45 protein-coding genes and 1 pseudogene (1 of these 46 cut by a window edge) are annotated in these 57,671 nt (G+C 62.0%); 19 read left to right on the top strand and 27 right to left on the bottom strand.

The features are described from left to right. The 9 genes from AC4CS3_RS05945 to AC4CS3_RS05905 all read left to right on the top strand — a co-directional run. Window positions 1–490, top strand: the 3' portion of a protein-coding gene (locus AC4CS3_RS05945) for an ATP-binding cassette domain-containing protein (RefSeq protein ID WP_490782630.1). Its footprint begins 278 nt before the window's first position; only the last 490 of its 768 coding nucleotides appear in the window; its start codon lies off the left edge, out of view; it ends in the stop codon at window positions 488–490. Window positions 491–531: 41 nt separating this feature from the next. Next, entirely contained in the window at window positions 532–1,734 is a 1,203-nt protein-coding gene (locus AC4CS3_RS05940) for a sugar ABC transporter permease (RefSeq protein WP_490782629.1), read from the top strand. Window positions 1,735–1,749: 15 nt separating this feature from the next. Beyond that, complete coding sequence (locus AC4CS3_RS05935) at window positions 1,750–2,742, top strand: Gfo/Idh/MocA family protein (protein WP_490782628.1); 993 nt, start codon at window positions 1,750–1,752, stop codon at window positions 2,740–2,742. Continuing rightward, window positions 2,732–3,700, top strand: a complete 969-nt coding sequence (locus AC4CS3_RS05930; RefSeq protein ID WP_490782627.1) for a Gfo/Idh/MocA family oxidoreductase — start codon at window positions 2,732–2,734, stop codon at window positions 3,698–3,700. The genes AC4CS3_RS05935 and AC4CS3_RS05930 overlap by 11 nt, the downstream gene beginning before the upstream one ends. Before the next feature lie 7 nt (window positions 3,701–3,707). Next, window positions 3,708–4,595, top strand: a complete 888-nt coding sequence (locus AC4CS3_RS05925) for a sugar phosphate isomerase/epimerase family protein (protein ID WP_490782626.1) — start codon at window positions 3,708–3,710, stop codon at window positions 4,593–4,595. An 882-nt stretch (window positions 4,596–5,477) separates the two neighbouring features. Beyond that, window positions 5,478–7,037 carry a sugar ABC transporter ATP-binding protein gene (locus AC4CS3_RS05920; RefSeq protein WP_490782625.1) on the top strand — a complete coding sequence of 520 codons (1,560 nt, stop codon included), beginning with the start codon at window positions 5,478–5,480 and terminating at the stop codon, window positions 7,035–7,037. Further along, window positions 7,034–7,273 (top strand): hypothetical protein, encoded by a 240-nt coding sequence (locus AC4CS3_RS05915; protein WP_490782624.1) that lies wholly within the window; start codon window positions 7,034–7,036, stop codon window positions 7,271–7,273. Before AC4CS3_RS05920 ends, AC4CS3_RS05915 begins: the two co-directional genes overlap by 4 nt. After that, the gene (locus tag AC4CS3_RS05910; RefSeq protein WP_490782623.1) at window positions 7,251–8,027 is read left to right on the top strand and encodes an ABC transporter permease; all 777 of its coding nucleotides are present in this window, start codon (window positions 7,251–7,253) and stop codon (window positions 8,025–8,027) included. The genes AC4CS3_RS05915 and AC4CS3_RS05910 overlap by 23 nt, the downstream gene beginning before the upstream one ends. Before the next feature lie 69 nt (window positions 8,028–8,096). Beyond that, window positions 8,097–9,158 (top strand): substrate-binding domain-containing protein, encoded by a 1,062-nt coding sequence (locus AC4CS3_RS05905; RefSeq protein WP_490782622.1) that lies wholly within the window; start codon window positions 8,097–8,099, stop codon window positions 9,156–9,158. A gap of 284 nt (window positions 9,159–9,442) precedes the next feature. Here AC4CS3_RS05905 and pntB read toward each other — a convergent pair whose 3' ends face one another. From pntB to AC4CS3_RS05880, 5 genes are all read right to left on the bottom strand, one after another. Further along, a complete protein-coding gene (gene pntB / locus AC4CS3_RS05900) occupies window positions 9,443–10,867 on the bottom strand; it encodes a Re/Si-specific NAD(P)(+) transhydrogenase subunit beta (protein ID WP_490782621.1) in 1,425 nt (474 codons plus the stop codon). 54 nt (window positions 10,868–10,921) lie between these two features. Beyond that, a complete protein-coding gene (locus AC4CS3_RS05895) occupies window positions 10,922–12,469 on the bottom strand; it encodes a Re/Si-specific NAD(P)(+) transhydrogenase subunit alpha (RefSeq protein WP_490782620.1) in 1,548 nt (515 codons plus the stop codon). Between the two features lie 232 nt (window positions 12,470–12,701). Beyond that, window positions 12,702–14,084 carry an aldehyde dehydrogenase family protein gene (locus AC4CS3_RS05890; RefSeq protein ID WP_490782619.1) on the bottom strand — a complete coding sequence of 461 codons (1,383 nt, stop codon included), beginning with the start codon at window positions 14,082–14,084 and terminating at the stop codon, window positions 12,702–12,704. Window positions 14,085–14,124: 40 nt separating this feature from the next. Further along, window positions 14,125–15,441, bottom strand: coding sequence for a dihydrolipoamide acetyltransferase family protein (locus AC4CS3_RS05885; RefSeq protein ID WP_490782618.1), 1,317 nt, complete (start codon window positions 15,439–15,441; stop codon window positions 14,125–14,127). Beyond that, on the bottom strand, window positions 15,441–17,630 hold the full coding sequence (locus AC4CS3_RS05880) for an alpha-ketoacid dehydrogenase subunit alpha/beta (protein ID WP_490782617.1): 2,190 nt from the start codon (window positions 17,628–17,630) through the stop codon (window positions 15,441–15,443). The genes AC4CS3_RS05885 and AC4CS3_RS05880 overlap by 1 nt, the downstream gene beginning before the upstream one ends. Before the next feature lie 169 nt (window positions 17,631–17,799). Here AC4CS3_RS05880 and AC4CS3_RS05875 point away from each other — a divergent pair, with 169 nt between their 5' ends. The 4 genes and pseudogenes from AC4CS3_RS05875 (at window position 17,800) to AC4CS3_RS05860 (ending at window position 20,536) form a co-directional block, all read left to right on the top strand. After that, the gene (locus tag AC4CS3_RS05875; protein ID WP_490782616.1) at window positions 17,800–18,342 is read left to right on the top strand and encodes a VOC family protein; all 543 of its coding nucleotides are present in this window, start codon (window positions 17,800–17,802) and stop codon (window positions 18,340–18,342) included. A gap of 8 nt (window positions 18,343–18,350) precedes the next feature. Continuing rightward, window positions 18,351–19,019 carry a GntR family transcriptional regulator gene (locus tag AC4CS3_RS05870; protein WP_490782615.1) on the top strand — a complete coding sequence of 223 codons (669 nt, stop codon included), beginning with the start codon at window positions 18,351–18,353 and terminating at the stop codon, window positions 19,017–19,019. 67 nt (window positions 19,020–19,086) lie between these two features. Continuing rightward, window positions 19,087–19,368 (top strand): hypothetical protein, encoded by a 282-nt coding sequence (locus AC4CS3_RS05865; RefSeq protein WP_490782614.1) that lies wholly within the window; start codon window positions 19,087–19,089, stop codon window positions 19,366–19,368. Window positions 19,369–19,608: 240 nt separating this feature from the next. Next, a pseudogene (locus AC4CS3_RS05860) lies at window positions 19,609–20,536 on the top strand (transposase). A 140-nt stretch (window positions 20,537–20,676) separates the two neighbouring features. On the opposite strand, the gene AC4CS3_RS05855 reads toward AC4CS3_RS05860, so the two are convergent. The 9 genes from AC4CS3_RS05855 to AC4CS3_RS05815 all read right to left on the bottom strand — a co-directional run bounded on the left by AC4CS3_RS05855 (window position 20,677) and on the right by AC4CS3_RS05815 (window position 30,756). Beyond that, complete coding sequence (locus tag AC4CS3_RS05855) at window positions 20,677–22,251, bottom strand: aldehyde dehydrogenase family protein (protein WP_490782613.1); 1,575 nt, start codon at window positions 22,249–22,251, stop codon at window positions 20,677–20,679. A 77-nt stretch (window positions 22,252–22,328) separates the two neighbouring features. Next, window positions 22,329–23,228 carry an ABC transporter substrate-binding protein gene (locus AC4CS3_RS05850; protein WP_490782612.1) on the bottom strand — a complete coding sequence of 300 codons (900 nt, stop codon included), beginning with the start codon at window positions 23,226–23,228 and terminating at the stop codon, window positions 22,329–22,331. A 34-nt stretch (window positions 23,229–23,262) separates the two neighbouring features. Beyond that, on the bottom strand, window positions 23,263–24,807 hold the full coding sequence (locus AC4CS3_RS05845; protein ID WP_490782611.1) for a phytoene desaturase family protein: 1,545 nt from the start codon (window positions 24,805–24,807) through the stop codon (window positions 23,263–23,265). Continuing rightward, on the bottom strand, window positions 24,800–25,657 hold the full coding sequence (locus AC4CS3_RS05840; RefSeq protein WP_490782610.1) for an ABC transporter ATP-binding protein: 858 nt from the start codon (window positions 25,655–25,657) through the stop codon (window positions 24,800–24,802). Before AC4CS3_RS05840 ends, AC4CS3_RS05845 begins: the two co-directional genes overlap by 8 nt. After that, window positions 25,650–26,384 carry an ABC transporter ATP-binding protein gene (locus AC4CS3_RS05835; protein WP_490782609.1) on the bottom strand — a complete coding sequence of 245 codons (735 nt, stop codon included), beginning with the start codon at window positions 26,382–26,384 and terminating at the stop codon, window positions 25,650–25,652. The genes AC4CS3_RS05840 and AC4CS3_RS05835 overlap by 8 nt, the downstream gene beginning before the upstream one ends. Continuing rightward, on the bottom strand, window positions 26,381–27,457 hold the full coding sequence (locus tag AC4CS3_RS05830; protein WP_490782608.1) for a branched-chain amino acid ABC transporter permease: 1,077 nt from the start codon (window positions 27,455–27,457) through the stop codon (window positions 26,381–26,383). Before AC4CS3_RS05830 ends, AC4CS3_RS05835 begins: the two co-directional genes overlap by 4 nt. Then, on the bottom strand, window positions 27,454–28,332 hold the full coding sequence (locus AC4CS3_RS05825; RefSeq protein ID WP_490782607.1) for a branched-chain amino acid ABC transporter permease: 879 nt from the start codon (window positions 28,330–28,332) through the stop codon (window positions 27,454–27,456). Before AC4CS3_RS05825 ends, AC4CS3_RS05830 begins: the two co-directional genes overlap by 4 nt. Before the next feature lie 11 nt (window positions 28,333–28,343). Continuing rightward, on the bottom strand, window positions 28,344–29,594 hold the full coding sequence (locus AC4CS3_RS05820; protein WP_490782606.1) for an amino acid ABC transporter substrate-binding protein: 1,251 nt from the start codon (window positions 29,592–29,594) through the stop codon (window positions 28,344–28,346). Between the two features lie 139 nt (window positions 29,595–29,733). Beyond that, a complete protein-coding gene (locus tag AC4CS3_RS05815; RefSeq protein WP_490782605.1) occupies window positions 29,734–30,756 on the bottom strand; it encodes a LacI family DNA-binding transcriptional regulator in 1,023 nt (340 codons plus the stop codon). Window positions 30,757–30,874: 118 nt separating this feature from the next. Between AC4CS3_RS05815 and AC4CS3_RS05810 the strand changes: the two genes are divergently transcribed. From AC4CS3_RS05810 to AC4CS3_RS05800, 3 genes are all read left to right on the top strand, one after another. Next, window positions 30,875–31,822, top strand: coding sequence for an NAD(P)-dependent oxidoreductase (locus AC4CS3_RS05810; protein WP_490782604.1), 948 nt, complete (start codon window positions 30,875–30,877; stop codon window positions 31,820–31,822). Beyond that, entirely contained in the window at window positions 31,815–33,059 is a 1,245-nt protein-coding gene (locus AC4CS3_RS05805; protein WP_490782603.1) for a M24 family metallopeptidase, read from the top strand. Before AC4CS3_RS05810 ends, AC4CS3_RS05805 begins: the two co-directional genes overlap by 8 nt. 263 nt (window positions 33,060–33,322) lie before the next feature. Continuing rightward, on the top strand, window positions 33,323–33,934 hold the full coding sequence (locus AC4CS3_RS05800) for a VOC family protein (RefSeq protein ID WP_490782602.1): 612 nt from the start codon (window positions 33,323–33,325) through the stop codon (window positions 33,932–33,934). Between the two features lie 327 nt (window positions 33,935–34,261). Here the strand turns inward: AC4CS3_RS05800 and AC4CS3_RS05795 are convergent, their stop codons facing one another. After that, window positions 34,262–34,399 (bottom strand): hypothetical protein, encoded by a 138-nt coding sequence (locus AC4CS3_RS05795; RefSeq protein ID WP_490782601.1) that lies wholly within the window; start codon window positions 34,397–34,399, stop codon window positions 34,262–34,264. Between the two features lie 590 nt (window positions 34,400–34,989). Between AC4CS3_RS05795 and AC4CS3_RS05790 the strand changes: the two genes are divergently transcribed. Both AC4CS3_RS05790 and AC4CS3_RS05785 read left to right on the top strand, forming a co-directional pair. Next, window positions 34,990–35,229: a hypothetical protein gene (locus AC4CS3_RS05790; protein ID WP_490782600.1), complete on the top strand. Its 240-nt coding sequence runs from the start codon at window positions 34,990–34,992 to the stop codon at window positions 35,227–35,229. Window positions 35,230–35,376: 147 nt separating this feature from the next. Further along, on the top strand, window positions 35,377–40,215 hold the full coding sequence (locus tag AC4CS3_RS05785; RefSeq protein WP_490782599.1) for an NAD-glutamate dehydrogenase: 4,839 nt from the start codon (window positions 35,377–35,379) through the stop codon (window positions 40,213–40,215). 646 nt (window positions 40,216–40,861) lie between these two features. Here the strand turns inward: AC4CS3_RS05785 and AC4CS3_RS05780 are convergent. The 11 genes from AC4CS3_RS05780 to AC4CS3_RS05730 all read right to left on the bottom strand — a co-directional run bounded on the left by AC4CS3_RS05780 (window position 40,862) and on the right by AC4CS3_RS05730 (window position 54,151). Continuing rightward, window positions 40,862–41,626 (bottom strand): DeoR/GlpR family DNA-binding transcription regulator, encoded by a 765-nt coding sequence (locus AC4CS3_RS05780; RefSeq protein ID WP_490782598.1) that lies wholly within the window; start codon window positions 41,624–41,626, stop codon window positions 40,862–40,864. A gap of 7 nt (window positions 41,627–41,633) precedes the next feature. Next, window positions 41,634–42,641 (bottom strand): 4-hydroxythreonine-4-phosphate dehydrogenase PdxA, encoded by a 1,008-nt coding sequence (gene pdxA, locus AC4CS3_RS05775; RefSeq protein WP_490782597.1) that lies wholly within the window; start codon window positions 42,639–42,641, stop codon window positions 41,634–41,636. After that, on the bottom strand, window positions 42,638–43,873 hold the full coding sequence (locus AC4CS3_RS05770) for a four-carbon acid sugar kinase family protein (protein WP_490782596.1): 1,236 nt from the start codon (window positions 43,871–43,873) through the stop codon (window positions 42,638–42,640). The genes pdxA and AC4CS3_RS05770 overlap by 4 nt, the downstream gene beginning before the upstream one ends. Continuing rightward, entirely contained in the window at window positions 43,873–44,856 is a 984-nt protein-coding gene (locus AC4CS3_RS05765) for a 2-keto-3-deoxygluconate permease (protein ID WP_490782595.1), read from the bottom strand. The genes AC4CS3_RS05770 and AC4CS3_RS05765 overlap by 1 nt, the downstream gene beginning before the upstream one ends. A gap of 1,035 nt (window positions 44,857–45,891) precedes the next feature. Further along, window positions 45,892–47,370, bottom strand: a complete 1,479-nt coding sequence (locus tag AC4CS3_RS05760; RefSeq protein ID WP_490782594.1) for an aldehyde dehydrogenase family protein — start codon at window positions 47,368–47,370, stop codon at window positions 45,892–45,894. 21 nt (window positions 47,371–47,391) lie between these two features. Further along, complete coding sequence (locus AC4CS3_RS05755) at window positions 47,392–48,108, bottom strand: class II aldolase/adducin family protein (protein WP_490782593.1); 717 nt, start codon at window positions 48,106–48,108, stop codon at window positions 47,392–47,394. Continuing rightward, window positions 48,105–49,034, bottom strand: coding sequence for an MBL fold metallo-hydrolase (locus AC4CS3_RS05750; protein ID WP_490782592.1), 930 nt, complete (start codon window positions 49,032–49,034; stop codon window positions 48,105–48,107). The genes AC4CS3_RS05755 and AC4CS3_RS05750 overlap by 4 nt, the downstream gene beginning before the upstream one ends. Beyond that, complete coding sequence (locus AC4CS3_RS05745) at window positions 49,031–50,161, bottom strand: iron-containing alcohol dehydrogenase (protein WP_490782591.1); 1,131 nt, start codon at window positions 50,159–50,161, stop codon at window positions 49,031–49,033. The genes AC4CS3_RS05750 and AC4CS3_RS05745 overlap by 4 nt, the downstream gene beginning before the upstream one ends. A 78-nt stretch (window positions 50,162–50,239) precedes the next feature. Then, on the bottom strand, window positions 50,240–51,292 hold the full coding sequence (locus AC4CS3_RS05740; RefSeq protein ID WP_490782590.1) for an ABC transporter permease: 1,053 nt from the start codon (window positions 51,290–51,292) through the stop codon (window positions 50,240–50,242). 64 nt (window positions 51,293–51,356) lie between these two features. Beyond that, window positions 51,357–52,928, bottom strand: coding sequence for a sugar ABC transporter ATP-binding protein (locus AC4CS3_RS05735; RefSeq protein WP_490782589.1), 1,572 nt, complete (start codon window positions 52,926–52,928; stop codon window positions 51,357–51,359). A gap of 62 nt (window positions 52,929–52,990) precedes the next feature. Beyond that, the gene (locus AC4CS3_RS05730) at window positions 52,991–54,151 is read right to left on the bottom strand and encodes a sugar ABC transporter substrate-binding protein (RefSeq protein WP_490782588.1); all 1,161 of its coding nucleotides are present in this window, start codon (window positions 54,149–54,151) and stop codon (window positions 52,991–52,993) included. Between the two features lie 778 nt (window positions 54,152–54,929). On the opposite strand from AC4CS3_RS05730, the gene AC4CS3_RS05725 reads away from it, so the two are divergent. Continuing rightward, window positions 54,930–56,036 carry an NAD(P)-dependent alcohol dehydrogenase gene (locus AC4CS3_RS05725; protein WP_490782587.1) on the top strand — a complete coding sequence of 369 codons (1,107 nt, stop codon included), beginning with the start codon at window positions 54,930–54,932 and terminating at the stop codon, window positions 56,034–56,036. A gap of 769 nt (window positions 56,037–56,805) precedes the next feature. Here AC4CS3_RS05725 and AC4CS3_RS05720 read toward each other — a convergent pair. After that, window positions 56,806–57,615, bottom strand: a complete 810-nt coding sequence (locus tag AC4CS3_RS05720) for an IclR family transcriptional regulator (protein ID WP_490782586.1) — start codon at window positions 57,613–57,615, stop codon at window positions 56,806–56,808. Between the last annotated feature and the right edge of the window lie 56 nt (window positions 57,616–57,671).

Here is a 57,671-nt window from a genome sequence, read left to right as displayed (position 1 = left end):
CGGGAATCTGAACATCGCAGACAATATGTTCCTCGGCCATGAACTCATACGCGGTCGAGGCCTCAACCGGCTCCTGGGACGTGTGGACGGCGTCGCGATGCAGAAACGTGCCCAGGAGATCCTGACGAACCTCCGCACACGCATCCCGGAGATGACCAACGCGGTCGAGAAGCTCTCCGGCGGCCAACGACAGTCCGTTGCAATCGCCAGGGCTGTTCTCAACGAGCCGCACGTGATCTTTCTCGATGAACCGACGGCAGCGCTCGGAGTTGCCCAGACAGATGAAGTGCTTAATCTCATCACCAGACTTCGTGAGCAGGGACTCGGCGTCATCCTGATCAGCCACAACATGGCCGACGTCTTCCGCGTCGCCGACAGGATCGAGGTGCTGCGTCAAGGGTCCAACTTCGGAACCTTCCTCGCCGCGGAAAGCACGCCGGCTGAAGTGGTCGCGGCTATCACGGGAGCTAAGAGCGCGGTGACGAATTGACGATACAAGAGAAACAGAAGTTTGAGAGGACACCGTCGATTATGACGACAAGCACTCCGGTCATTGAGAAGCCAACGCTTTGGGAGCGGCTTCGCCCTGTCCTCGTTGGCCGCGGCGGTACCGAGACAAATCTGGTGCCGGTGTTTATCAGCCTCGTCGTAGTTACCGCGGTGTTCCAGCTGCTGGATCCACGGTTCCTCTCCGCCGCGAACCTTTCTAATCTGTTCCTGCAGATCGCATCGGTGGGAACGATCTCCGTCGGTGTCGTTCTTGTACTGCTCCTAGGGGAGATCGACCTCTCGGTAGGGTCCCTGAGCGGATGTGCGGCCGCGCTCGTGGCCGCCGCGAACGTCCAATGGCATTTCGGGCCGTGGTGGGCACTCCTTACCGTGCTCGTCTTCGGGATGCTCTGGGGCGCGCTTCAGGGCTCGATAGTGGTGTTCTTCCGTTTGCCTGCCTTCGTCGTTACCCTCGCGGGGTTGATCACTCTGCAAGGCATCCAGCTGTTCATCCTTGGCCCAACAACCGCGATTAACCTGCCTAGTGACGGGCCGATTGCGGCATTGACGACGACGTTTTTCCCGGCCATCATCGGCTGGCTGGCTGCCGCCGCCATCGTCCTTGGTCGTGTGGCCACTCGGGTGCTTGACTCCCGTCGTCTCCGGGCTGCTGGGTTGCCGGGCATTCCTGTGAATCGGACTGTGACTGAGACGGTCCTCGCCGCCGCCGTCGCGGGCGCATTCGTGGCAGTCTTCAGCGTGGCACGAGGCATCCCCCTTGCTGTGCTCATATTCCTGGGACTGGTCGCCATTTTCGATTACATCGTCCGCAAGACGGTTTTTGGAAAGCACATCATGGCAGTCGGCGGAGACGAGGAAGCTGCGCGCCGCAATGGCATCCGTACGACCCGGATCCGCATCGTCGTGTTCGCCCTCGGATCTGGCCTAGCTGCCCTTGGTGGAATTCTTGCTGCATCACGGCTGATGGCCGCAACTGGATCGGTCGGCCAGGGCGATGTCCTTATCAACGCGATCGCAGCGGCAGTTATCGGGGGGACTAGCCTGTTCGGCGGCCGAGGCACAGTGCTTTCAGCGCTTCTCGGCTCATTGGTCATCGGAGCAATCGCGAACGGGATGACGCTTATGAACATTCCTCCGGCACTCAAATTCGTGGTCACGGGCCTTGTGTTGCTCGGTGCCGTAATCGCCGACGCCATAGTGCGTCGGCAGTCCAAGACGCAGTAAGCAAAGGAGAACCTCATGACCACAGCATTGGTTGTCGGAACTGGCCGCATGGCCCAGATTCGCGTACCGCATCTGATCGCCGCCGGAATTGACGTTTCATTGGTCAGCCGTGACCCGGGGCGCTCTGAGACCGTCGCCAAAGAACTCGGAGTGCGCTCGATTTCTCTTGAGACTGCGAAGGCCTCCCGCTTCGACGCGGTTCTCATTGCAAGCGCCTCAGAGGATCACGAAGCTGATCTCTATGGCTTTGGTGACCGCGCAAACGTCGTGTTCTGCGAGAAGCCGCTTGCGACATCAGGCTCGGTTGGCCAGGGCCTTCGAGAATTCTTCTCGTCCCGTGGCACGGAAGTGTACGTGGGATTCCAACGCCGTTTCGACCCGGCTGCTGGACAGGCACGTGAGCTGGTTAGGGCGGGAGGGCTTGGGAACCTGTACCAAGTTGAGTCCAGTCATTTTGACCACACCGTCGGCCGTCGAGAATTCATTGCGAAGAGCGGTGGCATGTTCAAGGACATGCTGATCCATGACATCGACTGGCTCCTCTGGTCGACAGGCCTGGAAGTCCGGAGTCTGGTGGCGACAGGCTCGGTCGTTGCCGATGACGTCTATGCAGAGTTTGAAGACTGTGACATGGCCGTGGTCTCCCTTGTGATGAGCAGCGGCACTCTCGCTGTGCTGCGAGCGAGTCGAGTCCACCCCGTCGGACAGGACGTGCGGATGGAATATCTCGGGAGTACCGGCAGTTTGTTCGTGGGTCTCACCCCCCATTCACCGATGCTCACCATCGAGCGGACCATACCTTTGTCGGTAGAACCGGTCCCGAAGAATTTTGTCGAACGCTTCCGTCCCGCCTTCGAGGCCGAGACTCAGCAGTTCGCCGCGTACATCACAGGCGCCGCAAGTTCCTTTGGCGGCTGCAGGCTCGAGGAGGCGCTTCAGGCCCTCGATCTTGCGGAGGCCTGCGACAGGTCCTGGCGTACGGGGCAGGCAGTGAACTATGCCCCTTAGAGTCGCCCTCATCGGCGCGGGACGAATTGCACGGTTGCACGCGGAGCGCATGCGCAGCCTCGATTCCTTCCAACTCGTCAGTGTCTCAGACCCATCCAGGGAAGCGCTTCTCTCCTTCCCTGCTCATTGTGAGATCACTCGATTTGAGAACTGGAAGGAGGGTGTTGCCGGAGCGGATGCGGTCATGGTGTGTTCGCCGAGCGGTGAACACCCAGAACAGGTTATCTATTGCCTAGAAAATGGGCAGCACGTGTTCTGTGAGAAACCTCTTGCCATGACCGCCGGCCCCGCACAGGCATGCGCCGATCTAGCGGCCAGGCTGGGACTGGTACTCCAAGTCGGGTTCCACAAGCGCTTCGACCCGAGTTATCGGCGGATCCGTTTGGAGTCCATGGACTCCAAACGGATCCACCTCAATATCTCGGTGCGCGATCCTCGGCCCTCGCCGCCTGACTACCCGAGATCGCCAGGAGGGATCTTCCTCGACTGCCTGATCCACGACTTCGACCTCGCTCGACACATCCTCGGCGAGGAGCTCAGGGTTGTGGCGGCTCACGCGCGCTCGCTCTTCGACCCTTATGCCGCAGAGGCCGGCGACGGAGACACTGCGGCCGTGATCCTGGAGTCAGACAGTGGAACTCTTGTCACGCTAGCTGCCTGCCGCACGAATCCGGACGGCTACCACCAGCGAGTGGAACTCCAGACGGACACGGGCGTCTGGGTCACTGACAATCCGCTGACCGACCTAGTTCAGCACAGCGATCAGCGCGGCACACATAGACCTCGCTCCGTCGATTTCTTCGCAGAACGCTACGAAGCCGCCTACGTCGCACAGATCGAGAGTTTCGCCAAGGCAGTCGCTGGATACGGGCCGGTAGAGTGCGACGGCTACGACGGGGTCCGCGCCGTCGAGCTCGCCCTCGATGCCGCCGCGTCGGCAGGAGCTCAAACGAAGTGAAGGAATCATGACGACAGACATAAGCGACGATGAGTGGCCAATTATCGCAAGCTACTGGACGGTCGCCGGGGCGAGCTGCCCCGGATCAGAAGACGAATCCAGCCCTTGGACAGTGGAGGAACGCCTGGCGGTCGTGGCTGAGGCTGGATTCAGTGGACTCGGCCTGCACTACCTCGACGTGCAGCGCATCCTCGAACTCGACGGTGGACGGTCCTTCGCCGCAGAGTGGGATCGCAGCGGACTGGATTTTCTCGAAGTTGAAGTCTTGGTTGATTGGTACCTCCCAGCGAACCTGCGCAGAGCCAGTGATCGCCAGCTGAAGGACTTCTTGGACTTCGCCGAGCGAGTACCGGTGCGACACCTGAAAATCGGCGGGGCGATTGGCGACGTCGCAGTACAACACGGCGATCTCGTCTCTGGTCTGCGACGGCTGAGCGACCGTGCCGCACGAACGGGTATGCAGCTGACCCTGGAGTTCATGCCGTTCTCCAACATCCCCACTCTCGCCGCTGCACGGGAAGCGATCGTGGAGGTCGGGCGAGACAACGTCGGGCTGCTGCTCGATGTGTGGCATGTCGCGAGGTCCGGAGAGGAATACGCGGAACTCGCCACCCTTCCTCCTCACATCGTCAATTATGTCGAAATCGACGACGCCGTAAAGACTGTGAACGGTTCATTGTTCGAAGACACGATTTACCACCGCCTCCTGCCCGGCGAAGGCGACTTGAACGTTGCTACTTTTCTCCAGACGGTCCGTGACATCGGCTACAGCGGTCCGATCGGCGTCGAGGTGATTTCACGGGGGCAAAGCTGCAAGCCCCTTGTTCTAGCGGCAAAAGATGCTCTGGCTGCGACTCGCGCGGAGATGCGTAAAAGTGCGGTGCAAGCTCGGTGAGTCGGAAGTTCACCCTCACATCAGCCCATGACGGGCCTGACACCGTCGGTCGGGATCGTCTGAGACCGGGCAAGTGCCAGCAACAAAGGGCTTGACCCAAAGCTATCCGCGCACTCGAACGCTCCCTCGACGAGTGAGCGGCGGAAAGGAATGCCGGTCTTGAGCGCGCGCCACAAAATCCAGGGATGAGAGGGCTGACCCATGAGAACGACTAGCGACTTCCCAATCGCAGTCACCGCGACCGATCGTGCAAGTATGGATCGCCTTCTGGACGAGGCCGTGACCGCCGCCAGGACACTGGCAATGCGCGAAGGGCGTCAGGGAATTCTGGTCATTCGACATGACTACTGTTCTTTCACTGTCGCTCTCAGTAGTGCGGTGCCCTTCGGCCTGACGCGTGAACATCAGGACTGGTGAACCAAACGCTCAGGGTCGATACGCCAACGCCCATAGTCAACCCTTGCGAAAACGTGCCGGTTTTGGCGACTAACAAGGCCCAGCCTCGCTGAAGACGGCGGGAATCTCTACTTCAAACCAGCACACGGGTGGAGATCCAAAGGAATACTCCATCCCCTCCAACAAGCCTGGGGCTCAGCCCGGCCGGACACTCGCCGCGAGGGGCCGTTGCACACCGTTTACTCCCCCCGGAATCACGGTGGCATCCTGCTCGACCATCTCCGCGGGACTGCTTTGGGCCGCTGCTCCTCCGGATGGGCTGAGAGTCCTGGATCCGCGGCGGCCCAGAGGCCAGGTTCCCGGGTGGGTCGCGGGTGTAGGCGAAAGACGCCATGGGAGTGTTTCCGGGGCCGGTGTCGGTGATTTAGTCGTTCTCGGCCACCCTCCACGTGGCAATGAGACGACAAGCAAAGGAGCTCGATAAAGGTGTCGACCGTCCGCTCCGACGACAGCAACCCAGTCGTCCCGATGCTCGAGTGTTCGGGCATCACCATGTCCTTCGGGGGTGTCCCCGTGCTCAGGGGAATCACATTCACCCTTGAACCCGGGACCGTCACAGCCCTTGCGGGCGAGAACGGTGCCGGCAAGTCCACGCTTATGAAGATCGCCTCGGGTCAGTACCGTCCCGACGGCGGAGAGGTGAAGGTCCGCGGGCAGCACCTGCCCAGTGGCAACACGCAGGCGGCTTACTCCTTGGGGGTGGCCATCGTCCCCCAAGAGCTCGCTTCCATCCCGGAGCTGATGGTCTACGAAAACCTGTTCGTCGGCCGCGAGCTGAGGAGCAGCTTCGGGATGCTCGACCGTCGGGCGATGATCAAGGCGGCCAGCGGATACCTCGAAGACTTCGGCCTTGATACCGACCCGAAGACCCGCATGGGAGCCCTGCCCGTAGGGGTACGTCAGATCATTGAGATCATCAAGGCTACGAACCGCGGAGCCCGGGTTCTCCTGCTTGATGAGCCGACGAGTGCAATCGCCGAACGCGAAGTCGCTCGACTAGCCCGGATCGTACGCACCTTGCGTGACCAAGGCGTTGCGATCCTCTTTACCACCCACAAGATGGAAGAGATCCGGGCCATGGCGGACCGGGTAGTCGTGCTGCGCGACGGAAAGCTCGTGAGCGATACGCCGCTGGCCGACATCACCGACGACGGCATAGTCACAGCCATGATCGGCCGGGAACTCGATCAGCTCTTTCCTGAGCGCCCCGAGTCAGGCACGGATATTACCCTCGAGGTCGACAACGTCGTTATCGCCCACGGTTCCGAACCGATCAGCTTCTCCGTGAAGCGGGGTGAGATCCTTGGCCTCGCCGGCTTGGTGGGGGCGGGCCGCACCGAGCTGATCGAGTGCATCTACGGCGTCCGCAAGCCCGTCTCCGGAACGGTGCGGGTCTCCGGTGCGCCGCTGAGGCCTGGTTCGCCCCTCAGCTCGATAGCTCGCAAGCTCGCGATCGTCCCGGAAGACCGCAAAGGCGCGGGGGCGGTGTTGTCCTTGAGCGTCTTGGACAATGCGACCCTGCCACGCATCGCCGCCTTTTCGAGATTCGGGATCCTTCGCAGCCGCAAGCGGCGCGAGGCCATCGGGGCCATCATGAAGTCGATGCGCTTGAAGAGCAACGGGCTTGACCAGAACCTGGAGAACCTCTCAGGCGGAAACCAGCAGAAGGTCGTTTTCGGCCGTTGGCTCACCGGACAAGTAGACGCTTTGCTGCTCGACGAGCCTACCCGTGGGGTCGATGTCGGCGCGCGCAGCGAAATCTACCGCATCATTACCGAGCTGTCCTCTGCCGGCATGGCCGTCGTCATGGCATCCAGCGATATGCCCGAGATTCTCAGTCTCTCCCATCGCGCGTTTGTCATGCGCGAACTCGGTGTCGTCGGCGAACTCGACCGCGCCCAGCTTGACTGCCCGAAGGTGCAGGACACCATTTTCCGACTCGCCTCCGGCCAGAGCGCCGCACCTGTGAAAGACACCACCCCATGAACACCACCATCGATGCCATCCCCGCACAGCAACGCCGAGACTGGAAGGAACTCGCCAGCGGATTCCTCGTCCGCCACATCATGGTGGTGGTGATGCTGCTCATCGTCGCGTTCTTCGCGTACCGTAGCGCACGGGTTTGCCACTCCCGACAACCTCACCAATATCCTCATCGCGGCCGCACCCTTTGCGCTCATCGCGCTGGGACAAACGCTCGTGATCCTGACCGGAGGCATTGACCTCTCCGTCGGAAGCGTCATGGCGGCCAGTGCCATGGCCGCGGCCTGGACCGCCAAGAATGCGGGCGACAATCTGGTGCTGCCCCTTCTGGCGGCATTGGTCACAGGCTTGCTCGCAGGCGCCATCAACGGCTTGATTGTCAGTAAGTTCGAGGTCCCACCCTTCATCACAACCTTGGGGATGTTGACGCTGGCATCCGGCTTCGCTTATGTCATTGGCAACGGTGCACCCATCAATGGACTGCCGGCCAGCTTCGGCTCCTTCGCCAACACACAGATTCTTGGCGTGACTCTCCCCGTCGTCCTCATGATCATCGCCATCCTCGTCCTTGCCTTCGTCATGAAGCGAACAAACTACGGCCTACGCGTCTACGCGATTGGCGGCAACAGGCTCGCCGCCGAAATCGCGGGCGTCCACTCGCGCCGCATCCTCTTCAGCGTCTACGCCATCAGCGGTGTGCTCGCCGGCCTTTCCGGCCTCATGCTCGCCTCCCGTGTTATTACCGGTGCCCCCAACCTCGGCCAAGGCTACGAACTCGACGCCATCGCTGCGGTGGTCATCGGAGGCGCCAGCCTCATGGGCGGCAGGGGCACGGTGTGGGGCACCGCCGTCGGGCTCCTCCTGATCCAGACCATCAACAACGGCCTGGACCTCCTCCTGGTCCCCGCCTACTGGCAGAACGTCATCAAGGGCGTGATCATCGTCGCCGCCGTCGGCGTCGATGTCTGGGCCGCCCGCCGGGGCCGCCGCTGACCATTACATCCTGACCACCACATCCCAACCAACCATCCGCACTCCCCAACCCATATGTGAAGGAAGATAATGAAAAAGGCATCCTCAACGACGAAGAAGCTGCTCACAGGCACGGCGATTGCCGCCGTCGCCGCGCTTGGCCTGACCGCCTGCGGCGCGGGCGACCCGAGCGCCGGCAACGACAACATCACCATCGGAGTGACGGTCTATGACATGTCCTCGTTCATCACCCAAGGCAAGGAAGGCATGGAGGCCTACGCCAAGGCCAACCACATCAACCTGCAATGGAACTCGGCAGGCGGAGACGTCGCCACCCAGGCCAACCAGATGCAGCAGTACGTCAACAGCAAGGTCAACGCGATCATCATCGTTCCTGTGCAAGCCGACTCACTCCAACCCCAGGTAGCCGCGGCAAAGGCCGCTGGCATTCCCGTCCTCGACGTCAACACCGCCCTGTCCGGGGCTGACCTGACAGCCAGCGTGCAGCCCGACGACGTCGCCGCGGGAGAGCAGGAAGCCACCATGATGGTCAACAAGCTCGGCGGCAAGGGCAATGTCGTTGTGCTCGAAGGCCCCTTGGGCTCTTCACCGCAGATCGGCCGGGGCAAGGGCATCCAGAACGTGCTGGACAAGAACCCCGGCATCAAGGTCCTGGCCAAGGACACCGCCAACTGGAAGCGCGACCAGGCAGTGAACAAGATGAGCAACTGGGTCTCCGCGTTCAAGGGCGACATCAACGGCGTCATCTCGCAGAACGATGACATGGCCCTGGGTGCCATCCAGGCCCTCCGAGAAGCCGGGGTAAAGGGCGCGCCGGTCGTCGGCATCGACGGCATCGAGGACGGTCTTAACGCAGTGCAGTCCGGGGAAATGATCGGCACCTCCCTGCAGCACGGCACGGTGGAGCTTGCCACAGGCCTCGCAGTCGCCGCGAAGATCGTGCGCGGAGAGAGCGTCAACAAGAAGCCTGTCTACACGATGCCCGCGATCACCGCCGCCAACGTCAACGACGCCTTCAAAAACGTCGTGACGGACAAGGAATCCTTCTTGAAGAACCTTCCGGCGCTCATCGACGACAACCTCCAGGGCGGCAACATCGCCTACGAAGGCCTCCCCGGCCAGAAGAAGTAAACAACCTCTCCACACGGGTCCGGGGCTCAACCACCGCAGGCCCCGGATCTTCGAGATCGTGGCGATCAATCTGGCGACAGCAGGACCCGAAGCCAGGCTGCTGCTCAGGGGATTGGCCGGCCTGGCCGTCATCAGCGCTCCCTGGTGAAATCGGTGGACGTAGAACCACCAACGCCCCCACTACGGCAAGCGGCCACTTTGTCACACCCACCAGCAAGGATCAGACCCGTCAGGCAGCGAGTAAGCCCTGCTCACCCGACACGGCCGCCCCGAGGATGACGAGGCTAGAGCCTCTGGAGAATGTCTGCCATTCGGTCCTTGGCGTCGCCGAACAGCATCTTTGAGTTGTCTCGGAAGAACAATGGGTTTTGGACGCCGGCGTAGCCAGAGGCCATGGATCGCTTGAATATCACGACGTTCTCAGCCTCCCACACCCGCAGAACAGGCATGCCGGCGATTGGGCTGCCGGGGTCCTCGGCAGCCGCAGGATTAACGGTGTCGTTTGCCCCGATGACCAGAACGACCTCGGTTTGGGCGAGTTCGTCATTGATTTCATCCATTTCGAGGACGATGTCGTAGGGCACTTTTGCCTCGGCGAGTAGGACGTTCATGTGGCCAGGCAGCCTGCCGGCTACTGGATGAATGCCGAAGCGAACATCCACGTCACGCTCTCGGAGCTTTCGCGTCAGTTCAGCCACATGGTGCTGTGCCTGAGCCACGGCCATACCATAGCCGGGCGTTATCACGACGCTGGATGCGTTCCTGAGCAATTCGGCCGTATCTTGGGCGGTGATTTCACGGTGCTCTCCATAGTCCCGGTCTGTTGGGGTAGAGGCCTTGACGCCGAACCCACCTGCGATGACGGAGATGAAGGAACGGTTCATGGCCTTGCACATGATGTAGGACAGATAGGCGCCCGAGGAACCGACCAGGGCTCCTGTCACGATCAGCAAGTCGTTGTTCAGGAGGAAACCTGCCGCCGCTGCTGCCCAGCCTGAATAGCTGTTTAGCATGGAGACGACAACCGGCATATCGCCACCTCCGATTGAGGCCACTAAGTGCCAGCCCAGTGCCAGCGCGATCGCGGTGACGGCGATCAGCAGCCAGAGTTGGGAATCGATGACGTACCACACCGTGAGGCCCGCAAACGTGACCAGGGCACCAAGGTTGAGGTAGTTCTTGCACGGCAAGGTGAGGGGGGCTGACTTTATCCGTGCAGACAATTTCAGGTATGCCACGATGGAACCAGTAAAAGTAACGGCTCCAATGAAGACCCCGATGAAGACTTCAGCGTGGTGGATGTCCTGCAACGCCCTGGGAAGGTCAGGCTTCTCAAGGTGACCGTTCCAGCCAACCAGCACGGCTGCTAGACCAACGAAGCTGTGCAGCACGGCAATCAGTTCGGGCATCCCGGTCATTTGCACTACCCGGGCCCGCCAGAGGCCGATTGCCGCTCCGACCAGAACGGCGCCCAGTAGGAGAATGATTCCGGTTAGGGCCTGGGGGCTCTGCAAGGCATTCTGTATCGTGAGCCAGGCTGTGGCCGCCAACGCGATCACCATGCCTGAGATTCCGTATGCCACGCCTGCGCGGGCGCTCTCGTGCTTGCTGAGGCCTGCAAGACTGAGGATAAAAAGCAGGGCGGCAACAATGTAGGCGGCGTCAGCCAGCGACTGAGCGGTCAACAGACCGGATATTTCATTAGACAAGTTTGAATTCCTCGGTCGATTCCGGTGCTTCGAGCTCAAGCATCACTGTGGCCGTCATTTGGAGAACATCCCGAGCATGCGCCGAGTGACGGCGAACCCTCCGAAGATGTTGATGCTGGCCAGTAGGATCGCGACGAAGGCAGTTATTTGGATCAGCAGATCTGCGTGGGTGATTTGCAGCAGTGCACCGACAACGATGATTCCGGAGATCGCGTTTGTTACGGACATCAGCGGCGTATGAAGTGCGTGGTGCACTTTGCCAATGACGTAAAACCCGATCACGACGGAGAGCACCAGCACCGTAAAGTGCTGCGGCAGAGGAGGCGGGGCAAGCGCGGTGATTCCAAGCAGTGCAGCCATTCCTCCGCTGATGAGCGCTGCCTTGCGTCCCGGCGTCATGCCCTTCGCGCGTGTGGGTTTCGCAGCATCCTGTGCCCCCCTGACCACCGGAGCCGACGGTGTGGGAGACCCAGCTGAGACCTGGACCTGGGGCGGAGGCCAAGTCATTTCGCCATCGCGGACTACCGTCACCGATCGCTGCACGACGTCCTCGAAGTCGATGAGCAATTGCCCGTCTTTGCCCGGGGTCAACAGTTTGAGCAGGTTGACGAGGTTGGTTCCGTACAGCTGTGAGGACTGGGCGGGCAGCCGTCCTGGCAGGTCGGTGTACCCAAGAATCACCACACCGTTTTCAGTGACGACCCGCTCCCCGGCAACCGAACCTTCAACATTGCCGCCCTGCCCCGCAGCCATGTCAACGATCACACTACCGGGCCGCATGCTCGCGACATCTGCTGCCGTGAGCAGTTTCGGTGCCGGACGGCCGGGGATAAGCGCGGTTGTGATGACGACGTCGACCTCACGGGCCTGCTCAGAATAGATTTCCGCTGCTCGCAGGTCATACGCCTCGGTGGTGCTCTTTGCATATCCGTCCGACGAGATCATCTCCTCGTCGACTTCAACCTTGAGGTATTCACCACCAATGGACTTAACCTGCTCAGCAACTTCGGGTCGGGGGTCTGTCGCGCGGACGATCGCCCCCAGGCTGCTCGCTGCGCCGATTGCGGCGAGACCTGCTACGCCGGCTCCGGCTACCAGTACCTTGGCCGGGGGAACCTTGCCAGCTGCTGTCACTTGTCCTGTGAAGAACCAGCCGAATTCATGGGCAGCTTCCACAACTGCACGGTATCCGGCGATATTCGCCATGGAACTTAGAACATCCATCGATTGCGCACGTGAGATGCGCGGGATTGCGTCCATCGACAATGCTGTGACGGAACGCGCTGCCAAGGCCTCCAGAAGTTCCGGACGAAATGCCGGGCTCAGCAGCCCGATGAGAGTGGCACCAGGTGAGAGCAGCTGGATTTCAGCATCGGTAGGCGGGTTTACCTTGAGCACCACGTCGCTTGCCCATGCCTCATCCGCTGTTACACCGCCGGCTCCTGATGCGACATACATGTCGTCAGTAAACGAAGCGCGCGCTCCGGCTCCGGACTCGACCACGACTTCATAGCCGAGTGCGACCAGTTGTTTCGCTGTGGTTGGTGTGGCTGCCACGCGGGCTTCATTACCCTCTTCGGCAACGATTCCTATTCGTCCCACATTCATATTCCTTTCGTCTTCGTATCCATGCCGTTCTGGGACACGTCGCTGGTTCTTTGGTCAAAGCGCCTTTCCGGGGTTCTGCGACCTCGGTGTCTTTCGATTTGTTCTTGAGCAGGCGTTTTTGGATCATGGCGGGTCCAGTCTTCGGTACGCTGCGACGCCACCAGAGCATGACGTGTTACGCGCATACTGGTTCGGATGCCCAGCACAGTTCCCGGGACTGGAGGCATCAGGCTACCCAGACAGTCTTCAAGTTGCAGAACTCCCGAATGCCTTCCATCGACAGCTCACGCCCATAGCCAGAGCGCTTGATACCGCCGAAAGGCAGCTCTGCGTACGAGATGGTCATGCCGTTGACAAATACCGCACCGGCTTCGATCTCGCGTACCGCGCGATCGATTTCGACGTCGTCATTGCTCCAGAATGCCGAACCCAGGCCGAATTCGAGGCCATTGGCGATGCTGAGAGCCTCATCGAGGTTTGCGGCGCTATACACAGACGCGACGGGACCGAATGCTTCCTCTGCCCAGAGCCGCATCTCGGGGGTGAGACCAGTGACGACCGTGGGTGCGTAGTACCAGCCGCCATCCTGCGCTCCAACTGAATTGCCCGTGACGATATTTGCCCCCTTGTTGCGGGCGTCCTCGACCAACTCGGTGACGTCGCGCCGCCCGGCCTCGGTAGCGAGGGGCCCGATTTCAGTTGCTGGGTCAGCCGGGTCACCGACGATGAGCGACGACATTTTCTCGGCAAACTTCCCGGTGAACTCCTCGTAGATGTCTTCATGAACGATGAACCGCTTCGCATTAATACAAGCCTGGCCGTTGTTTGTCGTGCGCGCCTTGACGGCTGTGTCGACGGCGGCGTTGATGTCAGCAGACGGCATGACGATGAATGGGTCAGAACCGCCCAGCTCCAGCACTGCCTTCTTCAGGACGTCGCCTGCCGTTGCGGCGATCGAACGTCCGGCCCCCTCAGAACCCGTCAGCGTGACGGCGGCAACCCGCGGGTCACGGATGACATCGGAGACCCGAGCCGAGCCGATGAGGAGCGTTGCGAACGACCCTTCCGGGAAGCCGGCGCGGGTGAAGAGCTCGCCAATGTATAGGGCCGACTGCGGGACGTTCGATGCGTGCTTGAGGACGCCGGCGTTCCCTGCCATGAGGGCTGGGGCAGCAAAACGCACGACCTGCCAGATCGGGTAGTTCCAAGGCATTACTGCAAGGATTACGCCGAGAGGATCGAAGCGCGTACCAGCCGCAGACGCGTTGACCGTCCCAGGGTTGTTTAGCGTTCGGCCCGTCAGGAACTGTTCTGCGTTGTCGGCATAGAACCGCATCGTGTACGCGGATTTCTGCACTTCGGCCCGGGACTGGGCGATGGGCTTGCCCATCTCCTTTGTGATCAGCATTGATACTTCTTCGGCCTCGGCTTCGAGAATGTCGGCAGCGGACCGCATCCAGGTGGCGCGGCCGCTCCAGTTTGCCGCGGCCAAATGCGGCAGTGCCGAGGCTGCGGCAGCCAGCTTGCCCTCGACAGCTTCGTCATTGTCTTCTTGGAAAGTTGCCAGCTCGGCGCCAGTGGCCGGATCGATGCTATAGATGGTTCCCATCGGTGGTCCTTTCTGAACCGTGGTGTTTCGACGCAGCTCGTCAGATCAGGATCGAGAGCGGATTCTCGATGCGGCGTTGGAATGCGGCCAGCCATTGCGCAGCAACAGCGCCGTCCAGAACGCGGTGGTCGGCGGAAAGTGTTACGGTCATGACTGTTCCGACGGCCAGGTCACCGTCGGGTCCTACGACTGCCATCCGGCGTACCGCGCCCACCGCCAGGATCCCGGACTGCGGGGGGTTGAGGATGGCGCTGAACTCTGCCGTGCCATACATTCCCAGGTTGGAGACCGAGAAGCTACCGCCTTCCAGCTCATGCTGCCGAAGGCGTCCAGCCCGCGCCCGTTCTGCCATTTCGGCAACCGTGGCGCTGATTTCCGATAGTGGCATGCGCTCCACACCCCGGAGCACCGGAGTTGTGAGTCCGCCTTCGGTAGCGACAGCGACTGAGATATCCACTGACGAGTACCGGCGGATTGCCTCTCCCAGCCAGATGGAGTTACCTTCGGGAACCTCAACGAGCGCGCCGGCAACGGCCTTGAGGACAAAGTCGTTTATTGACACCTTCCGTGGCGACGTTTCGTTCACCTTCCGCCGGAGCTCCACGAGCGCATCGACTCGGCAGTCTGCCACGAGATAGAAGTGAGGCACGGACGTTTTGCTCTCGGTGAGCCGCCGCGCGATCGCCTTGCGCATCCGGTCGACAGGGACGTCCTCGAATGCTGTTGATACCGGCTCTGGAGTCGCCTGCGTCGCTTCGGGAGCCTTCTGCTCAGCCTGTTCGGGTGGGGAGGCTGCAATCGGCTGCAAGTTCCGGGCCGTCTCAGCGAGGTGACGCTCGAGGTCCCTGTGCACTATCCTTCCGTTTGGACCGGTTCCGGCCATTGAGGCAAGGTCGACGCCGTGCTGGCGTGCGAGCCGTCGGACGATCGGGCTGATGAAGCGACGCTCGTGTCCATCGTCGGCGTGCCGTGGCGCTTGCCCGTTCACGGCGAAGCCATCGGTTTGTCCTAACGAGTGCTGGGACGGTTTCGTTGCAGCCGGTGCGGATTCAGGCGCGGCTGCGGCAACAGCCAGACCGGCACCGGCGAGGGCTGCCTCAATGGCGTCCTCTCCCTCGCCTTCACTAAGGAGGACGGCAATCGCATCGCCGACGGCGACGTTGTCGCCTTCCGGCACCAGGATCCGTCCGAGGGCGCCGGCGGACTCCGCGGTCAGCTCCACAGTGGCTTTCTCAGTCTCAACCTCAGCGATGGGCTGGTCGATGACGAGTGTTGATCCTGGTGAGACAAACCAGGTTTGGATGGATGCCTCGGAAGCGCCTGCAAGTACCTCGGGCATACGCAGAATCTCGGCCATCAGCGAGCCCCGAATCCTTCACGGACCGATTCAAGGGCGGTGACGATCTCTTCTCTCCGGGCAATGGCTGCCCGTTCCAATACCTTCGAGATGCTGGGGGACGCCTCTTGGCCCGTGACCCGCGCGATTGGCTGGTCGAGCCAGTCGAAATAGCGCCGCTGAATTTCGTCGGAAAGCCAACCGCCATAGGAAGTGCCTTGCGCGCCCTCCTCGACAATGAGCACTGCGTTTGTTTTCTTGATGCTCTCGCCGATGGTGTCCCAGTCAATGGATGCCCGGTCGAGCCAGCGCAAGTCGATCAGCTCTGCATCGACCCCCGTCTGCTCGATGGCCTCGAGGCTGTGCCTGACCATCGAGAGGTAGCTGATAACCGTGACGTCGGAGCCGCTTCGCCTGATCGCGGCACGACCTGGCGGGAGGATGTAGTCGAGGTCGTCCGCCGGTATCTGATCCTTCACCCCGTAGAGGTCGACGTGTTCGATCACGAGGACAGGGTCCTGGAGTGCGAGGGCAGCGTTCATCAGCCCGACGTAGTCTGCCGCAGTGGATGGTGCGACAATGCGCCAACCTGGGTTCGTTGCGAAGATCCCCGCCGGATCCATCAGGTGCTGTGACCCGTAACCCGATCCCATTGCCACCTTCGTGCGCAATACCAGCGGCACCGGGTTGTCACCGCCGAACATGTGGCGGGCCTTGCCGATCTGGTTGAAGACCTGGTCTGCGGCGACCCACATGAAGTCGGGGTACATGAACTCGACGACGGGCCGGAACCTGCCATCGAGTGCCATTCCGCCTGCCAGGCCAACGAACGCGTTTTCGCTGATCGGGGTGCCAAGAATGCGCTCTTCACCGTACTTCTTCGCGAGACCCTTCGTGGCGCCGTTGGTGCCTCCGTTCAGTCGGTGAATGTCCTCGCCCATTACGACAATTCGGGAATCCTCGTCCATACGCAGGTCCATGACCTCGGCGATAGCTTCGACGAACTTCACGTCGCGGCGGGGTCCATCGGTGGTTACAGGATCCATAACGCGCAACTGCTCGAGCTCGCTGGCGTCACCGCGAACGCCGACGTTGACAAAGCCGACGTCGGGCCAGAGTTGCGGACGGATACGACGCTTGCCAGGGCGGTCGGGATCGCTTTCCAAGAGTTGGCCAACGGCCTGCGTCATGGCTTCCCGAACGCGCGCACCGAGGGCGGCAACGCCGTCGTCGTCGATCAGTCCGCGCTCCACCATCTTCCGGGCCACGAGGTCGAGCGGGTCACGAGCCCGCCAAGCGGCCTCTTCGTCCTTGTCCCTGTACCCGAAAGCGCTTCCAGGATAGGGACCGTTCTGGTGAAAGAAGCGGTAGACCTCAACCTCAATGACTGTGGGGCCCGCGCCGGAGCGCATGCGCTGCGCGGCTTCTTCCATGGCCAAGTAGACGGCGAGTGGGTCCATTCCGTCGACACGCCAGGACGGGATGCCGAAGCCTTGACCGCGGACCGAGAACCGCGGATCCGCAGTGATCTCGGCTGCCCTGGTCGAGACAGCGTAGAGATTGTTCTCAACGAAGTAGCACACGGGGAGCTTCCACGCGGCCGAGAGATTCATCGATTCGAGCACGGAACCGATCTGGGCTGCGCCGTCGCCGAAGTAGTTGATCGTAAGGTCAGACGTGCCGCTGTGCTTTTGAGCCCACGCATTACCTGCGGCCAGAGGAGCGCCTCCCCCGACGATCGCGTTGGTGCCCAGGGCGCCCGCTTCGAACCACTGCAGGTGCATCGAACCGCCCCGCCCACGGCAGTATCCCTGGGCAAGTCCGAGGATCTCGGCAAGCGTACGCTGGAGCACGTCCTGGATCACCGGGGTCACCGGTTCGGATGGATCGACCTTCCCGTTGCTGACGTGCGTGAGGGCCTTCGCCAGGAATTGGTGGTGGCCCCGGTGGGAACCGTTAACCCCGTCGCTGGAACGCAGCCCAACGATCGAACCGACAGCTCCGCCCTCCTGCCCAATGCTTGAATGCGCGGGACCATGGACCAGCCCGTCTCCTGCCAGGTCAAGGACCGATTCCTCAAAAGCCCGGATCAGGTGCAGTTCGCTAAGCATTGTTCCCAGCAACACGGGATCCGCGGCATCCCAGTCGGCCTTTGTCGTCGAAAGCTCGAACCAGTCGACCCCGGTCTCCAAGCGCTTTTTCTTTGGCATCGCCGCCACCTTCGTCATAGTCCTGCGGAAGGCTCCGCTGAAGTCTCATGAGGAGACTAACCCAAGATTTTATACAACACAAGTAGTTTTTCGCATTTTGATCCCATTTCCAGCATAGAATGATTGAGATTTGATACAATCAGGGTTCCAACTCAGTGAGGAGATACAGATGGAAGCAACGAGCCGACCGGGCATCCCGGGAATGCGCGGAACCGACCACCTGGGCTTCACGGTCCCCGACCTCGAGGACGCTCACGCGTTCCTCGTTGACATTCTGGGATGCGATGAGGTCTACAAGCTTGGTGCCAAGCAATCCGACGAGGACTGGATGAGCACGCACCTGGGTGTCCATCCGCGCACCGTCATTCGCGGGATACGTTTTTATCGGTTGGGGCACGGATCCAACTTCGAGGTATTCCTGTACGAACCTGCCGACGGACAGAAGGAACAGCCCCGTAACAGCGACATCGGCGGTCACCACATCGCCTTCTACGTCGACGATCTTGACGTGGCCATTGGCTATCTGCGGGCTCGGGGCGTCGAGGTGATGGGCGAAGCTACGGCCAGCAAGCAGGCTGCCACAGGTCAGCGCTGGATCTATTTCCGCAGCCCGTGGGGAATGCAGTTCGAGCTGGTGAGCTTTCCGGATGGTAAAGAATATGAGGAGAACGCGCAGCTTCGGCTGTGGCATCCTGGCCACCCCGCAGAGTAAGGACAATCATGGCGGCGACCGAGCTGATTACCCACGGCGCGACGGGCACCCGGATCGCGGCGACACTTCGCGACGCCATCCTTGCTGGCCACTATGCACCTGGCGAGCGGATCAGGCAGGACGAACTTGCAGAACAACACGGGGCAAGCCGCCTACCTGTCCGTGATGCCTTGAGAATCCTCGAAGCGGAAGGCCTGGTCACGCTGGTCGCCAATACAGGTGCCTGGGTTTCACGCATCAGCCTCCCGGAATGCCAGGAGATGTACAGGATGAGGGAACGGCTGGAACCGCTACTGCTCGGACTGAACATTCCACTCCTGTCCGACGAGCAGATCGAAGGACTCGCGCGGCTAGCCGACGCGATGGAGGCCACCGACGATGTAGAACACTTCTTGGAGCTCGATCGCGACTTCCACCTCAGTTGTCTTGAGGCGGCGCAGACTACGGTTCTCGGCGACACCGTGCGCAGCCTTTGGAACCGGACGCAGCACTACCGTCGGACCGCCACCCGGCTGTTCTACAGCGACGGCGACCGCAGCGTTCACTACGACCACCAACTGCTGGTCGGGGCCATCCGTCGCAGGGACGTAGATGAGGCAGAACGTGTTCTCGCCGGTCACATACGCCGAAGCCGGCTTGAACTGGCAAATCACCCAGAAGCGTTCGAAGACAGCTGAGGCAGACGGTCAACCCTGCCACCGGCAGTGATAGCCGCCACGCCGAATCGAGATTTGGAGATCATCCATGCGAAAGCACACACCCGACGATCGGGCGGTGGAGCCCCAGGACTGGACCAGCGTGAGAATCAATGACATGGTCACGGTTATCGAACCCCGGGGGCATTCCTACGCCGCGATCGTCGAAAACAAAATACAGGACTCGTCCGTCATCTGGATCCGCCGCACGGACATCAACACGCGCCACCTCATTGACCGCCACGACGGAATCCGCATTCAGCCCTGCGACCGCCCCTCCGGGTCAGAACCACTCCAGCACAACATGCGTCAGACGGAGATTCTCGGGTGACCTCAACCCACCGGCAAGAAAGGCCTGGTAATGCTGCGCAGCCGCCTTCGAGGTTCGGATGGCTTCGTCGGCAACCAGCTGCCGGTGAGCTTTCGGAGAATGAAGGATGTCCGGATTGTGGCCACCAGGACGCTGGTGACATGTCAAGTAATTGGGGCTGGCTCGCAGCAATGAACGGCTTGCTTCCCACCCACTTCACCTGCGATCACCAACTGCCAGACGGCGCCGAGTGCAGATGCAATAACGACTTGCATCTGGGCTACTAGTGCAGCGAGGTCCCGGGTTGCCGCGCACCGGGAGGTGCAGCGGGCGCAGGCGTTGCTCATGGCGGCCGATGGGTTTGCCAATGAGTGGATCGCCCGGGTGGAGGGTGTGAATCCGGGAACGGTGCGTCCCTGGCGGGTCCGTTTTGCCGAGGACGGGTTGAAGAAGCTCGGGTCGGTGAGGCCCGGGGCGGTGGCGCAAGCCGGTGATTCACGAGTCGAAGATCCAAGGAAATCGTTGAGTTGACGCAGAATTCAAGGCCCGAGGCGCAGACCCATTGGTCGGTGCGGACCATGGCGGCGAGGACGGGGGTGTCCCCGGCGCAGGTGAAGCGGCTCTGGGCGGCACGGGGATTGAAGCCGCACCTGGTGGAGACGTTCAGGCTCTCCACGGACGCGCACTTTGATGAGAAGCTGATCGATGTGTGCGGGCTCTACATTGACCCGCCGGAGAACGTGATCGTGTTGTGCCTGGATGAGAAAACCTCCATCCGGGCACAGTGATCGGTTCCTGCATTCCCAAGCGCCGGCACGAGGAGTTCCTGGCCATCGAGAAGCGAGTCCCCGCAGGCCTTCAGATCCACCTGATCCTGGACAATTACGCGACGCACAAGCATGCCGACGTGAAGGCCTGGCTGGGCAGGCATCCCCGGTTCCGCCCGCATTTCACCCCGACCCCATCGTCCTGGCTGAACCTGGTCGAGCGCTGGTTCAGGGACCTGAGTGACAAGGCCCTGCGCCGGGGAGTCTTTCACTCGGTGGCGGACTTGATCGGGAAAGTCGAGGAATACATCCAGGTCAACAACCGGGACCCCAAACCCCTGATCTGGACCTCGACCGCGGAATCCATTCTCGAGAAAGGCTCCCGCGGCCGCGGCGCACTCCAAGCCATCAAACAAAACTGAGACACTGGACAGTACTACAGTCGCGTTTATTTTCTCCCCCATTCCGGGTAGCCGGGATGAAGCCGCAGGGACGCGGCGTGCGCCAAGCCGCCAAGGATCGCCGACTCGGTAGCAGTCGTTCGAGTGGTTGTGCCTTGCGTCTACGTTCGCAACTGTTTGCGCCCGTCAGTCGTCGCGCCTGGATCTGAAACCGGCGGCCACCCGCCGATCTCACCGCGGCCGGATGGGTATCGGACGTTCTTTGCCCGGACGAATTCGTGGAGGGTCTCGGCCGCGTACTCGCGACCGTATCCGCTGCCTTTCACGCCTCCGAATGGGGATCCTATGAACGTGCGCCTGGTGTAGTTGTTGACGAAAACCATGCCCACCTCGAGACGTTGGGCCAAGCGGCCGGCGCGGGTCTCGTCGGTTGTGCAGATCGCTGCTGTGAGTCCGTACTCGGTGCCGTTGGCGATCGCCACCGCTTCGTCATCGGTCTCGTATCGCATCAGACACGCGACAGGACCGAAGATCTCTTCTCTTGCGACCGTCATCTCGGGCGTGACGTCTCCTAGGATGCACGGCGCTACGAAGAAGCCTTCAGCGAGGTCCGCAGCTCGCGGAAGGTCGGCTTCAAATAGCAGGGTTGCCCCCTCTTCGATGCCTATCCTCGCGTAGTTTTGCACGCGCACCTGTTGCCGTGCGTCTACGAGGGGGCCGATGTCGGTTCGGGGGTCGAGGGGATCGCCAACGACAAGCTCTCGTGTACTCTTGACGAATCGTCGAGCGAACTCGTCGTAGAGGGATGAGTGCACCAGGATCCTGGAGGTCGAGGTGCAAGCCTCGCCCTGGTTGTAGAACATTCCCTCCACGGCGATCGCGATCGAATCGTCGAGATTGGCGTCGTCCAGGACGATCAGCGCGTTCTTTCCGCCGAGTTCGAGTGTTGCGTAGGTGAGATTCTTGGCGGCGCTCTGCATGACCTTGCGCCCGGTCGCTGTGGACCCGGTGAACGAAATGCGTTCAACACGGGGATGAGAGGCCAAAGATTCACCCGCCGCGATCCCGGACACCGCGTTGATTACGCCGGGGGGCAGAACTTCGTTGGCGATTTCGACAAGCCTCAACACTGTGAGTGGAGCTTGTTCACCCGGCTTGATGACGACAGTATTTCCAGCCGCGAGTGCGGGCGCACACTTCTTCGAGAAATGAATCGGGGGCCAGTTGAAGGGCAATATCGCCGCGACGACACCGTACGGTTCGTAGAACACTCGCGCTTCAATGGGGCCCTGGTCCAGGATCTGACCGTGCACGGTGTCTGCAATCCCGGCGTAGTAGTCGAAGCTTGTGTGACACGACATCACGTCCACCCGGAGCGCGTCGCGCTTCGGTTTGCCCACCTCGCGAGCCACAAGTTCTGCAAGTTCGTCTGCGTTGTCGCGAATGCGCTGCGCGACCTCTCGCATTAGCCCGGCGCGCTCCTTGGGGGAAAGGTAGCGCCACACCTCTTCGTAGGCTCTCCTGGAATCGATGACTGCTGAATCGACGATCTCGTCATCGGCCGCGATGACCCGAGCCAGCGACCGCCCGGTCGCCGCCTCGATGACATCGAAATCCGCCGCTGTCCCGACATCGATAAACGCACCTCCGATAAACGGGCCCCATACCGGCCTGTCTTGTAACGTCGAGTCTGCGGGAGAAGGGATGTTAGCCGGCCCGTCTTGGTTCTCTGTCATCAAATGCCTCTCTGCGTTGCCTGACTGAAAATGGATGGTCTTCTGTTTGGGATTGCCGGTGTCTTGCCGTGTCCGGCCTAGTCGGAGGCACGAGTCAGGAATTGTTCCTCGACTCGGTCGAGCTCAGGTGCGGAATGGTAGCGTCGCCGGAGATCGACCAGTAGGGCAATCGACTCGCGGTCAACGAATCCATCCGGGATGAGCCCGGTCGAGGGTGCGAGCGTACGGCGATAGTGGCTACTCGCCTCGGGCTGCGAAAGTGCGAGGCGAGCCATGGCGCTCTCAACGAATTCGGTTTCTCGTTCACCATCGATGATTTCGCGTGCCGTTTCCAGGAGGGCCTCTGCAAACCGGCGGCGCTGGTCGTTGATCTGAGGATCCGGGCTATCCATTGCAGCGAGAACACTGCCGATATAGGGGCCGAGCTCTGTGACTTCGGCCACGATGGTGCACCCTGCGGCCTTCGCCCGTAATTCGTTCCCCGCCCCCAGAACCGTCGCCGCACAACGCGATCCGATCAACGCGGACGCTCGAAGCGGAGTCGATCCGAGCTCGTCGACCTGATAGTCGCCGACGTGCAGGCCTCGCTTGTCGAGGAGCGCGTAGGCGACAAACGCAAAACCGGAATCGGTCACGTCCACGCCGACCGTCGCGCCGCGGACTTCGGCTGTCGAGCGAATCGTTGGGGACGTGCACAACGAGAGTCCCAGCCCCCTGTCTATTGCGGCAACAATGCTCACGGGCAATTTGCAGTGCAATGGATTCTTCGCGAGGAAACGGTAGGCCAATACGTTGTCCGGACTTGTGATGGCCACATCCAGTTCGCCGGCCTCGAGCGATCGAAATTGCGCGGGCGAAGACGCGACGGGGAATTCTCGAACATTGATTCCAGCGCGGCGAAAGCGGCCGGAGCGTCGGGTCAGATCTATCAACACCGACGGGGTGAAGGTACCGACTCGCAGCAGACCACCAGTCATAGTGGAATCCTGACATGTGAACTCATTTGGTTGATCATGGAGTGGACATGACCGTCGTCGAGTCGATGCCTAGATCTTCCAGCACTGTCCGCGCGGCGTTGCGGCCGGGACGCCCGGTTACGGAACCGCCGGGGTGGGAGGTGGAGCCGGTGAGATAGAGACCTGGCACGTCGGTGCGGTAGCTTCGCCATCCGCGGGCGATCGTGCCGTCGTCGTGCACGAACTCTCCGCCGTGGCATGATCCTCCGATATTGGAGAGATTGTGTGCTGCCAGTGACGCCGGGGACTCGACCCTCATGGCGAGGATGTCGTCTGCTTCGAGGCCGTCGACGTATTCGCGCGCGTAGTCCAGAAGCCGACGCGCATATCCCTCGGCGCCATCCGCCTCCCACGGTGCGCCGCCCACCTGTTCGGGCGCGACGGTCAGAAACTTGAAGACACCTCCGGGCGCCCTGTCCGGGTCGACAACGGTCGAGGACACCATGAGCAGCCAGGGGGAGTCCGTTTCAAGCTGGCCGGATTGTGCTGCGAGGATCTGCCGACGGAGCCCGTCGGGGGTGCCCAGGCCCCCGGCTACTGAGCGAACGGGACCAGCCGGTGTCCTGTACTGCACGTCGTCACGAAGCGCGAGGTGCACTGCGAACGCCGAAAGCCCGGGTCGCCACCGGGACGCTGCATCGTCGATCATCGACGACGCAAATCCGAGCAGGGTAGGCAGTTCCTTGAGGTGGCTTGCAGTGACGACCGCGCGCCGCGCCCGGAAGGTGCGGCCGTCGCTGGTGCGCGCGCCAACGCACCGTCCCCCTTCAACGATCAACGAATTGACCCACGCTCCGGTGAGAATGTGTCCACCGTGGTCCTCAATGTGAGCTGAGAGGGCGCGCGGGAGTGCGCCGGAACCGCCGACGGGCGTTGTCCAGCCGTATGCGATTCGTCCGGCCATCATTGCCGCGGGCAGGGCACCTGTTCCAGGTTGCATCGGGGACTGCAACGTCGCGAACGCCATCCAGATCATCGCCTGCCGAATGACCGGATGCTCGAATGTGCTCATGATGACGTCCCACGCCGTGCCTCGTCGCAACTGGTCGTAGCGTGCTGACTCGGGGCCCTCGGGAAGGTCAAGACCTGAAGCGAAGTATGCGTGAGCCTGGCGCAGGTGCAAGTCCCAGTCGCGCAGCATGACTCGCAGCTGCTCAGCGTCCTTGAGTGACCAGCGACCGAATTCGCGCGCCGTCGCTTCGAGGTCCGGATGGATAATGATGGACTCTCCGCCCTCGAGAGGGATGATGGTCGCGGGATCCGTCACGATGTATTCGAGACCGTATCGCTTGATCAGTTCGAGCTCATCGTTTCGGATGAGCGGATTGGACTGGATCACAACGTGGGCGCTTGAGCACGAATCGTGAAGCCAGCCGGGGAGCGTGAGCTCTTCGGTCACCGTGTTGCCACCGATGACATCCCTTCCTTCGAGCACTGTGACGCTGAGCCCGGCTTCGGCCAGGTACGCGGCGCACACCAATGCGTTGTGGCCACCGCCGATGAGAACAATATCGCTTTCCTGCGCATCGGCCTCAGGCATGTTCGTCCTCTCTTTCTCGCCGAGCACCAGTCTCGGCATGCGGTCCTTGGTCCTCGAATTGTTCGAACAACACAGCTTCCGCGAGGGTTTCCGCGGGCGTCTCCGGGTTCGGGACGCCGGCGCTCGCTCCGAGGTACAGACGTGCGACCTCCGGGTCGTTGAGCAGGGCTTCGCCGGTTCCCGTGAGCGCCACCACGCCGGCCTCCAGGACCGCGGCTCGGTGGGCGACGGCGAGTCCGGAGCGCGCGTTCTGCTCGACGAGGAGCACCGAGCGCCCGTCGCGGGCGAGTGAGGCGATGGATGCGAAGACGGACGTCCTGGACTTGGGGTCGAGTCCGATCGACGGCTCGTCCAGCAGGATGAGCGACGGGTCGAGCATCAGGGATCGGGCGAGCTCGACCTGCTTCTGTTCGCCTCCCGAGAGCGAGCCAGCCGAGGCCGACCGTCGTTTCGCGACGATGGGGAACAGCTCCGCCACTTCGTCGATCCGTCTCTTCACCAGTGCCTGGTCGGAGAGGATGAAGGCTCCCATGAGAACGTTCTCCCATACCGACATGGACGGGAAGAGGCTCCGGTCCTGGGGCACATGCACGATCCCGCGGGTCAGCCGCTCCTTGGACGGGAGCTTCCCGATGCTCTCGCCGCGGAAGGTAACGGTGCCCGCCTTCGGGCGGAGCAGTCCGCTGACGGACTTGAGCACGGTCGACTTCCCCGCTCCGTTCGGGCCGATGAGGCAGACGATCTCACCCTGGCCCACGTGGAGGTTCACGCCCTTGAGGATGAGGCCGGCGCCGTAACCGGCGGTGACGCCGTGCAACTGCAGCAATGGAGCATCTGTTGTTTCAGGCACCGAGATACGCCTCCAGGACTCGTGGATCCGACTGGATCTGTTCGGGGGACCCGAGCGCGATCCGCGCGCCCTGGTCCAGGACGATCACGGGATCGCAAAGCCGCATGACCAACTGCATGTCGTGTTCGACGATGAGGAAGGTGACGCCGGCGGCGTTCCTGCTTCGGATGTGCCGCTCCATCGCGTCGATCATCACGGGGTTGACGCCCGCGGTCGGCTCGTCGAGAAGCACGAGCCTGGGGTTGCTCATCAGCACGGCGGCGAACTCGAGCAGCTTGCGCTGCCCGTAGGAGAGGTCGCCTGCAAGGAGGTCGGAGAGCGGGTCGAGCCGGAACTCGGTGAGCATCGCATTGGCGCGCCGCGCATCTTCCGTCAACACCCGGCGTCCGAAGAGCTGGCGCCAGGTGTAACCGGCGGCGACGACCAGATTTTCCTCGACGGTCAGTTCGGGGAAGATGCGCGCCTGCTGGAAGGTGCGGGAGAGCCCGCGGCGGTAAAGGCTCGCCGGCCTCGGCCGCTCGATCGTGTGGCCGTGGAAGCGGATCTGTCCCGAATCGGGCTTGAGATAGCCGGTGATCATGTTGAACGCCGTCGTCTTGCCGGAGCCGTTCGGGCCGATGAGCGCGGTGATGGTGCCTTCGCCGACCTCGAACGAGCAGGCGTCGACGGCGTTCACGCCACCGAAGGACTTCTTCAGATGTTTGATCTCCAGCAGTGCCTTGCTCACCGGTTCACCGTCGCTTTCTTCTCTGATCCGTCGGCGCTCTGTGTCGGCGACGGATCCATGTCTGTTGCCGCGCCCCAGGTGGGGGCGGCGTCGCGAACGGCGCCGGCCTGGGCGGCCCGTCGTTTGTGCAGCCGTTCACGCACCGACGGGATGATTCCACGCGGCAGGAAGAGCATGATCACGAGGAACACCGCGGCGTAGGCCAGAAGGTAGAGCTCGCTCGCACCGAAGGACTGGGCGAAGATCTCCTGGGCTGGAACGAGGATGAAGGCGCCGAGCACTGGGCCCCACAGCGTTCCGCGGCCGCCGAGGAACGCCATCAGGACCATGCCGACCGTGATCAGCGGGTCGACCGCGAACTGCGGGTAGATGAATCCGACGTAGTACGCCCACACCCCGCCGAGCATGGCCACGAGCCCGCAGCTCACCGCGAAGGCGATGAGTTTGACCGCGGTCACCCTGACTCCGACGCCGTGGGCCTTGTCTTCATCCGCGCGCACGGTGGCGAGCGAGAGCCCGATCTTCGAGCGGCTGATGTAGTGGGAGATCCCCATCGCCAGCGCGAGAAGTGCCAGCATTGCGAAGTAGAAGGGCCAGTCGTAGGTGGCGAGCTCGAAGGGCGCCGAAGCGACGCTCTTGCCCTGCGCTCCACCAGTCACAGTCGTGAGGTTGAAGGCGAGGGTCTGGGCGATGAACAGGATGGTGATCGTCACGATGGCGAACACGTCCGTTCTGGTCCGCATCGAGATCCAACCGATCGGAACGCTGACAAGCGCGACCGCGACACCGACGATCGGCAGCACCAGGAACGGCAGGTATCCGCCGCCGACGTTGTCCGAGAAGAGGATCCCGACGGAGTACGCACCGAGGCCGAAGAACGCGACATGGCCGAGCGAGGGATACCCGGCGTAGCCGCCGAGGATGTTCCAGGAGCTGGCGAGCGCCGCGTACATCACGGTGAAGATGAGCAGGTTCAGAAGCCACCCTGGACCGCCGAGGAGCGGGACCAGCACGAGGATCGCGAAGAACACGCTGGCACGGATGACCCCCGCGCGGGTGATCGCGCGCTTCACAGCGCACCTCGCGTCTTCGCGCCGAACAGGCCGCGCGGTCTGAGTAGGAGCACGAGCAGCAGCACGACGAAGAAGGTGAAGTCCGACCAGATCGGCGAGGCGAGGGCCGACACGACCGAGGAGGCGACTCCCATGACGAGCGCCGCGATCACCGACCCGCCGATACTTCCGAGACCGCCGAGCACCACGACGGTGAGCAGCCGGCTGATCAGGTCGTAGTGGCTTCCCGGGTTGAAGGAGTTCAGCATCCCAAAGACGGAGCCGCCTGCCGCCGCCGTCGCAGTTCCGATCCCGAACCCGATCGCCGAGACCCGATTGGAGCTGACACCGAGGAGCTGGGCGGACATCGGGTTCTGCACGGTCGCTCGCACCGACCTCCCGAACTTCGTCCGCCGCAGGAGCAAGTACAGCAGCCCGAGCATCACGAGCGAGAGCACGAACGCGCCCAGCCGGACGACACTCACCTGGTAGCTGAGGATAGTCCAACTCGTGTTCGCGTAGCTCGGCTGGATGTTGGTCAGGGTGGCGCCGTACGCGAAGGACAGCACTCCTTCAACGGCCAGCGCCACAGCGAAAGTCACCAACACAGCGAGGTGTGCTGCGTCGTCACCGTGGAGCGGGCGCAGGAGCGCCCACTGGATGCCGATCCCGACGAGGAACAGGATCGGCGTGGTGACCAGGATGGAGACGAAGGGGTCCATCCCGATCGTCGTGAACAGCGTGTAGGTCAGGTAGGCGCCGAGCACCACCAGCGCACCCTGTGCGAGGTTCACCACTTTCATGATTCCGAAGATCAGCGTCTGACCACTGGCCATCAGGGCGTAGACGCCGCCGGTGAGGATGCCCAGGACGATCGCCTGTATCAATGCATGCATGCGCGTTTCTCCTAACCGGCCCAGTTGGGCTTCGGCGCCACCGGGGCGGTCTGAGCCGTTTTCGCGGGGAAGACAGTCTGGAGCTTGCCGTTGACCCACTGAACGAGCAGGAAGTCGCCCTTCGGCTTGCCCGTCTCATCCCAACTCAGGTCCCCGACAAGGGTCGGCCAGGTCCCCGAGTGAAGGGTCTCGATGATGGTGGCGTTGTCGATCTTGCCCGTCTTCTTCGCGACCTGCTCAACGAGCATCCCCGCCGAATACGCTTCCGCGGATGTGGGGTCGATCTTGTTCGCAGTGCCGCCATACGTCGCAATGTAGTCCGAGATGAATTGGGTGCTCCCGGCGGCGGTCGAATCGGCGTACCAGTCGATACTTCCGAAAACTCCTTCGGTGTTGGCTGCGCCGCCGACCGCGTCCGGGAAGTCCCCAGGGGAGTTCGCGCCGTTCGCCTCGAACAGCCACTTCGGGTTGAACTTGAGCTGGATCATCGCCTTCATCTGGGCGAACGCGTCAGCCTCCTGAGTTCCTCCGACGACGACATCGGGATTGGAAGCTGCCACGCCGGAGACGATCGGCGTCATGTCTGCCGTTTCCGAGGGATAAGTCTGGTCATAGACCGTCTTGATGCCCGCGGCCTCGAACCGCTTCTTGATGTTGTCGGCGATCGGCGCGGAGAACGGGTCGTCCAGCTTGGCGTAGGCCGCCGTCTTCGGCCGCTCGGCCGCCGGCAACGACAGGATGTAGTCAACGAAGATGTCGCCGCCCCGGGTCGACTCGGCCGGCGACACAAAGAAGAGGTTGTTCAGTTTCTGCGCGAAGACCGAGGGGCCGCCACCCGCCGGCTCAATGAAGGCGTAGTGGTAGCGCTCCGCAACCCGGGATGCGGGCACCGTGAGCAGGCTTGAGAACGGGCCGAGGACAACATCGATCTTGTCCTGGGTGATGAGGTTGGTGTAATTGCTCACCACCTGGTCCGGACTCGAAGCGTCATCGAGGATGGTGAGTTCGACTTTACGGCCGAGAATTCCTCCCGACTTGTTGGCGTTGCTCGCCCAGAGTTCGTATCCGCGCTGGGCTGCCTTGCCGGAGTCCGAGAAGTCGCCGGTGAGCGAAAGGGAGGCTCCGACTTTGAGGGGTGCGGTTGATGGGGTTGCGGCCGAACCTCCGCCGCAACCCGCAAGGGCGAGTGCCGCGATGGTCATGGCACCTGCTGTCGCGATGAGCCGGATTCGGCTCCCTGGCACGCGATTTCGTAGTTGCATCATTGCTCCTAACGGGAAAGGACGATCTCTTGGGACTCCGCGGGCACCCTCGGCATCAGCACCGAATCGGCCACACCACCACAATCGTTTGCACTACGATTGCATCACTCTGGAGCAGTGTCAAGAGTTCAGGGAATTGTCAGAAGTCCTTGCGCACAGGACAAGTAGACGCGCGCACGACCAGCTTGACGGGAAGGATCACTTTGACGGCATTGATCGCGTCACTCTCGATCTCGTCGAGCAACAGACGTGCCGCCTCGACCCCAAGGTCGAAATGCGGCACTCGCACCGTGGTCATGGCGGGATGGAAATCCCCGGCGAAAGGCATGTCGTTGAAACCGACCACCGACACATCCTCGGGGCACCGCAGGCGGTGGGCCCGCAGGGAGTGGTACACGCCGAGTGCATGAAGGTCGTTTCCCGCCACGACCGCGCTCATTTGCAGGTGATCCGCTTCCAACGCGCGATCCATGGCGCGCCGACCCTCATCAACGGTAAACGCCGATGTTTCGAACACGGTGCCGGTTATGCCGAGCGCCGCGCAGCAGGAGACGAACGCATTCGTGCGAACCCAGCTTGTCGATAGCGATGGCGGCCCCGCCAGGTGCGCTATGGAAAGGTGACCCAGCGCAGCCAAATGGGCAACGGCAGCCTTGATTCCTTGGGCGTCGTCGCCGAGAACGGCGGGGTACGCAACATCCCCCGCCTCGCGATTGACCAACACGGCCTTGACGCCACGGTCGAATGCCTCACTGGCAATGGAGGGGCTGTCTCGACCTGTCGCGAGGATGAAACCGTCGACCTGGCGCTGGCTGAGCGACTCGAAGAGCATACGCTCTGTCGCGTCACTGCCGTCGGTATTGACGACGAAAGCCGAGTATCCCCGCGGCGCCAAATAGCTGTCGATGCCGCGCACGATAGGCGGGAAGATCGGGTTGGTGAGATCGGGGATGATCACCCCGACGGTCATCGAGGAGCTGGTGCGGAGTCCGCGCGCCATTGAGTTGGGCGTGTAGCCGAGTTGTCTGGCCGCCGCGCGTACCTTGCGGACAGTTTCGGCTTTGACCTGGGACTCGGTGCTTTGATTCATCGCGCGCGACACCGTGCCGGGATGGACACCAGCGAGCCGGGCCACGTCCGAGATGGTCGCACGGCTGGTCATGGCACAACCATAGCAGCTCGACCGACGCAAAGTGTCGCGCTTGACGTGATGGGAACCCAAGGCAATAATCGGAGAAGGCTGCAATCGATTGTGGCATCAACATCATCGAGGAGACAACATGGATGCATCGACAAAACCCACCATCGGCTGGATTGGCGCAGGCCGCATGGGATCCGAAATGGCGAGCCGGCTCCTGAGTGCCGGCTACGACGTCACGGTCTACAACCGCACCGCCTCCAAGATCGCGCCCCTGCTAGAAAAGGGTGCGACCGCAGCGCAGCGGCCCATCGACCTCGCTGACCGGGACATCGTCTTCACCATGGTCTCGACCCCTCGCGATCTCGAAGCCGTCACGGTCGACGACGAGGGGGTCCTCGCCTCGGACAGCGCCACCCCTGGCATCTTGATCGACTGCTCGACCGTGTCGATGGAGGTCTCGTCGAAGATCCGCGCGCTGGCCGCTGAACGCGGAACGGAGTTCCTCGCCGCGCCGGTCAGCGGCAGCCCCGCGGTCATTGCGGCGGGCAAACTGACGATCGCCGCATCCGGTCCGCGCGCCACCTTCGACCGTGCGCATCCGGTGCTTGCGAGCATCGGCCGTGGTGTGACCTATGTCGGCGACGGCGAGATCGCCAGGTTGGTCAAGATCGCGCACAATGTGTTCCTCGGCGTGGTCACCCAGTCCCTGGTCGAAGTAGCGACCCTCGCCGAACGCGGGGGAGTGTCGCGAAGCGCGTTTCTGGAGTTCCTGAACGACTCCGTCATGGGGTCCACGTTCACGCGGTACAAAACGCCCGCCATCGTCAACCTCGACTTCACCCCGACCTTCACGATGCCTCTGCTGTCCAAAGACTTCGACCTCGGTCTCGGCGCAGCGCACGAGCTCAGGGTTCCTATGCCCATCGCTTCGGCGACCGCTCAGATCGTGGCATCGGCGATCGGCGCGGGCCACTTGGAGCAGGACTTCGCCGTGCTGTTGCTGGAGCAGGCCCGAAACTCCGGAATGAAGCTGGAAGCTGAGAACGTGCCCGTCGCCAGCGGGCTGGAGGTGGCAGGCGATGAGTGAGCTACCCCCGCTCCACGCCCCGGGGCACACCCATGTCGACTACGAAATGCGCGTCGACATGGACCGGCTGCGCAGCTACCGCCTCGATCGCGCCAAGCGTGCGCTCGAGGCCAGCGAATGCGGCGCCTTCCTGCTGTTCGACTTCTACAACATCCGGTACACCACCCAAACCTGGATCGGCGGCGCCCTCGGCGACAAGATGACGCGGTACGCCTTGCTGACCCGCGAAGGGGATCCCATGCTCTGGGACTTCGGCTCGGCCGTGCGCCATCACCAGCTCCACTCGCCCTGGCTGAAGCCGGAACACAACCATCCCGGGATGCTCGGGATGCGCGGGGCCATCGCGCCGTCCGCCGGCCTCATGGAATCGGCCGTCCGCGAGATCAAGGCGCTTTTGATCGACGCGGGCGTCGCCGACCAGCCCGTCGGCGTCGACATCGTCGAGCCGCCGTTCCTCTTCGAGATGCAGCGGCAGGGCCTCACGGTCGTTGACGCCCAGCAGCACATGCTCGACGCCCGCGTCATCAAATCGGTCGATGAGATCATGCTGCTCAACCAGGCAGCCGCCATGGTCGACGGCGTCTATCATGACATCGTCGAAGCGCTCAAGCCCGGCATCCGCGAGAACGAGATCGTGGCACTCGCGAACAAGCGGCTCTACGAGCTCGGCTCCGACCAGGTCGAGGCCGTCAACGCCATCTCGGGGGACCGGTGCAACCCGCACCCGCACAACTTCACCGACCGCATCATCCGTCCTGGAGACCAGGCGTTTTTCGACATCATCCACTCGTTCAACGGCTATCGCACCTGCTACTACCGCACCTTCGCCGTCGGCAGCGCGACGAACAGCCAGCGTGACGCGTACACGAAGGCGCGCGAGTGGATGGATGCGGCCATCAGCGTGGTCAAGGCTGGAGTCGGCACTGACGACATCGCCAGGGCCTGGCCGAAGGCTACCGACTTCGGCTTCGCCGACGAGCTGGCCGCGTTCGGCCTCCAGTTCGGACACGGTCTCGGTCTCGGGCTCCACGAACGCCCGATCATCTCCCGTCTCAACAGCCTCGACAACCCGGTCGAGATCAAGGCGGGCATGGTCTTCGCGCTCGAAACGTACTGCCCGGCGTCCGACGGCTTCTCGGCCGCCCGCATCGAGGAGGAGCTCGTCGTCGCCGAGAACGGCGTGCACATTCTGACTCGGTTCCCCGCCCAGGACCTCTTCGTCGCCAACGAATACTGACCACAGGAAGCCGCAGCCATGCTGGTCCGACACACGCACCGCACCGAACGCACCGCCGAACGAGAAATTGATTCTCCCACGACCTCATGATCGGGGAGAAGTGGCCAGGAACCTCAAGTGCCGTCATCGCCGATCAACGCCACGCAGCGCGGCTTCTGTCAAACGCTACTTGGCGACGATCAAGAATCTGTAGACAGCCGAGAGGCTTTTCCGTAGGTTTAATCGACGCGTGTCACTTGTACGGTTCGCAAGGAGGAAAAGACATGGCTGTCGACAGCGGGCGTCGTGCTCGGCCGATCAACCGCCCAAAATTCCACCACACCGCGTTTGCGACGCTGAAGCTCGACGAAATGGTGGACTTCTACGAGAAGGTTGCCGGACTTGAACCGGTGCACTATTCGGACATGGGCGCCTGGCTGACAAACGATGATGCAAGTCACCGGATCGCGATACTTGCGCTGCCCGGCCTGAGGGAGCCCACCGACAAGGGCCACACCATTGGCCTTCACCACACGGCGTTCGAATACTCCGACTTCGGCCAGTGGCTGGACAACTACGAGCGGCTACTTTTCGAAAACATCCGGCCGTTCCTCAACCTTGACCACGGCATGACTATGTCGATGTACTACCAGGACCCCGAAGGCAACGGAGTCGAAATTCAGGTCGATACCTTCGGAAGCTGGAGCAGTTCCAAGGAGTGGATGTGGGCATCGAGTGAGTTCGCCAAGAATCCCATTGGCAAGCATTTCGACCCGGACAAGATCGTGGCGGCACGCAAGCAAGGGCTCGAATTCATGGAGATTCATCGTCGCGCACGGGAGGGCGAATACGAGCCCGCCGTAATCCCTGATGTGCACCTTCCCGAGCTCTGGTAACGGAGTATCGGCAAAAGAAGGCAGGCTAGCTAGGTTTCACACAGCCGTTTTGCTCGGCCGCCCGCGCGGACAGTTTTCTTGCCAGAAAGGGTGCGACGGCCCGCGGGCAGGGCCTATTCTTTGCCGCCCACAGTCCTGTCGGCCTCCACGGCAAGCTGGAGGATCACCGGAACACAGCAGAAAGCGATTCATCAAGCAGGACGTTGCCGCTGCTGCGGGCGAGAGCGATGCGCTAACTGTACCCCCGGACATGGCTTTTAATTTGCGGTCGAGGAGTCCTCGGGTGGGCACGCTGCTCGGCTCGCGCTTGGCGAGTCCGAGTCCGAGTCAGTGCCGCAGCCCGAGCATGATGTTCCTGAGCGCGGTTCCGTGCGGGTAGAAAGCGAAGTGCTGAAAGACGGCCGCTGCGTAGCCCTTGTGCGCGGAACCCAGCCCTTCCCCAATGATCGAGCTAATGCTCGACACCGTTTGCTGCACGATGCTCGCTACGTCGGTCCCGGACTAAGGGGTCTGGGCCATCTACTTGGTGGTGTCGTTGACTTAGGTGATCGCCTTCCCCGGTCTTCAGCATCGGTGCAGCGGCACTGGGTTTTTCAAGGCAGCAGCGCTAAAGGTGTCATTTCACTTTATGCAGCGCACCTTCTTCGGAGTGAAGGCAGCGATAGACTCTCTGGACGTCGACCACGCCGTCGAGCTGCCCCATTCCGGGCTGGAGACTTCGATAGTCGTCTTGGAGACATCAGCTCCAGCACAGAGACTACTCGGCGACGCGGCCTCGCCGCCGGAGATGAGAGCTGATCTCGCCGCCTCATCGATAGGGTCCAGTCAAGCCCGCGGAATCGGCGCCGCTCTGCCTGTCGCCCCTGTCCGCAAGGGGGTACATCGATACGGTCGATGATAGCTCTGAGCATGTCAGCGGAAGGAGGTGCCCGACGTCGCCGTCGCCCCGGAACCCGTGCCAGGGAGCATTCTCTGGCCAAGCTCTATTCCGAACACGGATCGCAGCGCGTTCTCTTGTAACCATTTTTGAGTCATACTCTCTGGGCGTCTAACGAATGCCCCCTGGTGTCCGAGCCAAACTGGAGGATCCATGCCGGGGTAAACAAGCCGGCAAGCTTCTGACCTCCCTGACGGACAGCGCGGCAGCTACCAGCGCCGAGTACTCTGTCCTGCGGACCGTCATCTGGATGGCCGGGCCGCACAAAGACGCGGTGCAGGCGTCAGTGAAGCTCCGCGACCCTAAGCCGGAGAAGACCTTGCAATCGGCCCGGGACGAACTCGAGGCCCAGCGCTAGACACCGTCCGGTGAGCCACAACCCGTTCGGCGTTGAGCGGCCGGCACTGGACGGCGTCCGGTGAGCCAGCCATGATGAAGGGAGGCGCGGGGGCTGGATCGTCAGGCGCAGTTTGCGAGTGGCACCCCGCGGTGGAGGCGCGGTGACATGGAACGCAAATCGGTGCCCGCGGAGCACACGAAGTCGGATGGTCCCCTTGAGTCCAGCGAGTCTTTTCTGGCCGTCTACTACGTGCAGGTGCCCGCGGAGGATCTACGGAGTTACGGCGCTGAGACGCTCCAGGCACGGGCGGAGCACCATCTGAAAGTGGCGTCGTCACGGGTGCCCGGCCACGCCGTCGTCGGGATCCTGAACGAAATGGACGCCAGTGTCGTTGCAGTGGTGACCGATGATATCCCGTATCTGGTGCACTCCGTCACGGCGGAGCTCACGCGCGACGACGCCACGATCCGGCTGCTGGTGCATCCGAGCTTTCAAGTCCTGCGGGACCCCGTCACCCACGAGTTGTTGGACGTCTGGACCGATTCGTCCACTGAGGGAGCCTCAGATGGACGTGCCCGCGAAGGAGGCATAACCGAGGTCTGGATTGCGGCCGAGATCGGCAGGGTGGCGGACGACGCCGCCGCGATTGAGCTCGCAGAGAACCTGCGCACTGTGCTTGACGATGTTCGCGTTGCCGCCGAAGACGCCGCCGCCATACACGGTAAGGTCTCCGAAGCTGTCGTCTCGGTGGACGGGTTCCCGAACTCTGTTGTTCCGTCACTGGAACAGCTCCGTGAGTTGCTCCTCTGGCTCGACGACGACAATTTCCTGTTCCTCGGTTACACCGAATATCAAATCACGACGGCGGGCGGCCGGGAGCTACTGTCTGAGCGGCCCGATTCCGGGCTGGGTCTGCTGAGGCGGCCGCCGGGGGACGCCGCTGGAAGTACGGGGTCCGGGCTGCCAAGGCTCCGAGGGCCCCACGCACTCACGCTTGCCACCTCGGAGGTACGCTCTACCGTCCTGAAGCGGTCGTACTTGGACGAGGTGCGTTTGCAAGTGTTTGACGAGGCCGGGAGGGTCACCGGCGAGCGACGCTTCCTGGGGTTGTTCACGCACGGCGCCGCGCACCAGTCGGTCCGGCGGATTCCGGTGATCCGCGAAAAGGTCCAGGAAGTCAGCAAGAGCCTGGGATTTACGCCACTGTCCCACGAGACCCAGGACTTGATGGCTGTCCTGGAGACCTTTCCGAGGGACGAACTGTTCCACATTGAAGCGGAGGAGCTCGCGCGCCTGGCCGGCGAAATTCTTCGTGCCGAGGTGCTGCAGCGGATCCGTGTGTTCCTTCGGCCCGACAGTCTTGGACGGTTCGTGTCAGCGTTGGTTTTCTTCCCGCGCCGCCGCTACAGCACGGCCGTTCGGTTGTTGATGGAAGAAGAGCTCAGGCGTGCCTTCAGGGCGAAGTCCATTGATTTCGAGGCCCGTCTGACCGAGTCGCCCATGGCCAGAGTGTTCTTCCGCATCCATGTGGGTGCCGCGCCGGACGCCCCGGCGTCGAGCACCGCCGTCGTCGACCCTTCCGAGGTGGAGCGGCGCCTGATTGCTGCCACTCGCTCATGGTCGGACGGGCTCGTGGACGAGATCCGTGAGCGCTTCCCGGCGGCGGAGGCCGCAAGGCTCACCGGGCTCTGGTCGGATGCGTTTCCTCCGAGTTATCGCGCGGTGTACGACGTGGAATCCGCGATCGTGGACATCATGAATTTCGAGACGTTCGACCTGGACGGTGCAGGCGGCAGGCCTCACGGGGATCCGCTGCTCACGGTATACGTCAGGAAGGTGGCGTCGACCCCGCTCGTCGAGGACGCCCGGATCCGCCTCTACCTGACAAAGCCCAGGAGCCTCACGCAGATCCTGCCCTTCCTGCACAACCTCGGGCTCGAAGTGCTGGACCAGCGGCCGTTTGAACTCCGGCGGGGGAGCAGCCAGGATGTGTTTCTGTACGATCTCGGCGTGAAGTATCCGGGCGGCGTTGACCCTGTGGAATCCAGCGGACTGCTCGCGGATGCCTTCGCGGCCGCCATGCGTGGGGACATCGAATCTGATCGGATCGACGCACTCGTCATCCGGGAGCGGGTTGGCTGGCGGCAGGCCGCGATCCTCAGAAGCTACGCGAAGTACCTCCAGCAGCTGGGGACCACCAACTCGTACGGATTCATCGCAGAGACGCTGATCGGCAACGTCCGGGCAACACGCGCGCTCCTGGCGCTGTTCCAGGCGAAGTTCGATCCCGGGCTGGAGGAGTCTGGCCGCTTGAGGGCCACCACGGCGGCACGGAAGGAGCTGCTGGCCGCGATTGAGGAAATTCCGGTCCTTGACGCAGATCGTTTGCTGCGCACGTTCATGAACCTCGTGGAAGCCACAACGCGGACCAACTACGTCCGGGACAAGGCCCACCTGAGCTTCAAACTCAATCCTGCCGCGATCGCCGGTGCCCCGTTTCCGCGGCCGAAGTACGAGATCTGGGTCTACTCGCCGCGGGTGGAAGGCGTCCATTTACGCTTCGGCACCCTGGCGCGCGGGGGTTTGCGTTGGTCTGACCGGAGCGAGGATTTCCGGACCGAGGTCCTGGGACTGGTCAAGGCACAAAACGTGAAGAACTCCGTCATTGTGCCCACAGGGGCCAAGGGAGGCTTCTATCCCAAGCACTTGCCGGACCCGGCCCTGGACCGGGAGGCATGGCTTGCCGAGGGCCTGGAGTGTTACCGGATCTTCGTCAGGGGGCTGCTGGACCTGACGGACAACCTGGTCACCACGCCGCGCGGCGAAGCGGTGGTCCCGCCGGAGGGCGTGGTGCGCCATGACGGCGATGACTACTACCTGGTGGTGGCGGCCGACAAGGGAACAGCAACCTTTTCCGATGCGGCCAATTCCGTGGCCCGGGAATACGGCTTCTGGCTCGGCGATGCCTTCGCTTCCGGAGGGTCCGTGGGATATGACCACAAGCAGATGGGAATCACGGCCCGCGGCGCGTGGGAATCCGTGAAACACCATTTCAGCGAGCTGGGCATGGATCCGCAGAACGAAGGCTTCACCGTCGTCGGCATCGGAGACATGAGCGGCGACGTGTTCGGAAACGCGATGCTGCTCTCGCCGCACATCCGCCTGGTGGCGGCATTCGACCATCGGCACATCTTCCTTGATCCGAACCCCGATGCGGCAGCGTCCTTCGAAGAACGCAAGCGACTCTTCGCCCTTCCCCGTTCGTCCTGGGCCGACTATGACTCCTCGCTGATCAGCGAAGGCGGGGGCGTCCACTCCCGCCGGGCCAAAGCCATCGACATCACCAAGCAGGTCAGGCTGTGCCTCGGTCTCGAGCCGGGAACCGTATCTCTGGCACCTCACGCACTTTTGCAGGCCATTCTCCGCGCCCCCGTGGACCTGCTCTACAACGGCGGCATCGGAACCTACGTCAAAGCCTCCACAGAAGACCACCCGGACGTCGGGGACAAGGCCAACGACGCCATCAGGGTCAACGGCAACGAGCTAAGGGCCCGGATCGTTACCGAGGGCGGAAACCTGGGCGTCACCCAGCGCGGCCGGATAGAGGCGGCCCTCGCCGGCGTCCTGCTGAGCACCGATGCGATAGACAATTCGGCCGGCGTGGACTGCTCGGACCACGAGGTCAACATCAAGATCTTCATTGACCGGATGATCGCGGCCGGGAAGATGCGGGCCGAGGAACGGGCGGGGTTCCTGCACTCCCTGACCGATGAGGTAAGCCGGCTGGTCCTGGCAAACAACGTGGACCAGAACGTCCTCCTTTTCAACGACCGGCACCTGGCGCTCGAGTGGAGTCCAGGTTTTGAGCGGATCATGGACTCGCTCGAGACTGCCGCGGACTTGGACCGCGGCTTGGAGGCCCTGCCGAGCACGGAACAACTCCACGACAGGCTACGGTCAGGCAAGGGACTGACCGCCCCGGAACTATCGGTGCTCGCCGCCTACGCAAAGATCGAACTGGCCAATGAACTCACCGCCAGCGACCTCGCCGACGATCCCTGGTTCAGGCGGATACTCCGCAGGTACTTCCCCCGCCAGCTATCGGAGCGCTTTGACGCCGAACTGGACTCCCACCCCCTGCGCCGCCAGATCATCTGCACCGTGCTGGCCAACGACATGATCAACCTTGGCGGAATCACGTACGCCTTCCGCGCCATCGAGGAAACCACCGCCACTGCCGCGGCCGTCGCCAGGGCCTTCGTGGTGGTCCGCGAGGCGTACGACCTGCCGTGGATCGTGGGGAAACTGGCTGCCCTTCCACCCGGATACTCGAGCGAATACGCGGCGGAAGTGGCGATCCACATGCGCAGGATCCTGGATCGGGCAACACGCTGGTACGTCACGCATGACCATCGGGACCAGCCGGTCACCGAGGCCCTGGACAGGATCATGCCCACCCTGGAACGCCTGCGCACCAGAACCGCCGACTATCTGCGCGGCTCCGACCTTGACCGCGTCCAGGAGCAACTCTCGCACTGGGATCGCGTCGGGCTTCCTCGTGAGCTGGGCAAACGCGCCTCGGACCTGCTCGAGAGCTTCGGGCTTCTTGACATATCCCTGGTGTCGGAGAAGGTGCACGAACCCATCACCACGGTCGTCGACGTGTATTACTCAGTCTTTCACCGCATCGGTGCGGTACGCCTGCTGCTTCGTATCACCGACCTGCCTCGGCAGAGCCGATGGGAGACCTTGGCGCGCGCAGCGCTGCGTGACGACGTCTATTCTGCGGTGGGCGACATGACCATTTCCGTCATGCAGATGACCCCAGGTCCTGATTCCGCCCGGACCGATGCCGTTGAACGCATCGTGGCGTGGGAGCGCGGACACCAAGAACAGCTGGGACGCATCAAGGACACCCTCGCGGAGGTGACCAAACCGGGCCAGGTCGACATCAATTCCATCTCCGTGGCCCTGAAGCTCCTGCGGACACTGGTGCGCCAGTGACCTCTCCGCGGCGCACGAACCCCCGGACTGCCAGTAAGGGTAGCAGCTGCGAGCCGCAATGCTCGTCTGCAAAGCGCCCCTGACTCCCGGATCCACCCACCCGTACGTGTTGCATACAACCGTTTCGGGGGCAAGGAACGATTCGGGGACCTCATGCCCTTCTGCCGCAAACATCGCGAAATTCTCCACAGCATCTTTGACAGTCCGCCCCGCCACAGCTTATGAGCCGCCGCGCCGCAACGCATCGGCTCATATCCAGGCTTAGAGGCAACGTCCTGAGGCCAAGCCTGCTGAGCAGGATCAAGCTGAGACTACAGACCAAGGAGTCTCGATCTTGAAGTTTTCGTGGAACTGAACGACGGTATTCCTGGACTCACGCCCGAGCAGTGGGGTCGCTAGGCGGTCTAGCTCTGCTGAGAACTAGGCATGATTGTGGTTGGCTTCGGGCACGCGGATCACTTCGCCGATGACCATGACGGCCGGTTGGTGCAGTCTGTGGCTGCGGTGATGATAGTGCTGACCAACCCGTGCTCACGGCGCTTCTCCTTCTGTTCGCTGAGTAAACGGCGCCAGCCCGCGAATTGGATGAGCTCAAGCCCGACGGCGATGAATAGTCATTCCTGCTCGACTGGGCAGAGCTGATGGGTTATTCGGATACGACGTGGACCGTAATTTCGGGCCGGTTGCGGAATGATTCCAGTTGTTCGGGGGTGGCGGCCGAGTCCGTGATCAGGGTCCATGGTCGGGCTATGGCTGTCCACCAATGGGCGGTCTTGGCTCCCAGTTTGGTGGCGTCGGCCAGCACGTAGATGTCGCTGGCCGCGTCGATCATGAGTCGTTTGAGGGAGGCTTGCTGGTCTGTGCTTTCGCTGAGCCCACGGTTCGGATCGACGCCGTCGGCCCCCAGGAACGCTGCATCCGCCGTGAGGGAATGCAGCGCCGCCTCGGCGAGGGGGCCGACGGTTCCGGAACTAATGTGCCGAAGGGAGCCTCCGAGCAGAACGAGGTCCACACCTTCGGCATGCTCAAGGATCCGTGCGCAGGTCATCCCGTTGGTGATAACCGTAAGGTTGCTGCGTCCCTTCAGCCTCTCGGCCAGCGCACCAACCGTTGTACCGGCGTCGAGCAAGTTGACCGAATTCGGAGCGACGAGTGATGCAGCGAAGTGACCAATTTTGCGTTTTGCGTCCCCGGCGATGTGTTCACGTTCAAGGAGGCTCTGTTCGCGCGGGAGGACAGCAGGGACGGCCCCTCCGTAGGTACGGTGGATTCTGCCTGTGCTGGTCAGCCGCTCAAGATCCCGCCGAATGGTCGAGAGTGAGACGCCGAATTCCTCGGCCAGGTCCTCAACGCTGGCAGGGCGTATCTCAAGGGTGGCCGCTATCGATGTTCGTCGCTCTTTGGCATTCATGGTCAGGTTATTGTGTCACTCCTTCATGTACGCTAGCGAGTTCGACAGCTGCTCTGATGGCCTCGAGCATGGAGGCGTGGTCTGCGATGTTCTTGCCTGCGATGTCGAAGGCAGTTCCATGGTCTACGGATGTTCGTACCACGGGCAGGCCAACGGTGATGTTGACGCCGTTTTCGAGGCCGAGGACCTTCACGGGTCCGTGACCCTGATCGTGGTACATGGCAACGACGAGGTCGTAGTCACCACGCCCGGCTTTGAAGAATAGCGTGTCGGCTGGGAGCGGTCCCTCCGCGACGATCCCTTCGGCCAGTGCCTGTTCGATGCCTGGGGTGATCTTCAGTGCCTCTTCGTCGTTACCGAAGAGGCCGTTCTCGCCTGCGTGGGGATTGATTGCGGCGACCGCGATCCGTGGATTTTCGATCCCGGCACGGACGAGCAGGTCGTATCCGCGACGGATGGTTCGATACACGAGGGGCCCATCAATTTTCGCAATGGCGTCGATAAGCCCGATGTGTGTTGTCACGTGGATCACGCGCATCTTGGGCGTGGTGAGCATCATGGAGACTTCGGGGGTGCCGGTCAGTTCCGCGAGCAGCTCGGTGTGGCCAGGATACTTGTGGCCCCCCGCATGTAGGGCTGCCTTATTCAGGGGTGCGGTGCAGATCGCATGAATGTCGCGGTTCATGGCCAGCTCAACGGCCTTTTCAAGGTAGAGGTATGCGGCGTGGCCGGCTTCCGGGGAGAGAACTCCCCAGGGCAACTCAGGGTCGAGGCCGGGAATGTCGAAGCAGTCGATGGTGTCAGGGGCGAACACCGCGTGCCCCACTGAGTCTATGCGGCGCGTCTGGAGCGGGCTGCCGACAATTTTCATTGCCATTTCGAGACGGGCGAGATCACCGATGACGAACACGCGGGCCTGCTCGTGCAGTGCGGGGTCCAGCATGGCTTTGGCAATGATTTCGGGACCGATCCCAACGGGATCTCCCATGGTGATTGCCACGATCGGACGGGTCATGACTGTATTCCTTCGGTTGCTGTGTGCATGTGGTCTTCCAAATATTCAACGACTGATGTGAGGGCGTCGACGTCGCCGAACGCCCCTGACTTAGTGATGAAGGGCTGTTTGAGTCCTGGCATTTCGGCGGCGACGATACCCGGCAGAATTTCTCCCCGGATGTTGAGAACAGGTACGCCGAGGTGGTCCAAGATGGAGTAGGCTGTTTCGCCGCCCGAAATTACGAAGGAGGAGACCTCGGCCTGGACTGACTGAACTGTGGCAGCCAGCGCTGCGGCAATGGTCTTTGCTTGCTTTTTGTCGAGGGGTGCTGTCGGGTCCGGGGTGAGGACCGCACCGCCGCGGCTGAATGCGTTGCGCAGAGCAACGATCGTCGAGCTGACGTCGATTGCGTCGGAATTTGTGGCTCTCGCGGCGTGGTCAAGGTGAACGTGTTCGAAGCCTGCCCGAACCAGTTCGGTCAACTGGGCTGCACTGGTTGGTGCATAACTACCAATGACGACGAGGACGTTGCCTTGAGCCTGCTGCTCCGCCTTCCTGTGCAGTACATCCGGGACGGGCGTACTGCCTTTGTCTCCCATCGAAGCCGCAAGCCGTCCGGCGATGCCACCGGATCCGACAAGGATGGCCTGTTCTCCAAGGTCCCCGGCTGCGGCAACGATGGCTGAAAGTTCAACGTCGTCCCGGGCGTCCACGATGACCGTGTCGATGTGCGCCGCGAGAACCTTTTGAAACACCTCTGACAGGGACCCTGCATGCGTCCAACGGTCTCTTGAGACAAGAGCGTGTGACAGCCCAGCGCTAGTAAGTACTTTTCCGATGTCAATATTGGAGGAGTCAGCGGTTCCCTCGACGTGAACGCTTCCGTTTATCGTTGCTCGTCCGGTGCGGGGGAAGGCGGGGGCAACGATCGCCAGCACCGGGTGATCGGGCCGACTCAGCGCCTCCAGGGTTGCTGCAATTTCCACGCCTACGTTTCCGCGCATCAGGGAATCAATTTTTTTGAAAACTCGGAAGCTACCCTGCCGGGTGGCTTTGGCGACGATTTCGCCGACGCTCTTCCGGGCGCTGCGTTCGTCCAGGTAGCGGCTTTCCGTGTTGATCGCCAGAACTTCAGCGGCGGGCCAACTGGTACCAGGTTGGACCAAGACTGCGGTTTCGCGGGTGCGGGCAAAAGGAACGGCTGCGTCAGCTGCGCCTGTGAGATCGTCTGCGACGATGAGGAGTTTCATCAGGTCGCCACCTCCGCGGGGGTCAGCTGTTCTTTTTTGCTTACCCGCCGGGCCCAGAATGCGACGAACAGGGGCGCGCCGATCGCCGTAACGACAACGGAAGCTGCAACGAGAACGGTGGCCGGACCCGCTGCGGGCGCGTAAATAGGGTTGGCTGCGGCGACCAGTGCCGGTACGGTCGCAGCGTTGCCGGCTGTCGTTGCGGCGGCCAGGCCTCCGACTCCCGTACCTCCGGTAAGTCGGTCAGCGAGGAATAGCACGGCGCCTCCCAAGAACAGGACAGCCAGGCCAAGCAGTACGCCGAGCAGCCCTGCGGTCCAGACCATCTGGAGATTAAGGCCGAAACCAAGTGCAAGTGCGAAGAAAGGGATCATCACTGGTGCGGCACTCGCCAAAAACTTGCGCATTTCTGGATCCAGGTTTCCGAGGATGGCACCGAGCAGCAGCGGCAGGATGGCTCCGACGAGCGTCTGCCAGGGGAACGCGGACAGGCCGGCAACGCCGAGTGTAACCATGGTCAGGAACGGGCCGGATTCCAGTGTCATGACGGAGTACGCTGCAACATCCTTAGGCTTGCCGAACTGGCGCATCAAAGCCATGTACATCCCGCCGTTGGTGTCGTTGAATGCGGCTACCAGCGCGAGCGTAGAAATACCGGCGAAGAAACCGCCAGAGATGGGCAATTCGCCAAGGAATCGTCCTGCGATCAAGCCGATGACCACCGCGAGGAGAATCTTGGAACCGAGGAGGACGCCGCCCTTTTTCAAAATGTAGGGAGTGGATTTGATGTCAATGCTTGCACCCATGCATACATAGAACACCGCAAGGATTGTGGTGCTCCCAGTGAAGAGCGCGCCGGTGAACGATCCGAAGAACTGCGCGGTTCCCGGCGCGAAGGTCCCGAGTAGGGAACCGAGAAGTAGTGGAACAAGAAGCATCCCGCCGGGGATCTTCTCCAGTGTTGCCTTGATGGGGACGGCCATGTCTCAACCTCATTGTCGTAGATGTCGCTCCCTCAGTCACGATAACTCCGGGGGCATATGCGCTCAACACGCATCTTTATGCTCGCATAACGCAGTCTCGACGTCAATAGCTCGATAATATGACGAGATCACGCAACTAGTTGCCCGTCTGGAGCAACTCCGATTCCTCCCGGACGTAGGGGAGCAGACCGTGGCCTTACCGCATGACGTTCGCCATGGTGAATGCCGCGTCGATGGGCGTGCCGGTCGTGGCGGTCCGGGCAGGCAGGAGGACTAGTGCGTTTTCAGGCGGATTCATTGATTGCTCGTGTCCAGGATCCGGCTCAGCTCGCGGCTGGTGAGGCTTCTTTCGAGTGGTCGGAACTTTCCAAAGATCAAGCGCCGCCTAGTTCGTCCCCAACGCAAGGAAAGTGGTCCGGAACCGGCCCCGAAGCGGTCGTGTTGGATCGCTGGTACCCAACGCTGAGTGCCAGCGATCGGTCCAGATTCAGGGAGCTCCAACCCGGCGCCTGGTAGGTGGTGTTCTTGTCCATGTTCCAGCCAGCGAGCATTCCGCAGCCGATGAGTTGGTCGCTGAGCTTGGCCAGGTGTAATTCGAGTCTGCTTCCGAGGCGTGTTGGAGGAACTGGTGGGCTTTGCTGTCCCCGGGCTTCCCACCAGTTGACAGCCGATGGCGGTGAGGAGAGGCGCAGAGCGCTTAGTGCTGTTGTGGGTGGAGGCGTGGAGCAGTGTTTGCTGGGCAGCATGACAGGGAGTTCGACGACGGATGGGTGGTGAGCGTCTAGTCGCCCGGTCGTCGCGGGGCCGGCCATCCCGCAGTCGCGTATTTCGAGACGACCGCACGCCGCGGCTCGGCAAAGGAACGTCCCCTGTCAGGTCACCTGGCGCGGCGCCCGCGGGAATGACGTCGGCGTCTAGGTCGGTCAGTTAAATTTCCGCGGGCGTCTCGCCGTGGCTAGAGATGGTTGATCTCTTGAGTGCCAAAACTCATGTACTGATCAAGCGGATTGTGCTTTCTGGAACAGGACAGGTTGCTTAGTCTTCAAAATTGAGATGGACGTTCTTGGCTTGTGTGTAGGAGATGAGTTCCTCGATGCCTTCTTCGCGTCCCAGCCCGCTGTCCTTGACGCCGCCGAATGCGGTGCCGTGGACGTGCTTGGATACCTCGTTCACCCACACGTAACCGGCCTCCACATCGCGTGCAAAGCGGTGGGCCGTGCGGAGGTTTTCGGTGAACACACTCGCGGTGAGGCCGTACCGGACGCCGTTGGCAATTGTAAGCGCCCCGTCGTAGTCATCGAATGGCATCGCTGCCAGGACCGGGCCGAAAATCTCTTCCTGGGCCAGACGGGACTGAGGGTCAACATCGGCGAATAGCGTTGGGCGGACAAAGAAGCCGTTTGCAAACTCGCCCTCTGTCAGTGTCTGCCCGCCTGCGATCAGGCGGGCTCCCTCGTCGTGACCGATGGCAATGTAGCTGCGGACCTTGTCATACTGCACCGCGTTGACGATGGACCCGGTTTGGGTTGATTCGTCGGTCGGAGAGCCGGATTTCATCCCCTCGATATTCTCGGCGAGGGTATCAATAAAGTTTGCGTAGATATCGCGGTGTACTATCAGGCGGCTGGTGGACCCGCATGATTGTCCCTGCCAGGTGAAGTTCATGCCGCGCTGTGCTGCGAGGATGGCCTTGTCGATGTCTGCGTCCGCGAAGACGACCAGTGGGTTCTTGCCGCCCAACTCGAGCGTGACATTCTTGACAGCGACTGATGCGGCTGTGGCCTGGATGGCACGTCCGGTGTCGGCAGAGCCGATGAAGGCCAGCCGCCGAATGTCGGGGTGGCGCACGATGGCGTCACCGGTTGTGTGGCCGTAACCGGTCAGGATGCTCAGCAGGCCTTCGGGAATGATGCCCTGTGCAAGTTCTCCCAGTCGCAGAGCGGAACGGCTGGTGTGCTCACTCGGCTTCACGATCACCGCGTTGCCGGCAGCGAGGGGTGCGGCTATCTTCGATGCCGCAAACATGAACGGGTGGTTGAAAGGAATGATCCGGGCCACAACGCCGTACGGCTGCAGTAGCGTGAAGTTGATTCGATCGAAGCTGGAGGGGATGGTTTCGCCCCGCAGCTGCAGCGTCAGGCCGGCGTAGTAGCGCAGGCTGTCGACGGCCATGCCGGCGTCGCGGCGCATTTCGCGGATCGGGCTGCCGTTGTCGGCGACGTCGAGATCGGCCAGTTCTTCGGCGTGCTCCTCGATCACCGCGGCCAGCCGCGTGAGCACGGCGCTGCGTTCTTCCGGGGTCGATTTCTTCCACTGCGCACTGGCACGCTTTCCGGCGACCACTGCGGCATCTACGTCTGTTGCGGTGGCTGCCGGGAATCTGGCAGTCAGCTCGCCCGTAGCTGGATTGACGGCATCAATGGTGGAGCCGTCGGATGCCAAAGCTGCTCTGCCTCCGATCCACATGGGCGTGGCCGCGAGGGCGGTGTTGTTGAGGGTGGTGGTTGTCTTCACGATTGGATCTCCTGAGAATGTCTAGCGGTTCGGTTCGGTGGGGAGGGCGCGCACGAGGTACCCCCACAGGGCTTCGAGGTGGGCGGGTGGCCAGACAGTCTCCCGTTTGGCCAGTGATTCCTTATCGGATGGCCAGGTCAGGCCGGTGCCGGCATTTAGTGCAAGCAACTGTTGGCTGCACGCTTTTTCAAGCAGCACGGCACGTACAACGGCCTCCTGGAGGGTTTCTCCGGTCGTGACGATGCCGTGGTTGACCATGAACGCCGCTCTCTGGTCGCCGAGGGTCTGGGCCAAGGCGCCGCCCAAAGACCGGTCAACAATGAGGTTCGCCGTCAGGTCGAATCTTGGTACGTCAGGAGGGGTGAACAGTGTTCCGGCGTGTGACAGCCCTCGAAGGGGCAGGCCCGTCGCAGCCAACGCGATAGAGTGCGGTGGATGCGTGTGCACGACGCCGGCGATTTCCCGGTTTGCCGCCATGATTTCGGTGTGAATGGGCCACTCCGAGTGGCGTGGCCGGTCCCCTTGAAGAATGTTGCCTTCGCCGTCGATCAGAATGACGTCGTCTTCGCGAACCTCTTCGAATCCGAACCCCGCGGGTTTCATCCAGAACCCCCGGCCGGCTTCGTCGCGCACGGAGACGTGGCCCCAGATGTAGTCGTCGTGTCCGTTCGCCTTGAGCACCCGGCAAGCCTGTACGATCAGATGGCGGGCCCCGAAATCCCCGCCGCCGGTGGTCATTTGCTTGCCTCCGGCAGTCGACGCGGTAGGTCCGATGGGATCCAGGTGAACCCGGCGGGGTCGCGGCGCAGATGGCCGTGGCCGGGAAACGGAAAGTGGTAGCCGAAGACTGCGTAGCGGTTGGCATCGACGTAGTCGTAGATCCGCACCCGTTGTTCGGTGGCTCCGGTTCCGTGATGGTCGAACATGAAGTTCCACTCCGGATGTTCCAGCAGGAGCACCTGGTGGTGGCAAAGGTCGCCCCAACAGATCATTGTTTGGTCCCCGCTGGTGATTTCGTAAACCATGTGTCCCGGGCTGTGTCCCGGTGTGGCAATGGCGCGGATGCCCGGGGCGATTTGTTCTCCGCCGTCCAGCAAGATCAGGCGGGAATCGTAGGCTGTCAGGTTCTTGTGGGCTCCTTTGATCTGGTCTTGCTGATGCTCGGTGGGTGCGTCGGGGACCCGCGATAGGTCTGTCCAGTGCTGGTAGTCGGCTCGGCCGATGGCGAGGCTTGCGTTGGGAAAGAGGGGTGCGCCCGCGCCGTCCGCCAGGCCCCAGGCGTGATCGGGATGTGCGTGGGTGAGTGCAACCAGGTCGATCTGTTCCGGCTCGATCCCGGCTGCCCGCAGGTTGCGGATCAGGAGGCCTGCTTCGTCACCGAATGTCTTCAGGCCGAGTTCTGGATCGGTGCCCACGCCGGAGTCGAACATCACGAGCGTATCGCCGGTGTTGACAACGAGTACGTTCTGGTTGAGGTGGACGGCGTCGGTCGGCAGGTAGTGGCGAGTGAGTAATTGGTCGACTTCTGCCGGTTCGGCGTTGGGAAAGCTCTCTCGGGCGGGCCCGAGTCTGATAAGACCGTCAGAGACGACGGTGCACTGCAGCGACCCGTGGTCGAAGCGAGCGAATCCAGGGGGAAGTTGCGTTGGCGGGTGGCCGGTCATGGCTGGGACACGTTCTGATGGACCAGCGCGCCGGCCTTGTACAGGATCATCATGAGTGCGCTGTCGGTGGCTTCGATGCGGTTATTGAGCCGGAACGGATGACCCGTGCTCGCTGTGATCATGGCATCGACTTCGGCTGGACCGATGGCTCCCTCCGCGAATCTGGGCGTGAAGCCGATGCGCTCATACAGGGGAGCGAGCTGGTCAACGAGGGCCTGTGTCGCCGGGGAGGAGATCCGGCGATTGAAGATCGCCACGTGCGGGAGCAGGATGCCGTTCTGCAGCCCGTGGGCGATGTGCACAGATGGTGCTGTTGACAGGGCATGGACTAGTGCAAGTCCGCTGTTGCCGCAGGCCATGTTCGCGGCGCAGCTGGCTTCGATCAATAGCTGCAGCACGTCGTCATTCGTGCCAGCGGCGTTTGCGCCCGAAGACACTCCGTCGACGGCCAGTGGAAGGGTGTCGATGATGGTCTGGGCGGCTTGCTGTCCCAACGCCTCGGTGAATAGCGAGCTGCGGCGCGCCCAACTTGATTCGATACAGTGTGAGAGCGCGTCCAGTGCAGCGAAAACAAGTGGGGCCCACGGCAGTCCGCGGAGGACCGTCCCGTCGAGTATGGCGACGCGGGGCTCGCAACCGGGGGAGCGAACCACGAGTTCGTCCTCCCGGCCCTCTTCGTGCAAAACGAGAACAGTTGATACTTCGCTGCCGCTCCCTGCCGTTGTCGGAACTGCGATCGTAGGTACAGGGGGGAACTTAACCCGGCCGACGCCCTCATACTCGTCGATGCGCCCAGAGTTCGTGAGCCGGATGGCAACGGCCTTGGCCGCACCCAGGGCGCTGCCTCCTCCGACCGCAAGAACAACGTCGCCGTGTGCCGCCCGCGCCTCTGCGGCCGAGATCTCGACGGCGTGAACATCCGGATTCGGACCAATGAGCAGTCGTCCAGCAATGATCTCTGGTGGCACATCACGGAGAACACTATCGAGCAGCCCTACCTCGTCGATTCCCCGGTCGGCCACCACAACAAGGCGTTCGGCGCCTAGCCGCTGAAGTTCAGCAGGCAGCGTCGCCAAGCTCCCGAGGCCGGTGATGACTCGCGTCGCAACAGTGAATTCCTTATTCAAGGGAGCTTCCTTCTTTCAAGAGTGGTTGTCTTCGGTGGCACGCGCTGGTGTCGGTGGACGGATCAGGACCAATGGGGCTCAACGGCGCAGAAGACGGGAACGGGCGATAGTCGAAACGGTGACCGCGATGATGAGGGCGGCCCCGTAGAAGACGTTGCTCACCCAGCTGGAATAGCCGAGCAGCTGGAGTCCGACGATGCCGGTCACAAGGAAGTAGATCGTAATCAGCGTGCCGATGGGGTTGAAGGTTCCCGGGCGGACGACGGCTGTGCCAAGGAATGTTGCCGCGAGAGCGGGCAGAAGATATGACCCCGAGGTGCTCGGGTCGAAGCCCCCGACGCTCGCGGCAAGAAGAACACCGGCTACTCCGGAACTTAGCCCGGAAAAAATGTAGGCGCCGTATCGAATTCGCTGGACTTTGATTCCGCTCAGCCGAGCCACTTCACGGTTCGCGCCAACGAAGGTCATGTGTCGTCCGAGAGGCGTGAACGCGAGAACCACCGCGAACGTGATCGCTACGATCAGTCCGTAGTAGAACGAGATCGGGAGGCCCAGCACATTGTAGACGGCCGCATTTGCCAAGCCGGAGCTGAGTCCGGTCACCGCCACGAGGTTGGATATAGCCTGCGCTATTCCGAGTAGCAGCACACTCATGCCCAGTGTGGTCACGATGGGATCGATAGCCAATTTCACGATAACGAATGCGTTGACACCTCCGGCAGTTGCCCCGACCCCCAGGGCGATGATCACGGCAAGCCATTCAGGCACACCCTGGTTGACCACCAGTACCGGCAGAACGGTCGCCGAAAGCCCCATCATCGACGCAATGGACAGGTCGAATTCGCCGACAACGAACGTGCAAACGGCAGCCATCCCAAGGAAGACCAACGTCGATTGTGAACCGAATATCGTCTGGAAAGTGCCGAACGTGAGAAATGTCTTGGGGGCGAGCCCGGCGAACAAAGCCGCCATGAGCAGCCAAACGAAAACGATCCCATAGCGGGAGGCGATCCGTCGCCGGAGATCGCCGAGGCTGGGACGCTCCTGCGCTTTGGCGCCCGGTTCGGCGGGAGACTTTTCAGTTGAAACACTCGCATCAGCGGCGATGGATGGGTGGGGTGAATTGCTCATGGTGCGATCCTTCGGAATCCGTGTGATGGTGGGCATTGCTGTCTACGATCAGTGAGTTCTTGTCTCATGCGATGGCCTCAAGGACCTGATCAGGGGTGAACGGACGGCGCAGTTCACGGGAGATCCGACCTTCGGAGAGTACGACTATCCGGTCGCAGATCAATGCAAGATCTTGCGCTTCGATCGAGGAGACGAGAACGGCCGCGCCGTCCGCAGCCACTGCGCTGATCGCGCGGAGGATATCCGCCCGAGCCCCGACGTCTACGGCTTGTGTAGGTTCGTGGAGAACGAAAAAGCGAGGTCTCTGCAGCAACCATTTGGCCAGCAGCAATTTCTGCTGGTTGCCGCCACTGAACGATCCCGCAAGCTGCTCCGGATCGGGCGGCGAGATGTTAAGCATGGCGCACGCCGTCATGAACTCTTGGCGCTGCCACGAACCGCTCAGCACTCCATGTGGCGAGTTGGCGCCGACGCGTGGCAATGTGACGTTGTCCACGGCCGTTTCACCGACGGCGAGTCCCTGCCCGGCGCGGTCGTTCGGCACGAGAACGACGCCGTCGGCCAAGGACTGCTCGACGTGGAGGTTCCCCAGATTACGGACGCGTCCCGTGACGTCGATCGTCCCGGCCGCCTCGGAGGTATGGGCGCCGGTGATGAGGTAAGGCAGTTCTTCGTGTCCGGCTTCGGTTGCCCCGATCACCCCGAGAACTTCTCCCGCTTTCACATCGATGTCGATCCCCCGCAGGACCGACCCGCTGACAGCCCGGAGCTGCACCACGCTGTCTGCCTCCGGCGACTCGTGTGCCGCAATATCGGGTGATTTTTCGACACGGCTGAATCCGACCAGCTGGCGACCCAGGATCTGCTTGGACAGCTCTGCCTCTGACATGCCCCGGGTGGAAACGCTCGCGGCCGTGACGCGGCCATCACGAAGGATCGTTGCGCGATCAGCTAAGGCGAGAACCTCATCTAGCCGGTGACTGACGATCACGATGGATGTTCCCTGCTGCGCCAGTCTTCTGATCGTGTCGTAGAACTCCGGGAGAACCTCCCGGGACAGCGATTGGGTCGACTCATCGAGAATGACGCATCCGGACCCGGGGACGATCGACTGAAGGGCCCGACCGATGGCCACCGTCGCACGCTGGCCAACGTGTAGCTGGTCGACGAGCCGGTCGGGATCGATGTCCGAGTGCATGCGTTCGAGGGTCTTCCTTGCCTGCTCCCGCTCGTAAGACCAGTCGATAAATTGGCCGAAGCGCCGCTTGGATAAGGCGCCGAGCCGGATATTTTCCGTGACCGAATGTCCAGGGATCAGCCCGAGGCTCTGGTGGACGATCGTGACGCCGCGGTTCATGATGCCGACCGGGGTGACCGGTTGCATGACGTCTTGTCCATCGACGCGGATCACCGCGCCGCCGTCAGGGCGGTAGAGCCCCGACAGAACCTTGATAAGCGTTGACTTTCCGCTGCCGTTCTGACCCAGAAGGCCGTGGATCTCCCCGGGAAGCACCTCGATGCCGGCATCGCTCAGGACGGTATTCCGCCCGAAGGTCTTGTTGATGCCGGCCATCAGCAGCCGCGGCTCGGTGCCGGCCCCGGAGTAGCCGATGTCAGATGGTGTGTGCGTTGTCATTAGTCGCGCTCCAGTGCGTTTGCTGCTTGAGGATGCTCGGGGGAGGGGCCAGGGACGCGGCTCTAGCCGACGGACCACAGTTTTTTGTACATTGCACGGAAGTCGTCGTCGGACGTCCATTTTCCGCTCTGCCAGCCTGCCTGGGTGAGATCGAAATTTCCGATGTTGGAGCTGGTGAAGGTGCGGATCGGCGTGCGGTACGCCTCGACGTTGGGGCTCTTGCCCAGCATGAGTCGAAGCATGATGTCCGACTCGTTCCAGCCCAGGGCGGCCAGGCTGTATCCGGTGTCCGCGAAGGCAGCTCCGTCGTGAACGCGCTGGAGTCCGTCGAGTTGGCCGAGCATGGTGACCACTTTGACCGACGAGGATTTGTTGAGCTGACGGATTGCTTGAACGACGGGCGCGGCGAAGGAATCGAATTCGGGATACACATAGCCGATGTTGGGGTTCTTTACCAGTGCCGCGCTGACTTGGGCCGCCAGGTTGGACACAGTCGTGCTGCCGACCTCGACTGTGTCGATGGTGCAGCCGGCGCAATTGTCTTGGAGGTATTTCTTCATGCCGACGTCGAAGGCATGAGTGGTGACGCTGCTGTCGGTGACCCTGATCATCAGGACGTTCGCCTTGCCGCCGGAATCCTTGATGATCAGGTCGTCGTTGATTTTCGCCTGGTCGACGAAGTTTGATGGGAATGAGGCTGCGAGCTTTTCCCACCCTGCGGGAACTGTGGCGTCCTTAGCGTTCACGAACTCGAGCGGAATTCCGGCTGCGATGGCTGAGTTGTAGGCCTGCTGGGCGAATTCTGGCGGGATGGAAGGGCTGACTATTCCTCCTGCTTTGGCGGCGATCGCCTGATTGACACATTTTGCGACAGCCGCTGGGTTTGCCTCGCCATCACAAAGTTGCAGTTTGATGCCTACGGCGGCGAACGCCTCGGTCGCGGCGGCCTGTTCGACGGAGAAGACCGGTGCCTGGCTGGTGATCGGAATCCAGTAGACCGTTTTGCCCTTGAGTGCACTCGCATCGATTGCCGGCCCGGGCGCAGGCACGCTTGCATATTCTTTGCTTTGTTCGACCACGCCTGCGCCCGAAGCGGACGGGTTCTGCGCAGATCCTGTTGGGACACAGGCTGCCAGCAGTGAGATCGCCGCTGCCGCCGTCACGATCGTCAGCGGTTTTCGGTAGGTTCTGGCCTTTTGCCCTCGGGCTGATGTGTGGTTCATGCTTCTGTTTCTCCTTCGCGTCGTTGCGAAACTTCGGGTCTTTGGATGTTGCGTCGTGGGGTGCGGGTGCAGCGCCAGGAACGTGAAATGTCCCGGAGGCACTTTTTCGTGCCAACGCGGGCTTGATCCTGGGCCGGCTTGCAGAGCGGCTTGAAACGATGACCGACCCGTCTACATGGTCGGAGGAACGGCCGCGGTCATCCCCATCGAACCGGACTCGGACACGGCCACATCAGGTTCGCTGTGGGCCCGTTGTCGCGCCGCTGCGGCCACCACTCTGGTGTGCAGTCGATAGTGATAATGAACACACCATAACGTAGCCATGTCCTATTTACAAGGAATGGATACGCGAAAAACAGGATCTTGCATCCGACGCTTCTCTGGGGAGAGTTTCATGAAGGTGTTGACAGGTGGGGAACGATCCTGTGCGGCCCGCCGCCCAATGCGCGGCGGGCCGCACTGTTCCTGTCCCATCGACTGAGGGTGGGCCTGCTCATTTTCTTGATTCCACGGGGCCTCGGGTCATTCCACCATCCAGACATCTCTTTTTTTGATTATTAGGAATGGATACCTATTAATCAGGACATTTACCCGTTAGGCTCTTGTGATGGCGGCCTGGACTGGGCCGACGAGGAACGGTCCACGGAAGGGATCAAGCGATGACGACTCGTGCGGTTGTACAGCACCACGGGGATCAAATCACACCGGATAGCGAGAGGCTCCCTTCGGTCCTGGGTTTCAGTTCGTATGAGTGCCAGGGGCGTGTGGAGGCGGATTCATGACCACTATTACCGCTGCGGTCGTGCGTGAACCAGGCGGCGACTTTGAGTTTGCGCACCTCGAACTCGCGCCCCCGCAGGCGCACGAAGTTCGGGTGCGCCTGATTGCCGTCGGCATCTGTCATGCGGACGTCCTCTCCCGCGACCAGGTCTACCCGATTGCATTGCCGGCAGTCTTGGGCCACGAGGGCGCGGGGATCGTCGAAGCGGTCGGCGCCGATGTCAGCAACCTCCAGGTCGGAGATCACGTCGTACTCGGCTTCAACTACTGTGGGCACTGTCGGCAGTGCCGGCTGGGGTTCCCTGGTAATTGCGAACGTACGGCTGAATACAATTTCTCCGGCACGCGACCTGACGGCAGCACCTCCCTGGTGGAGAACGGATCGCCTGTCAGCAGCTGGTACTTTGGTCAGTCGTCGTTTGCCACGCACACGAACGTGTCCGAGCGCACGGCCGTGCGGGTCCCTGATCATTTGCCGCTGAGTGCGCTCGCTCCGCTCGGATGCGGCGTCATGACCGGTGCGGGGTCCGTCCTTAATGTGCTCCGCCCACCGGCCGGCTCGTCGATTGCCGTGCTCGGTGCCGGTGCAGTCGGGATGTCGGCGCTGCTCGCCGCGCACGTGACCGGGTGCACGACGATCATCGCTATCGACATCGTCGAAAGTCGGTTGGAGCTTGCCTTGGAGCTTGGAGCTACTCATGCCGTCAATGCGGCGAAGTCGGATCCGGTATCTGCCGTCAAAGCGATCACAAAGGGGCGTGGTGTCGAGCATGCAGTCGATGCTGCTGGAAGCCCGCGACTGTTCCGTCAAATGCTTGAGATGCTGAGTATCCGCGGGCATGGGGTGCTTGTCGGAGCCCCGTTGCCTGGTGATGAAGTCAGCTTGGATCTCAACCCGTCGCTGGGGGCAGGTCACCGGATTTCCTTCGTTCTCGAAGGCGATGGGCACCCCCAGGAGTTCATCACCGATCTCGTGAAACTATTCGAGGCCAAGCTCCTTCCTCTCGAGCGTCTGGTGACCAAGTACCCCTTCGCTGACATCAACACCGCGGTGGCAGACGCATTAAGCGGTAAGTCGGTGAAACCGGTCCTGGTATTCCCGTGACGAGGGTGCTGGGTGTGTGCGCGACAGAATATCGTGTGTGCAGGTCAGCGTGCGGCAGCTTGTTCCACGGAGAGCCTACTCTCGCCAGGTGGATCCGGACCGAAAAAAGCGCCGTTTGCGGCCCTGGATTGCGGTGGCGTTCCGGAGGCTTATGCCCGATGTGCGGGAGCTTGGGACCCTCTTCAAAACGAGACGTGGATCGCGCAAACTCAGCCATGGATGGCGCAGGGGTGGGCGTTCAAGCCATGCGCGAACGTACTCACGTCGGGCCTGCCCCAGGGTGGTCCATGACGCCGTCCCGCAGGTCTTCTGCTGGCCAGGGTCCTGCTGAAGACCGGCATCGGTTGCCCCGTCGCTGCGACGTCCAAGCTCCAGCGCGTTCCGGTGAATTGGGCCAAGACGGAGCGGCGCTGGCCTGCGAGTTCGCCCTCGCGGCAATCACCGGGATCCAGGCCGGAGTACCGGATCGGCTTCGATGAAAGCTACTTCGCCAGCGCCCACGCGTTTGGGCTGATTGTGAGCCCCTGGTGAGGAGCGGCTATGTGCCGGCCGGCGCCCTCCGGTAGTCGGATGAAATCCTCATCCAAAGCAGGACATGACGAATGCAGCCCAGTCGGTGTATCGCGACTGTCTATGAGGTGACCGGCTCAGTGGCGCCTAGCGATCTGGGATGGAAACAGGGCCTGGCTCTGTGGATGCTTCTGCCGGCCCCACTGCATCCCCGGTTCTACTGACGGAATCGAGGTCCTCCTGCGCAGCGGAACGATTTTTACTGCATCGTGAGGGCCAGTAGTTCTGAGACTTGGTCGGCCGCGGTTCTGACCTTTTCGATCAATTCAGTGATTCGTGAGTCCGGTACACGCCGGATGGCGGCAACCAGGCTTATGCCCGCCACCACCCGTTGCTGGTCGTCGCGTACAGGAGCGGCTATTCCGATTGCATCGGGATCCAGCTCGCCCCGGCTGATAGCAAACCCTTCGGACCGGATGAGGGCGAGCCGTTCGTACACCGATTTCTCGGTGGTCAGGGTTGCCTCCGTGAAACCATGCAGCGGGTTTTCGAGTAGCAGTCGTTTGACGGTCTCCGGTTCCTCCCAGGCGAGCAGAACCCACGCCGACGCCCCGGCGTTCAGGGACATGGCGCTTCCCCTCTCGTAGGACACGCGCATCCGTTGGTCGTTGGGCTCTTCCTTTTCAAGGCAAACGGCGCGGTTGCCCGAGCGTTTTGTGAGCAAGGCCGTTTCGCCGGTTTGCTGAGCGAGAATGTGCAATGTGGGCAATGCGAGTTGCGAGAGTCCATAGGAGGCCCGGGCCAGCCGTGCCAGTTCAAAGACCTTTAGCCCGAGGCGGAATCCGCCGCCGGGGTTTTCCTCGAGGTATCCCGCGGACCCCAAAGTCAACAAGTAGCGGTAGGCGGTAGAACGGGCCACGGACAGTTCGTGCGCCACATCGATCGCTGAAACGGTCAATCTGTCGGGGGTGAACAGCGCCAGGATGTCGAGGGCTTTGTCGGCGGTGCTGTTGCGTTCGCGGTAGGCACTGCTTTTCGACGCAGTGTCTGATTTTTGCTTCTCGACCATGCTCTTGATCTTAGATCCCCTCTTGGCGGACTTCTGACGGTGGACCGCGGATGGTT

The sequence above is a fragment of the Arthrobacter sp. SE2 genome (assembly GCF_058244265.1).
This window is presented reverse-complemented; position numbering and strand designations above follow the sequence as displayed.

Bases quoted from the DNA above. Each gene is read 5' to 3' on its own strand.
- AC4CS3_RS05940 (WP_490782629.1), top strand. From the start codon at position 532: ATGACGACAAGCACTCCGGTCATTGAGAAGCCAACGCTTTGGGAGCGG.
- AC4CS3_RS05935 (WP_490782628.1), top strand. From the start codon at position 1,750: ATGACCACAGCATTGGTTGTCGGAACTGGCCGCATGGCCCAGATTCGC.
- AC4CS3_RS05930 (WP_490782627.1), top strand. From the start codon at position 2,732: ATGCCCCTTAGAGTCGCCCTCATCGGCGCGGGACGAATTGCACGGTTG.
- AC4CS3_RS05925 (WP_490782626.1), top strand. From the start codon at position 3,708: ATGACGACAGACATAAGCGACGATGAGTGGCCAATTATCGCAAGCTAC.
- AC4CS3_RS05915 (WP_490782624.1), top strand. From the start codon at position 7,034: ATGAACACCACCATCGATGCCATCCCCGCACAGCAACGCCGAGACTGG.
- AC4CS3_RS05905 (WP_490782622.1), top strand. From the start codon at position 8,097: ATGAAAAAGGCATCCTCAACGACGAAGAAGCTGCTCACAGGCACGGCG.
- AC4CS3_RS05890 (WP_490782619.1), bottom strand. From the start codon at position 14,084: ATGGGAACCATCTATAGCATCGATCCGGCCACTGGCGCCGAGCTGGCA.
- AC4CS3_RS05885 (WP_490782618.1), bottom strand. From the start codon at position 15,441: ATGGCCGAGATTCTGCGTATGCCCGAGGTACTTGCAGGCGCTTCCGAG.
- AC4CS3_RS05880 (WP_490782617.1), bottom strand. From the start codon at position 17,630: ATGCCAAAGAAAAAGCGCTTGGAGACCGGGGTCGACTGGTTCGAGCTT.
- AC4CS3_RS05875 (WP_490782616.1), top strand. From the start codon at position 17,800: ATGGAAGCAACGAGCCGACCGGGCATCCCGGGAATGCGCGGAACCGAC.
- AC4CS3_RS05870 (WP_490782615.1), top strand. From the start codon at position 18,351: ATGGCGGCGACCGAGCTGATTACCCACGGCGCGACGGGCACCCGGATC.
- AC4CS3_RS05865 (WP_490782614.1), top strand. From the start codon at position 19,087: ATGCGAAAGCACACACCCGACGATCGGGCGGTGGAGCCCCAGGACTGG.
- AC4CS3_RS05855 (WP_490782613.1), bottom strand. From the start codon at position 22,251: ATGACAGAGAACCAAGACGGGCCGGCTAACATCCCTTCTCCCGCAGAC.
- AC4CS3_RS05850 (WP_490782612.1), bottom strand. From the start codon at position 23,228: ATGACTGGTGGTCTGCTGCGAGTCGGTACCTTCACCCCGTCGGTGTTG.
- AC4CS3_RS05845 (WP_490782611.1), bottom strand. From the start codon at position 24,807: ATGCCTGAGGCCGATGCGCAGGAAAGCGATATTGTTCTCATCGGCGGT.
- AC4CS3_RS05825 (WP_490782607.1), bottom strand. From the start codon at position 28,332: ATGCATGCATTGATACAGGCGATCGTCCTGGGCATCCTCACCGGCGGC.
- AC4CS3_RS05820 (WP_490782606.1), bottom strand. From the start codon at position 29,594: ATGCAACTACGAAATCGCGTGCCAGGGAGCCGAATCCGGCTCATCGCG.
- AC4CS3_RS05815 (WP_490782605.1), bottom strand. From the start codon at position 30,756: ATGACCAGCCGTGCGACCATCTCGGACGTGGCCCGGCTCGCTGGTGTC.
- AC4CS3_RS05810 (WP_490782604.1), top strand. From the start codon at position 30,875: ATGGATGCATCGACAAAACCCACCATCGGCTGGATTGGCGCAGGCCGC.
- AC4CS3_RS05805 (WP_490782603.1), top strand. From the start codon at position 31,815: ATGAGTGAGCTACCCCCGCTCCACGCCCCGGGGCACACCCATGTCGAC.
- AC4CS3_RS05800 (WP_490782602.1), top strand. From the start codon at position 33,323: ATGGCTGTCGACAGCGGGCGTCGTGCTCGGCCGATCAACCGCCCAAAA.
- AC4CS3_RS05790 (WP_490782600.1), top strand. From the start codon at position 34,990: ATGCCCCCTGGTGTCCGAGCCAAACTGGAGGATCCATGCCGGGGTAAA.
- AC4CS3_RS05785 (WP_490782599.1), top strand. From the start codon at position 35,377: ATGGAACGCAAATCGGTGCCCGCGGAGCACACGAAGTCGGATGGTCCC.
- AC4CS3_RS05780 (WP_490782598.1), bottom strand. From the start codon at position 41,626: ATGAATGCCAAAGAGCGACGAACATCGATAGCGGCCACCCTTGAGATA.
- pdxA (WP_490782597.1), bottom strand. From the start codon at position 42,641: ATGACCCGTCCGATCGTGGCAATCACCATGGGAGATCCCGTTGGGATC.
- AC4CS3_RS05770 (WP_490782596.1), bottom strand. From the start codon at position 43,873: ATGAAACTCCTCATCGTCGCAGACGATCTCACAGGCGCAGCTGACGCA.
- AC4CS3_RS05765 (WP_490782595.1), bottom strand. From the start codon at position 44,856: ATGGCCGTCCCCATCAAGGCAACACTGGAGAAGATCCCCGGCGGGATG.
- AC4CS3_RS05755 (WP_490782593.1), bottom strand. From the start codon at position 48,108: ATGACCACCGGCGGCGGGGATTTCGGGGCCCGCCATCTGATCGTACAG.
- AC4CS3_RS05750 (WP_490782592.1), bottom strand. From the start codon at position 49,034: ATGACCGGCCACCCGCCAACGCAACTTCCCCCTGGATTCGCTCGCTTC.
- AC4CS3_RS05740 (WP_490782590.1), bottom strand. From the start codon at position 51,292: ATGAGCAATTCACCCCACCCATCCATCGCCGCTGATGCGAGTGTTTCA.
- AC4CS3_RS05735 (WP_490782589.1), bottom strand. From the start codon at position 52,928: ATGACAACGCACACACCATCTGACATCGGCTACTCCGGGGCCGGCACC.
- AC4CS3_RS05730 (WP_490782588.1), bottom strand. From the start codon at position 54,151: ATGAACCACACATCAGCCCGAGGGCAAAAGGCCAGAACCTACCGAAAA.
- AC4CS3_RS05725 (WP_490782587.1), top strand. From the start codon at position 54,930: ATGACCACTATTACCGCTGCGGTCGTGCGTGAACCAGGCGGCGACTTT.
- AC4CS3_RS05720 (WP_490782586.1), bottom strand. From the start codon at position 57,615: ATGGTCGAGAAGCAAAAATCAGACACTGCGTCGAAAAGCAGTGCCTAC.